We start from the raw sequence: 57671 nt of genomic DNA on the forward strand, positions 1-57671 counted from the left end.
AGAAATGACCCACTAAATTAGAGAAACAGGTTCGGTTTTAAATACGTTTAAACAGTATTCTTCTCATATAGCTTGCAAATAACTATATTTCCAAAGAAACTCAGAGGCTTAATAGCCCTGAGTTTTTTTATTTTACCAGATCAGTCACCTATTGAGTTTTTTGCTCTCCTAAGGAGATGCGTAGGTGAAACTCAGCGAGCAAGAACTGATTAAGCTTTACCTTAAGCGCTAAAGATGGACACTAGTCGGCGCGGGCTCATGAGCTCTTGAATATATTGTTAAATGACTATATTGAGAGAAGGTGATATCATGAAAACTTTCATCCAATGCTGTATAGGAGCTGGGCTGGCTTTATTGGGTTTTATAGGAATAGGCTATGGTCTTGGGGTTGCAGGCGCTGCAGCTTTAGAAGGAATAGCGAGGCAGCCTGAGGCAACAGATAGGATCGCGAATGTTCTGTTCTTTTTAGTTGTGATTCCTGAATTGATTTTGGCTTTTTTATTAGCAAAGGTTGCATTAAGGATTCATAATTGTGGAGATCATAAAGATTGAGTCAGAGAGTAGTGGTTTTCCGCCACTACTCTTTTTAATTTGAAAAAGCCCTTAGATACTTTGTACATATTCTTCACTAGCTTTTTTCTTCCTTTATTAATTAAATCCCACGTTTTCTTTTACAACATAACTCCCTCATTAAAAGAAGTGCATTAGGACCAATCAACGCCACCCCAAGAGGATTGCAACTTTCGCAACAGAACAATTTGGCCGAGATGATACGTATCGTGCATCATGATATTGCTGAGTAAACGCTCAATAGAGTATCTGTCAGCTGCATAAGGAGCTTTTAACTTTTCATCATCCAGTTCCGCAATGACCGTTTGTAATTTATTCATAACTTCATTAAGGCGTTGTACTGTCTGGGCCCATTCAATTTCGTCTTCTGGATCCCCTGGATTTCCAAAGGTTGCTTCATTGTCTTCTGCCTTATGTGGATTCTCTGTCCCTTTAATTCGATGGATTACGTCTTCATTCCAAAATATCAAGTGGTTGACAATCTGCCAAATCGAATTGCTGATTCCCGAACTTGTCCATGCTGCTTCAGCTGCGCCGACTCCATGAAGAGCCTGGTCCATTGATGCAAACCATTCGTTCTCATGGAAATGCATGTCGAGTTGTTCTAAAAATATGTTAGTTACACCTTTCATACAATCAATCTCCTTACTGTTTAATGTGATCTTCAAAACTTATAAAACAGGAAAAAAATATAATTATGTTACAAATTAATGGTCCTAAAAATTTTCCTTCACTATTGCACACTACTTACTCACCGAGTTCTACTTCTCTCCAAAATGGCAGATAATCCGAAACTTCAGGTGGCCATAACTTCAATCCAAAAAGTCATTCACATAAAATAACTTTCATTTTTCCGATTGTCGGCAATTTAACTAAAAAATCTTGTCTCCTTTTTTTATTTTGAAAATACACCATGATTACTATGATTTATTCGGCTAATCCAGCTTTCATTCCTTCTTCACGACAAATTAAAGTACCCTATATGGGAGTACTTTTTATGTATCTACTCTAAAGGGTACATTTTATTTTTTCATGCTTTAGTTAACTTCCTATACGTCACTTTATCATTTTATACATTCCCCTTGAAGGTAGACTTAAGATAATTCTCAAACTTTTTATTGCGGCACTTGGCATCGTAACTTGCCTGTTCAAGTAGAATAAAATGAATCCTTTCTAATGGCCAATATTCCCTATATAACCAGTTATTTCATTACCTTCCTCTTATATACAGTATAAATATAGCTTGATATATTCTAATTATTCCGAAAATGAAAGGGGTCCCGTATGAAAAATTGGTATAACAAATTTATAGTTTTCTTTATTGCTCTAGTAATGGCTTTAGGGGCGTACGCAGCTCCAATAGGTGCTGTTGCTAATTCAGGAAGCCCTGCCGCTGAAAGAGTTTTATCCATTGAGATTGAGGAAGCAACAATATTTGAATTGCAGCACGCTATGCAGAGTGGCAGGTTAACCTCTGAGGAATTGGTTCAATTCTATCTCAATCGGATAGAGGAGTATGATGACAGCATTAACTCTATCATTACGCTTGACGAAAACGTTTTAGAAGAAGCGAAACAACTAGATAAAGAGAGAAAAGCGGGAAAAGTTCGCGGTCCATTGCATGGAATTCCGGTCATATTAAAAGACAACTATGATACATACAATATGCAAACTACCGCAGGATCCCTGTCACTTGAAGGCTCCACCCCTCTAAATGATGCCTATCAAACAAAAGTATTACGAGATGATGGAGCGATCATCTTAGGCAAAGCTAATCTGCATGAATTTGCTTTTGGATTCCAAACCATCAGTTCCCTTGGCGGACAAACCTATAATCCCTATGATTTAACAAGATACCCAGGAGGATCAAGCGGTGGTACCGCAGCCGCGGTTGCTTCCAACTTTGCCACTGTCGGATTAGGGACAGACACTGGCGGGTCCATCCGAATACCTTCGTCCTTTAATAACCTTGTCGGATTGCGTCCTACTATGGGACTTGCCAGCCGGGATGGAATCATTCCGCTTGCACTATCCCAAGATGTCGGCGGACCGATGGGTCGTACCGTTGAAGATGTGGCTGTCGTCCTTGATGCAATTGCTGGATATGACCCAGCAGATCCTGTTACTGAGGCCAGTATCGGAAATGTTCCAAAAACCTACACTCATTACCTTAAGAAAAATGGATTAAAGAAAGCTCGGATAGGCGTTATTCGCGACCTGTATGGGAAGGATCCTCAAGTCAATAAAGTAATGGATCAAGCGATTGCGGACATGGAAGAGCTCGGAGCAGAAGTGTTCGAGGTAACAGTTCCCAATCTTAGTTCAATTCTTTCTTATCCAAGCTTAAGTGGATACGAATTTAAATTTCAGTTAAATGACTATTTGGCTGCCCTTGGACCGGATGCACCTGTAAGAACGTTATCAGATATTATTGAAAGCGGGAAGTTCCATCCAAGTCTGGAAAGTGGCTTAAAATCCCGTAATGAAAGAGAATCATTAGAAGATGATCAGGAATATCAAGACATTATTACAAATCGTCCTAAACTGGCCAGGGAAAGCTTAATGGCAACGTTTAATGAACATGGGCTTGATGCACTGCTCTATCCAACTTCGAGTGCTTTACCGGCACAGGTAGGCAAAAGCCAGGGTGCAGGGAATGCAAATCGCTTAAGTCCTTATTCAGGATTCCCCGCAATCTCGGTTCCTGCTGGCTTCAGTGACAACGGCCTTCCAGTCGGGCTCGAGCTGCTGGGAAAAGAATTCGACGAACCAACGTTGATTAAACTAGCCTACGCTTATCAAGAAGCAACCAACCATCGAAAGGCGCCTGAACTTAAATAAGAACCTCCATAGAAAAGAGGTCAGTCCAACCATCCTCGTAAGTTTTTGAAGCAATAAAACCTGTAAAAGTAAGTGTTTTATAATGATGCGATTATTCAATAAGAATAATCGCATCTTCCCTTTTTAGCGGGAGTTACGTGTAAAGAAGTTTTATTAGAATGCTTCAATTTTCAATTACAATTTCTCCTTCACCTACTGGTATTTCAAAACCACTAAGGTAGTCAGTTAATATCTGTTCTGTGATAGTAAAGGCAGCATTTGCATCAAAACGTTGGCTTCGTAACTTAAGTCGTTCACGCAAATCGTTTGGATGGACTTTCAAATAGATTAGTTTCCATTCACCGCCAGCCTCTTCAATTATCTGTTTATATTGGTTCCTTCTTGAACGTTGCCAGAAACTAAAGTCAATTACCACCTGTCGTTTATCCTGAACTAACTCTACTAGTTGATTCCTTAATTTTCTTTCTGCATTTTCCTTGTATTCCTCATAATTTTCAACTGGGTAATCAATGCCATACCGACCATTAGTAGCCCAAATTTCTTCATCGATTGAAAGACGTACAAATCCTTGTTTTTCTATTTGCTGGGCTAATGTAGTTTTACCGGAACCTGCTACCCCACACATCATTATTACTAAAGAGGTATTACCGTCTCGTTCAAGATTTATCAGGCCATCTAAATATAATTTCTTAAACATCGGCGTACTCCCCCTTATTTACAACTTTAATTAAATTTACTCACCCGTTTTAAGCAAACAATAAAATGGCCTTTATAGTAAAATATTAGTACTTTAAAAAAGGAGCTCAACGTATGAATATATTAGTTTTAGGTGCAACTGGTCGAGTTGGAAGTCAGATAGTTTCTTTTGCTCTTCTCGACAGACATCATGTTACTGTTTTAGTCCGCACTCCAGAGAAAATCGAAATAAATAATGAAAATTTAACTATTATTCAAGGGAATGTTTTAAATAAAGAAGATATAGTACAGGCAATGCATGGGATTGATGTGGTAATCAGTGCGTTAAATACTGATGGCATATCCACTTTATCAGAAAGTATGCCATTAATTATTGAAGCAATGGAAAACGAAGGTATTAATCGAATAATAACGGTTGGAACTGCAGGTATTCTGCAAAGCAGAATTACCCCAGCAATTCTCCGTTATCAATCAACTGAATCAAAGCGGAAGTCAACTCGTGCTGCCGAAGAACATCATAAAGTTTACGATCTGCTCAAACAATCTAAGCTCGAATGGACTATTGTCTGTCCTACTTACTTGCCAATTGGAGAACGGCTAGGCAAATATCGAATAAGCAGAGACTTTTTGCCAGAGGGTGGAACCGAAATATCTGTACAGGATACAGCAGAATTTACTTATAAGCAAATAAGTACAAACGACTATAAAAAATCGCGAGTAGGAATCGCATATTAGTAATTCTAATACTACTTATCATTGGAAATAATTTCGAAAAAGGAAGCGCAATTTTCTGCTTCCTTTAATACTTTTTTATAAGTAAACTTAATATGGGTATAGCCAAACTTTTTCCGTTAACCTTTTATAACATTTAAAATAATCAGAAATATTTTTTCGTCATTAAATTCCCCTATATTTATCACCTGATGTACTTCGACCTTTTCACCTTCTTTTAAGCTTACTAAATTTATGGCAGATTCTATTGCCTTTGTAAAAGAAAAGTCTTCGTAAACCCTCTTAATTGCCCATTCAATAAATATCTGGTTATTAATCCTCAACTATTATTACCTCATTTCATAAGTTTTAGGCGTAATTGAGGTTTTCGAATTTTAAACTGTGATTCCTTATAGAAAACCTAACTTTGTTCAATTACCCTCTGCCAAGTGATATGGTATTTTATACCCTTCGCATCCCATGATGGTATATTTGTTTCCTGCAAATGAAATGTTCTTGCAAGTAAAAGTGCTTATCTCACCACTGCCAAACTCATCTCTGGTCGAATCGTTTGTAACTTCTAGTTGCTCTCCGTTATATTTTAAATCAGTTAGAATTGGGTCTCCTTCCTTCGTGTAATTAACTACACGAATATGATCCTTTTGCCCAGTTTCTGTGTTATTAATAAAGTCTTTTAATCTAGTTTCATTAACTAGTCCATCACTGTTTCTATTCACAATGTCAGATTCTGTAGGAACATAGTTTTTCTCTATATCCCCACACCCCACAATCAACAAAAAGATCATACTAATAGCTATAAAAAACAAATATCTTCTCATAAATTTCCCTCCAATCCATCAGCCATTAAAAGAAAGTTCCACTTCTTAATTTACATCCACTTTTACACTTCACTACAACTATACATCTATTACCAACTTAATATTAACATATATATCCATTTATGATTTCAGAAGCATTTATATGTATTCATATTCATCTTAAGTGGGAAGTTAATAAAAAAACTCGTCAAGACTGACGAGTTGATTTCCTTGTTTACTTTGCTATCCGCTTGTTCTTATTTTAGCCACTATTTACATAACACTTAAAAAATATCCCTATGTTCAGGCTCGGAATTCCAGGGGCTTACTCTCCTACCATCCCGTCCTTATCAGCATCGTGCATATATGGGTATAACCAATGATCACTCGTTATTGGCATACTGAAACCTGCTGCTTTGGCTTCTTTAATCGTCACCTGTCCATTACCGTCAGTATCAACACTAGAAACATCATCGTTTGTGTTGGAACTATTTGAATCAGAAGGATCACTGCCTGTTAAACCAAGTGATGCGTTTACTTCATCTGGGTTCACATTATCAAATTTATCAATGATCTTGTTACCCATTAAAGTATAGGTATACTGATAGCTGGAAGGAATCTGGGTTTCCGTATTCGGATATGTGATAATTGCTTCAAAATCAGTGGCTCCACCAGCGCTACGGATCACCTCTTCCATATAAGCTTGATCACCATGTCGGTTGAGAGTAATATCTTGCGGTGTAATATTATAAGCATTCGATACCCCTCCGAGAGAATCAGCAATGATGTGTCCTTCATCTAAAACGTCACTTTCAACACCTGGAACCTTTGCTTCGTCAGAATAGTATCGTCCAGAAGATAATACAGGTTCGTTACGGTCATCTTGTAGAATGATTTCATCAGCAATGACACGCACTAGTTGACCGTATTCATTAGTAAATGCCCAATATTCACGTTCCCCATAACCAATATCAACGACGACATTAGGTTCACGATATCCAGACAAAACACCGCCATCAACTTCAATAAGTTTGTAGCCTGAGAACAGCTCATTATTTTGTTGGGATGGCGTTTCCTCCACATCAACATCCGTAGTGTTAGTTTCTTCTTTTTCACTATTTGTATTAACTGTGGTTACTTCTTGTGGATCTGTTTCTCGATCCGTATCCGATGCATCTTCTACATTGGTACAACCAACCATAGAGATAATCGTTATAAGTAAGATTAAATAGTTCAATTTCTTTTTCATTTAGGACTCTCCTGTAATTGTTTCCTATAATCATTCTATAACTCTTGGAATGTAAACATACTTAACTTCATAAACCTATTGATTATATTATAATCCAAGATTAACTTAATTACAGTAGTGTTCAGTATGAAGAATCACATCAAGGAAATAAATATCTAATCTCTTTATTTGAGAACGAATTATTCATGGATATTTTAAAGTGATAGTTAATTATCTTTCACAAGCAAAATTATCTTTATCTCTATCCATTTTAGGTTGATAGGCTGGATGATCAGCAGGCACACCATTTGGATATTTTTTTCTTAGTTCAGTGCAATTGGCAAAGACCTCTGATCCCCCACTTGAGGCTGCTTCTGCCTTTGCTTTGGCCTCTGCTTCTGCCTTTGCTTTAGCTTCTGCTTCTGCCTTCGCTTTGGCTTCTGCTTCTGCCTTTGCTTTAGCTTCTGCTTCTGCCTTCGCTTTGGCCTCCGCTTCTGCCTTCGCTTTGGCCTCCGCTTCTGCCTTCATTTTGGCCTCCGCTTCTGCCTTCATTTTGGCTTCTGCTTCTGCCATTGCTTTGGTTTCTGACTTTGCTTTATCATCAGAACTTTTCTCCTCACTCTTATCCTCTGCTTTGGAGGCCTTCGAACTTTCAGATGAACAAGCACCTAAACTAAAAATTAAAAATAAAACCAACAAACCTACTAAATACTTTTTCAATTAAATAACCCCCATAATTTTTTTCTATCATTGAATAATAAAGTGAACACCCCTTATTTCGTATATCTGTTCGCATAACTGGAGGCCACAAATGAATCAGGCTTTATTTGTGCTTCGAGCCCGACCGATTCGATACGCTTAATCATTTCATGCACATATATTCTCGTTTTATTTTTTGCCCCCAGGCCCAGATCCAAATGTCCCACCATCTTGAAACTGGCACCTTTTTTAACATATGGAAGCAATAGGTCGATTATTTGTTTTTGTTTTTGCGGAGTGAACATGCAGGCAACTTCTTGCGTGAAGTTTGTTTCCAACGAAATCTTCTCCTGCAAGGCTTCAATTTTTCTTCCTATATCAACTGAACGGTAGCAAGCCCATACACCTTTTCCTTCACGTTGTATGACAACTCCTGTGATGAAACGGGTGTAGGAACCATGCACTTGAGAGTCGGTGCCAATGATTAATCTGTGGTTGCCATTTGGCTGCACTTTGATGAACGACAATATATGCTGGAAGACCTCTTCAAAATCCATATTCCGTTTTGACAAATTCTGAAAACCTTGTTGAAGTTTCATTTCATTCACCTGCAATTCGGAGAATAGTCGTACTCATTTATATGCTACGATAGAGGTGGATATCAGCATTTCTGCTTCTTTATAATCTGATTCAATGATGAAGCATGTCGTTCGCCAAGATATTTACTTTACTCCTTCAAAATAACTATAGTTACTAAAAGGTCATATATTAAAAAAGCTTCCGGATGCAACCGGAAACTTAATATACAGCATCTGCTTGAAGTGCAGAGGCCATCATGTTGAATGAGAAGTGACCAACGCAAACTATTGGCGTTGCAGGGTAGGTCATTTCTTTTTGTTTGCAGAAATACCTAATGCGAGTACGTAAAATAATCACAATCTCATGGCAACTTAATGCCATAATATTTACTTTTCGATTTAAAACTGTTTATAATATACATGAATAGTCCATATATTAAAAAAGAGCTTCCGGGTGCAACCGGAAACTCAGGTGTACAGCTAGCTGCTTGAAGTGCAGCGGCCACTACTTGAATAAGAAATGATCTACTCAAACAATTGGCGTTGCAGGGGTAGGTCATTTCTTTTTGTTTGCAGAAATACCTAATGCGACTACGGCAATGACTATAGTTGCAAAACTAATCATCATTTTCATTGCTTCGTACGTAACCATCAGCGGCACCCCCTTTCCTAAGAAAGTGAGGAATGGCCGCTGCCCACCCCGCATTTACTGTACCTAGATAATTATACCATAGGAATGTACGTTCGCACATAATGCAAACATTGTCTTATGTCTACTAAATAATAACCATTTCAAAATACGATAGGTCTCCTTTCTTTCGATTTCCGAAGAAAAAAATAGACCTGTCATCCTTCCTGTTTTATAGTGTAAGTATTAAGTAAATTCTAAAAACAGGAGGTTTTTACATGGAATATCGCCGCTTAGGGAACACGGGGTTGAAAGTAAGTGAAATTAGTCTTGGCAGCTGGCTTACATATGGCGGGTATGTGGAAGAGCAAAATGCGGTTGATTCGATTGATTTAGCGTATGAATCTGGAATCAATTTCTTTGATACTGCAAATGTCTATATCCGGGGCGAGGCTGAAAGAGTGGTCGGCAAAGCATTGTCCAAATACCCTAGAAGTTCGTATGTACTAGCAACAAAGGTATTTGGAAAAATGGGTGATGGCCCGAACGATCAGGGGCTTTCACGCAAGCATATCATTGAGCAATGCGATGCAAGCCTGAAGAGGCTAGGAATGGATTACATTGATATCTATTATTGCCACCGATACCATCAGGAAACCCCGCTGGAAGAAACATTGCGTGCTCTTGATGATTTGGTAAGACAGGGAAAGGTATTTTATCTTGGTGTCAGCGAATGGACAGCTGAACAAATTACCGAAGCGGTCCATCTTGCTGATAAAAAGCTTCTAGATAGAATTGTCGTCAACCAGCCGAATTACAGCATGCTGCACCGTAACATAGAAAATGAGATCATCCCTGTCAGCGAAAAGCATGGGATTGGCCAGGTTGTTTTCTCTCCACTAGCACAAGGTGTGCTCACAGGAAAGTACTCAAAAGACCAGATGGCACCTGAAGGCAGCCGAGCAGCACAGCAGAATACAAATATGTCCCACATCCTTACACAACAAAACCTTGAAAAAGTGGAACAGTTAAAATCCGTGGCAGCTGAAGAAAATTTAAGTTTAGCACAGCTCTCTATTGCATGGATTTTAAGACAGCCAAACGTGTCAAGTGCAATTGTAGGTGCAAGCCGCCCACAACAGCTAGAGGAAAACGTAAAAGCCTCAGGCGTGAAATTGTCAAATGATGTTCTAGATAGAATCAATGAAATCCTTAACGGGTAATAGAATACAAAAAACCAAAGGCTTCGTTTTCACTCGTGAATCCTTTGGTTTATTTTTTATGGTTCAAAGAGATCTTTGGTCTTCAAAAGGTATACCTTTAATCCTGTTTCGACCTGGGTTTTAGGCTTGCTCAACAAACATGACTGAAATAAGCACCCTGTTTATAGTCCACCATTTCCTGAATGGATCTAATTGCTTTCAGAAGCCGGTACCTTTTATCGATCTTCTATTAGTACTAGCTATAATTTAATCTACCGACCAACCTTCTGCAATGCTTGCTGCAATGAGTTAAAGGTCCTTACCCCTTTTAAATCGATGCCAAGCTGGACAGATGTCATGGCTACCTCCGGTTTAATACCTGAAAGAACCGTTTCAATGCCAAGAAGGGATGACACCTGAATGATGGAGTAAATTTGCTGTGCTACCATTGTATCAACAACGGGAACGCCTGATAAATCAATATATAACCTGTCCACTTCCTTCTCGATGCATTTGGCTGGAACAGTCTCCAATATCTTTTTTGCCCTTTCGGTATCTATATCCCCTATCAGCGGCAAGACAGCACTCGTATCTCCTAACGGAATAATCGGGGCACCTAATTCAGTGATTAAATCATGCTGGGCTTTCATCCGATCCCTTGTGATGAGATAGTATTTTTTCGAAAATTCCTGGATCAACAAATCAAATGCCGAATGAATCGATTGATTCCAGTTTAGTATATGCTGCTTGGTAATGACATCTCCCTGTTCAGTGACATAGGAGCCAAAAAAATCCATTATGACTATTCGAAAGCGGTGGACAGCTTCAAGCACTTCATAAATGGGAGTTCCTAAATCTGCCCGACTCTGCGCCACCATCGCTGCCCATTGTTCGTGATTTTCATGATATTCTTTCTTATCATCCAGTAATGAGCTGGCGATTGTCTTTGTAGTCAAAGCGTTCTGCTCCCTCAAAAGCATTTCGTACTTTTGATCAGCATCAGCAGAATAGATGGAATCTGCCCTTTTCTCTCTCATCTGTAACCATTGATCAGCTAGTGCCGTTTTATTTTCCATAAGTGCTTTATACAATTCTTCATTCCAATTTTTTGTCATTGGGTACCCCTATTTTCTCCATAAAATTCGTATGTAAATGTAATTGATCCTTTTGTTTGTTAATTCATTTCTTTCAAAAAGGATATGTGTGGCGGATATTCGATTATGTAAAGCTTCTCTGTAAATTACACGAATTTAGGAATATCTGAATACTATTGATTTTACTAGATAAGGTAAATGGTGTCTAATTAAGCAGAATGTTCATTGACAACGCAAAGCCTATAATAAAACACTTACAGACAGTATCTCGAAAAGAGTCTATTTACGACCATAAAGAAAGGCTGTAACCTCGCTACTTGGTTCAGCCTTTAATTGTTTATTCTCCATAAGGAATATATCCTACTTCTTCAACTAAATATTGTCCCTGGGGGCCCTGCATCCATTCAAGCATCGGTTTGATTGTCTTTTTCGGATTATCTTTTACTGTAATCGCGTATAGATTGACGACATATGGATAGGTACCGTTTGCAATATTATCTTTTGATGGCTCGACCCCGTCAATAGAGAGTAGCTTGATTTTTTCATTCGGATTCATGCCTGTAGCAAAAAAACGGAATGAATAACCTAATGAACGTTTATAGTTCCGATAGTTTGCCACTTCCTCCATCAGATCTCCCATCCCTGCTACCTCTTCTTTCAAAGCTGGCATTAACGGCGCATCCCTCATGAATTTTATCATGATCGTCTGGCTGCCGGAATCCGCTGGCCGCTGGAACGCAAGGATTTTCTCATCAATTCCGCCAATTTCACTCCAGTTGGTGATCCTGCCAGAATAGATCGATCGGATATTTTCCGATGATAAATCATTAATCGGATTTTTTTCATTTACGAAAAATACAAACGCTTCCTTTCCAATCGGTGTTAGTACGAGTTCCTTCCCTTTATTTTCAGCCAGACTTTGCTGCGCCGCTGATGGCTGGGCACCGAAAAAGATGTCCACCTCACCAGACAGTAGTCTTTCATATGCATAAATCGTATTGGTGAAACTCACAATCTCCTCACCAGTAGGAAGTGTGGACTTGACAGAAATGTTTTTATATGTAGCATTCGCGAAGGCTGAATAAACGGGAAAAGCAGCCTCTGCCCCATCGAGCACCGGCATCTCATTAAGGTTTTCCACCGTGAAGCTTTCTGGTTCTTTTAGCTTTGGGAGCTTGTTATTCGGATTGCTGACAGTATACGGCTCCAGGTCTACACTGGAAAAACCGTTCCCATACTCGAAGCCATACGACGGTGGCAAAACGTGCTTTGCCCTTTCCATGTAGATTGCGCCGCTAATGGCAAAGAAGACGAGGAGGAGTGAAATGCTTCCCCCCATGTAAATCTTGTTGATAGGTACCTTCGTATTTTTTCGCCGCTCTGCTATGAAAAAGCCAACTAAAAAGAAGAGATAATAAGCAAACGGGACCGCAAACGCAAATAGGAATTTACCCATCATAGCAGAAATAAAAGTGTTCGGCAGGAATGGGAATAGAGCGAATACGAAAAGAGACCAAATATCATGTCCGAAGAAACCTTTCGATCCAATCATCCCTATAGTGGCAAGTAAAACTGTTATAAAGAGCGGCACATAAACGGGAAGATATCGTGCATAAAAGCTTTCGGCACTGGATCTTTTTGCATGATAAATACCTGTGGCTAGTCCAGTGATTGAGACAATCAAAAGCAAAGCTGCCGGTCCAATTTTCTCAATCGGTAAAACACCTATCCCCAAGAACGACAGAAAAATCGGCACAACCACAATATAGACAATTAAAGAACTTACATCTTTTTTCATGTCCCCACATCCCTAACGATTATTTATTTAGTGTAATTTTACACTAAATAAATAATTTGGTAAATAAGAAAATGGTTAGAAATTTTGAAAATGGAAAATTAAAGGCAAAATCAATTTTAAATTGATTTTGCCCGTTTTGTTTCAACGCACTAGTTATAAGCCTTAACGATCTCAACAAACAATTTGATTGCGATCGGCAATGCGTCTTCATCTATATCAAACTTCGGATGATGATGCGGGTAGGCGCTTTTTTCACTTCCTATGCCGACAAATACGAAAGCTCCTGGTTTATGAAGAAGATAATGTGAGAAATCTTCTGCTCCCATACCTGGCAGGACAAGCTCGAATTGGTCATCGCCATAAGAAGATTGGATGACATGTTCGACAAAACTGCTTTGTTTTACATCGTTAACCAGTGGAGGTGTCCCCAAAATGAATTCGACTTTTCCCTTTGCCCCAAATGCCGAACAGATCCCTTCGGTAAGCTTTTCAATCTGTGAGCGCATCGTCTGGACTGCTTCAAGAGTTAAGCCTCGAACCGTTCCATGAAGCGAGGCGGAACCGGGGATTATATTATAGGTAGAACCGGCTTCAATTTTTCCGATGGTAATAACACCCGGTGTAATGGGATTAAGCTTTCTGCTGACGATTCCGTGCAGAGCCTGCATGACATGGGACGCCACATAAATCGGATCCACCGTTTCGTGCGGTGATGCCCCGTGCCCGCCATAGCCCTCAATCGTAATTTCAAAATCATCGCAAGAAGCCATTTGCGGTCCATGTGCTAGACCAAGCTTTCCCATTTTCATTCCTTGCCATAAATGGAGGCCAAAAATCGCATCCACACCTTCCAGAACTCCCTGATTGACCAGATATTCCGCTCCACTTGGCGTGATTTCCTCTGATGACTGGAAAATAAGCAGAATATTGTGGTCTACGGCTTGCCTGTTGTTGACTATCCATTCCGCCACTGCAAGCAGCACGGCTGTATGGCCATCATGCCCGCATGTATGTGCGACGCCCGGATTCTTTGACAGATAAGGTTTATCTCCCCCCTCCTGCATCGGTAAAGCATCAATGTCCGCCCTTAATGCAAGTGTCTTTTCTCCGGTTATTCCTTTTATATACCCAACAACACTCGGAGGCTCGAAGTCCAATATCTTAATTCCCAGAGCCTCAAGCCTGTTTCGAATATACTTACTAGTTTCATATTCCTCACCAGATAACTCCGGATTCTGATGTAGATAACGACGGTCCTGCACCGCCTGCTTTATTAGGTGATCCGATAAAAATGACATCCCTTTTGTCCCCCTATGTATCTATTTCTACTAATTTATAAATATACATAACAATAATGTAATTATACATCTTTGTTTTTAATAATTGAATAGGAAATCATAATAGGGGACACACCATTGGTGTTGGATGTTTTAATAGTTTTCTCTCCTGTTATTTTGACCGAAGATGATTTTACATCGGACATTTCCTTGCTAGTACACCGGGATTTTGTCCGCAGAAAATCTTACTTCAGACAAAGCTTTGTTGCTACCAACAGAAAAAGGCGACAGTACTTTCCTGTCGCATGTGTTGAATCTTCTATTTTTATAAATTAAAACTCTCAATCTGCTTATTCGTTTCTTCCAGTTTTATGTCCACTTTACTTGCTTCTTCTATATGTTGCTGAATCAATTCGTTTACCTGGTCAAACAGGATTTTTGTTTGAGTAAGTTCATCCATTACCTGGTGTGAGCTGTCCTTCTGATGCTCGATCTCCACGATAACTTCTCCAACTTCTGACTCTACTTCCTGGATGACCGAGGATATGTATTCCATGCCAGCTGATGCTTTCTTGCTTAAATGAATGCTTTGGTGAATTAAATTTGCGCTGGACGTTGCTGAATTCATGTTTTCCTCTATTTCATTCTGGATGTTGGCTGTTAGCAAACCGATATCATCCGTGCTTTTAGCTGTATTCTCGGCAAGCTTGCGAACCTCTTCGGCTACCACCGCAAAACCTTTGCCATGCTCTCCTGCCCTCGCTGCCTCAATCGATGCATTCAAAGCAAGGAGATTGGTCTGATCGGCAATTTCCTTTATGACCTTGACAATCATTTCGATTTCCCTAGAGCGTTCATTCAATTTCTTCATATTCTGGAATGCCTGATCTGAAATTTCCCCGACGCGATTAATCAGTTGTTCGACCTGCCTGACCATTTCGCCGCCCTCAGCAGACTTCAGAACCATCTCTTTTGATGAACTGATTAATCCGTGGCCTTTACTAGCAAGCCCTGCTGCATGATGGACAGAATCCTGACTAATCTCATTCACTTTATCAAAGTGGGTTTTTATCTGACCGACCATACTCCCCATTACATAATGTTGATCATTAACCAGTTCATGCTGAGAAATCGTGTTCCCCAATTCCCGCGCGAATTTTTCCATAAAAGCCTGAAAAAAAGCTTCCTTTTCTCCAAACTGGACATACAATTCGTCTACTTTATTTTGAAGTGCTTGTTTTTCCCCTTGCGCTACCTTTAACCGCTTTAACGATGTCAGCATTCTATCTTCCCACGCTTTCTCCCTATTTGCATGAATTTATAGCAACAACACCTCTTGGAAGTTGTGATATTTATCACACTACCCAAAGAACTGGCCACTATTCTAGTAACCAGCTAAAAAAACTCGGTCTATACCGCGCAAAATAGGGACCATTCACAGTAAAATCCTATTATAATTTTTGATTCAACTGTCGGCCAATAAACTCTTTAAATGCCCTTATTGGTTTCCTTTGTGAAGCACTTCTCCACTTTACGTACTCCAATGCCAGAATACATAAAATCAGCCAGATGCCACCAGCGAGATAGCCGGCAATGACGTCGCTCGGATAATGCGCCCCAAGATAAATCCTGCTGATCCCGATTAGGATAGTAATCAGTCCGCATAGGTAAAAAGCGGTCCATTTGATTCTTTTTTTCAAATCGGAACGAAGCAGATAGTAACCCAGGAATCCGTAAAAAAGCAAGGAACCCATGGAGTGTCCGCTCGGAAAACTGTACCCGATTGCGTCTATTGTTTCATCGATGGCAGGCCTTTCCCTTCCAAAGTAAAGTTTCAGCAGCTTCGTCAGCAGGCCTCCTCCTCCAATGGCAGTGATAAAAAATACAATGCTCCATTTGTCTCTCTTTTTTAACCATAAGAATGAGAGAAATAGTATTGAGAAAAGAGTCAGAAACCAAATCGAACCTGATTCGGTGATCCAAAACATGATTCCATCCAGCAAGTCAGTGGCAAACCGATTGAAAAATCCAATGATACTGCTATCGAAACTTTCTACTTCGGATTCGAGCATTTCCTCCGCTAGATTTGCGAATAAGTAGAGAAAAGCGATGGATGTACCCAGACCTGCAGCGATCAAAAAAACGGGGAGAAGTGTATTTTTCGCTTTTGTTTTCTTGTGTTCATTCATTTAATTGTTCCCTCCAATCTACACAAATGAAATTCCCTTTTTAAAATGAAGACAAACAAAAAACAGCAGCTTAGCCAACTGCCGTTCGTTCTTCTTGTTATTTTCCATAGGATAAAATTGCCTGTTGGACGGTTCCGTAAGTGTCCAGTTTGGAAAAATCGATGCCGGTATTAATAACGTCAATTGCGAGGTCTGCCCGAATTCCTGTAAGCATCGTCTCGATTCCAATCAGTTTCAGGACTTTATGGATATTGAAAATCCGTGCTGCAATTTCTCCATCAATTGTAGCAATCCCGGAAAAGTCGATGATCAGCGTTTTGATTCTCAGCTCACTGATTTTGGGGATCACATGAGTCATGATATAGTCGCTTCGTTCAAAATCGAATTCGCCAATGAGCGGCAGAATTGCCATGCCCTTTTCAATCGGGACAATTGGCGATGAAAGCTCAGTAATGGTTTGCTCATTCTTTTTGTTCATCGTTTTTGTTTGTCTTTCTCGTTCGATAATCGTTTCAGTGATGCTTAAATCCAGCAGATAACTGAGACGGTTATTGACAAAAACAATCTCTTCAGTCGAAAGTCCTTCGCCAATCGACACTTTCGTCAACATTTCAATCAGCTGCAGACGCGTTTCCGCATACGGTTTAATGATGCTCTCAAGCTCTTGGGTTGCGTACTGAGCTTGTTTTTCTTTGATCTGTTTTTGTTCATACCATTGATTGAACCTCTCTGCGACCATCTCATTCGAAAGATTAAGTGTCTCCCCGAGAAACCCAAGGAATTCCGTGTTCGTCTTTATGGACTCGGAAACTAATTCGTCAGGCAGTTCTATGTCAAGTTTTTTCAAATTATAGTCAGTAATTTCCTTACTGATCTTTTCAGCATTTTTAATAAGGTATCGGGAGAATCTTTCGAATGGGTTCACTTTTTCAGCTCCTAATATTTGGTCCGTTTTTTCTTTTAAAAATTATACCATGTTTGTATCGTTAGATAATAATTTTAACTAAGCAAATTAAAAATAAAAGAAAAAGACAAAAATAATACGACAGTGCAAAAACTGTCGTAGATAAATTCTCTTATAAAAAAATGATTATAATATTTCCGCTTTTTTTCGCTGGTTTACGGGAACAGCAGCTTCTTTTTCTCCTCTTCCTTCACTCCATTTAAAAACGATGACGCCTGCTAATATGATTAGAACTCCTAGCAATTGCTTTTCGGTAAAAGGAACTTTTTCGAGTCCCATCCAGCCAAGTGAATCCCATAATACTGCAAATCCGAGTTGAGATGTCAGCACGATGGAGATGGCGAATGTCGGTCCCAGAAACCGGATTGCCTGCACAATTCCAGTTATAACTCCAATTCCCAGAAAACCGCTGAACCAATACCACCCTTGCATATTTGCCAAATTAAAAATCTCCCTGCCTTCAAAAAACAGGCCGATGAAGAAGGAGGCCAGAGAACCGAGCCCTAACACCAAGGTTGTGGTCGCCCAGGATCCTGCTTTTTCATTGACCTTGCTGTTGAAGATATTTTGCATGCCGACAAGCGCACCTGCAATTATGGCGGATAATAAACCTATTAACATTTTATAGCCTCCCATTTATCACTCATAAAGATTTTCCTTTGCTGCCAACTTCAGTCCTTCCAAATTTTTGATCAGGATCGTCCCCTTGTTTCGTTCTACCAGTCCGGCAGCACTGAATTGCTTGATGACCCGATTCAGGTGTCTGTAACTCGTTCCAATCAGATTGGCGATATCAGTGAGGTTGGATGTGCTGACATTTCCATTTACTAGTGCGTCATTTTCATCATAAGCGACTGATACAAGATAACTTGCTAACCGTGTCTCTACCGGGTACATAATATTATGGCGCATGAATTGTGATTTGATATAGAATTTCCGTGTAATGATTTCAAGCAAAAATTGTATGAATGGCGGATGATTCTTCAAGAATTGTCTGGCAGCACTTTGCTTTACTCCGATCATGATGACTGGAGTCACAGCTTCCACGGTATTGATAGTGTCGATTTCCTGGACATACTCAATATCCCCTATCACTTCGAGTGGCGTTTTAAACGACAGAATCAGTGTCTTTCCCTCTTCTGAAGTGGTATAAATCTTCACCTTTCCTTTAACCAGGATATATAAGAACTCAGCAGCCTCTCCCTGAGAGCAAATCAATTCCCCTTTATTAAAATGGTAAAGTGATAAGTAAGGAAGGATTTCTTCATTAAACAAAGGAGCAATCTCATCCAATCGTAAAAAGTCATTAAGTTGGTCAATATTTACCATTTTCACATCCTCAATCCTTCCCTTTTGTTACATACCGAGAATCATCACCCCGGCAACCATCAGGGTAATACCGATGATTTGCGACATCTTCATTTTTTGCTTTTTAACATCGAACCAACCATTCTTGTCAATTAAGACCGTCATTCCAAGCTGGGAAATCAACATAGCAGAGACGGTCAGGGTGACACCTATATAATGGATGGCTGTTACATTCCCGAATACGACAATCGCTCCAAATGTACCACCAATTAAATAAAGTGGTCGTACCTTCGAAAATCCGTGGAACTTCCCTTTCCCAGAAAACAATAAAATAACTAAGGCCAATAAGAACCCTGCAAATTGGGTAATCGTCGCCGTTTGCCATGTGCCAATATCCTGGCTGATTCTTGAATTGGCTACCCCTTGCAAAGTGATGAAAGCTCCTCCTAAAACCGCAAAAACAATACCCTTCATTTACTTTTCTCCTTAATCCTAATGTATATGTTCATTAAAAGACAGATTAGAGTTTACAGGAAGGACATATGTCCCAAACTTTAAAGTAAAAAAGGCTGAACCAGGAGCCAAATTCTCCAGTCCAGCCATTTTTCATTTCTTTTTCACCAATTCATACCCATTTTGCTGGATGGCGTATTCTACGCCTTGCTGCAGGCTGGAAAAGGATTGGATTCCATCAAGATTAATGTTTGATCTTAAGATTTGAATGCTCAGCTCTGATGAAACACCAACGATGAAACATTTGGCGCCAATCAGGCGGATTGCCTGGATCAATTTTTGTATTCCATGAATGGAATAACTATCGACCTGCTTGATTCCAGTTAAATCGATCAGCAAATATTTAGCCTTCAGTCTGGTGACTTCAGTAAGTGATTTCTCTAACATGTTGCTGACCCGTTCTTCGTTATACTTGCCAATTAACGGGATAACAAGAATATCCTTTAGTACAGGAATAATTGGGGAAGAAAGCTCTTGAACCAATGAGGACAGCTCTTCGGTCCGCTCCTTTACCTTGTTCTCCAGGTCGATTATGCTCTCCTGGTCTTTCTTTCTAGCTAATAAATGAATATTTTGCGAAATCGTAATGTCCGATGGGAAAATTTCCACTTCATCATATTCATGACCGTGCAGCTGGCTCTTCGTCATTTTGTACCACATATCCTGCTGAAATAGTCCGCTGAAAATGCCAGCCCAATGACTTGGAAGCAGAACGCCCACTTTATTTTTATCAGCGAGTTTAAAAATCCGGTGCTCCCAGCTGTTCCGGATTCTCACAACAGCCCTTTTTTCTTCATAAGAGTAATCATGAATCTCAAAAACTCCCCAACCAGCACTCTTATATATATCACTATATTCATTTAAAAGCTCGACGACATCAGTTCTGCCTTCATAATACGAGCTTACAAGATGTCCCATTCGATACCCGGTCACTTCATAGACAGTCTTCGAGACATCATTTCCGGATATTTCTTCAATCGTTTTCAGAAACAGCTCAATCGCCGAATCCCAGAACAACAAAGCAGGTGCTCCATCAAATGTAAGCTCTCCTCCCAGGCTATTCCAAACGAACTCATTTTTATTAACTTTTAACTGATAATTAGGATTCCCCATATTTCGACTCCCTTAATATTCGGCTTAGTACCATTCTATATGAACGATTTGGAAGAATCCAGTGGACCAAGATGCTCCTGGAAAGTTCTTAAATATAATGACCTCTAAATGGACCGATTAATTCATACTTAAATTCCACCAAAAAAGCGCATAAAAGCAGCTTGCATTGGATGTAGCTATGTGAACAGCTTAGCAATGATGATAAACAAAATGGAAAGCGAAAAGAAACTAATCATGGCATACCCAAAATACCTAAAAGGCTTCGGTAACTTTTTTAGATCTACATCCGCAGGGTATCCTTCGATTTTACTCATGTGGTCCAGAGCGTCATTAATTGGCTTTTTATTCTGCATGTCACCCACTCCTTTATGATTCAAGTCCTCTTTAACACTATTCGTGGTTAAAGAGGCATATCCTTCTCTATTCCTAATTATTTCAAGAAGGTGATTTAGGTATGCTGAAACCTCAACTCATCCAACTATTCAGAATAGAAGCATTGAACCTTGGTATTCTTATAGTAAAATAGCAACTTTTTAAAAAAAGAAGGTTCAGTGAAGAAATTACGTCAATTACTGGCTGTTCTTCGACAAAGTATAACCCCGATCAGTGCTGCCATTCAAATGCTGACCATCAAGAACAAGCTAGCTGGCGGGCCTGTGTGGACATAGCCCTTGAGGCTAAATCAGAATTTGAAAAAGGGACAAATAACAAGACATTTCGTCATATGATCGATAAAAAATACGAAGGCACAGAGATGGATTCTACACCTGCCCCTATGCCTGACGAAGTGTAAAACACGCTAATCTTTAGCGTGTTTCTTGTTTTCTTTCATCATCGCTAATTCAACAGACCTCCCCTGTATTTGTTAAAAAGGGATTCTGCAAAACAGTGTCAATGAGTTGTTGTCCATTTGGAAGGATGTTTCTTTTCAATAAAGTCTGCAAGCCAAATGTTAGCGGTAAAAACAACCAAATAAACCACAAAGGATAACAACAAGTTCCAGCCGGTGTATGTAAAAACATGAAATTTAACAGAAATCCATTCAAGCATTATAGCGATTCCGGACCAAAAAACGATATAAGATATAAGTTTTACTCCTTTGGGTTTGAAAAAATGATAAAAGTTCACTACAAAATAAGGCAGAGTAGGATACGTTACAAAGTGCAATAATTCATCAAATAGTTCATGTGTGTTATGGTCGATCGTATAGTATAATTCATAAGGTTTTACACTTAGGGTTATATCAGCAGTCAAAGCAAGAAAGACATTAAACAGCCAAATGATAATGATGGTTACTATAGACAAGTATCTAGGTAATTTATACATTAGAGCCAAAGTAAGAACGGTAGAACAGAGGATAAAAATCTCATTAGCATCAAATTTCTCAGGAAGAGGTAAAATCATATCGTTTCCTCCTCTTCTTTATTAATGAATTTTTCTAAGTAAAAGGAAAAGAGCGCCAATAAAATAATAATCAGACTATATCTCAAATAGGAATAAAACCCATTCCACTCAACCCATTGTAAATATTTTATATGGACAAAATATATTTCAATTGAAACAAGTGCTGTTAAAAAGATTAAAGAATAAATTGATTTTCTAAAAATAGTTCTATTAGAGAACAAAATATAGATTAACCATATAAGTAAGGCAGGCTTGAGAGTTAACTCGGGAATTTTTTGAGTCCAAAAAATTAAATGACTTGATGGGTCTTGCTTGGTTAATTTTAAATTTAAATTAATGATTAAACCTGTATTTGTGATAAGAATATTGGATAAAAAATAACAGCCCCAGAAGTTCGTGACGTTCATTCTCTTGGTCAAGAAGTACAGGGAGGTTAATGACAAGATTGCCAATATCAAAAAAAGCACAACCGTATGCATTTAGTCACCATCTTTGATTACTTTTCATTAATTTATGCATAAATGACCGAATTAAACGGTTTCTAGAGAAATACTCAAAAAAGAAAAAATATCTCCCTCAAATTGAAATTTTGCAATTCTTGTCTTACTTCCACTATAACTTTAGCTAATTCAATTCTGCCTTCGGTATCGTATCTTTTGTGCATCTGTTCTAATACATAATCCACACACATATTTTTCAGGTTCTTAAGCGGCCAGAATAGCAAATTTTGTGCCTATTGCAGGGTTCTAGCCCTTTTATCTATATGCAAAAGGACGTTGAAAGTCTAGTTTCGACGCCCTTCTACCTGAGTTTAGCAAAAGTCTCAGCCAACTATTTTTTTAGAAGTAAATTCACAAAGTACGGTGCACCTATCAACGCAGTCATGATTCCTGCAGGGATACCTTCTGGTTCCAAGAGGTTTCTGCCGATCGTGTCTGCGAACAGTAACAGCCATCCGCCAATCAGTACTGCTATTGGCAGGAACAATTGGTTTCGCGGACCAATCAATGCTTTCGCAAGGTGCGGTGCCATCAATCCTATGAACGCGATCCCACCTGTGACTGAAACAGCCGAAGCGGCCAGGGCAACAGCTGTTAGCAGCAGAACGATTCTTTCTTTTTCAATCGATACTCCCACTCCAACGGCAACAGGATCGCTTAAGCTCAGAAGGTTCAAGCGATTGGCCTTATAGATTGTGAACGGAATCAGGATCAGCAGCCATGGCAAAAGGGCCACGATGAACGGCCAGTCTGTTCCCCAAATGTTTCCGGCAAGCCAGCGGGCGATGAAATCTACCTTTTGTCTTTCAGCTGCTGAAATAACCACAATCATTGCACCTGACAATGCCATCGAAAATCCTATTCCTACGAGAATCAATCTTACCGGCTGAAGGCCGATTCCCTTTTTATACGAGAATAAATAGATCAGTACAGCCGTCAGCAACGCGCCAGTATAAGCAACTATGGGCAGCATATAGGCAAATGAAGCAGCGTCGATTGGGAAAAAGAGAAAGAAAACGGCAATTCCCAGTCCTGCTCCGGAGTTGATTCCGATGATTCCTGGATCAGCTAGATCATTCCGGGTCAATCCCTGTAAAATCGATCCCGAAATTGCCAGTGCCATACCGGCAAGGAGCGTCACGATAATTCTTGGCAGTCTAATCTCAAACAAAACAAACTCTTCTTTAAAGGTGCCATTCCCGAATATTGTCGGCAAAATCCGGTCATACGAGACGGAGGAATAGCCGAGACCCAGACTGGTAATTATAGTTAATATTATTAAAACAATTAAAGTCGCAACTATGATTCTTTGTTTTTTTATAATAGACGGATGGATCATGTGAAGCTGTTCCCTCCTTTACGGACAATGAACAGGAAGAACGGCAGTCCGAGCATGGCAATAATCGCGTAGATCGGTGTCTCATAAGGAGCGTTGATTGTTCGCCCCACCGTATCTGCGATGAGCATGAACGAGGCGCCGAATAAGGCTGACACCGGCAGGACAAATCGATAATCTGTTCCGACAATCATCCTGACGATATGCGGGACCATCAGACCGATAAACGCCATATTCCCTACTAGCGCAACAGAGGATCCTGCGAGTAAAACAATCACGATGAATAATACCAGTTTAATCAAATTTGTCTTCTGTCCAAGTCCTACTGCCACTTCTTCACTCAAGCTTAAAATTGTCAATTGCCTCGATAAATATAAAGAAACGAGCATCCCAATCACTATGAACGGAATAATGATTTTCAGCTGAGTCCATGAAGTGCCCATCAGGCCGCCGGCTGTCCACATCGAGACATCTTTTGAGATTTTGAAATATAGACCGATTCCCTCGGCGACCGCGAACAAAAAGGCCGAGACAGCGGCACCAGCCAGGACAATCCGAAAAGGAGAAAATCCGCCCTTCTTCAATGCGCCAATCCCAAAAACAAGCACTACACCGACAGCTGCACCAATAAAACAAGCAATCGTAATAGCCAGGTAGCCAGCTCCAGGACTAAGCGCCATAACCAGTGCCAATGCTGCATTCGCACCTGCTGTAAGTCCCAGCAATCCCGGATCAGCCAATGGGTTTCTCGTCAATCCCTGCATGATCGCACCAGCTACAGATAGGGCAGAGCCGACAAAAATCGCCGCAACCTCTCTCGGCAGACGAATCTCCCGGATCATGGTAATTGTATCTGTTTTAATAGTTGAAGTAAGCGCCAGCCAGATCTCCTTGATGTTCGTATCAGCTGCACCAAAAACCATGGCAGTCATGAAACTTGCGGCCAGGACGAGGATTCCGGCAACGCACTTTATTAGCATGGGGAGAGAGCTGTTTTGGTTGATCATATGCATCTCATCTTTCTGATAGCAAGAAGAGGAATTCTCAAAGAATTCCTCCTGCTAGTTATTATTGTTCCAAGAACGATTTTTTAAAGAATTCCAGCTGATATTCAAGCGTTAGAGGGTCGTTGAAATAGAACTCCTTCGCATTAACTTCGAATACACGGTTATTCTTTACGGCAGGAATATTTTTATAAGTCTCGGTTTGCTGGAAAGATGTATCACCCTCTGCATTCTTGCTGAATACAACATAATCTCCAGCGTATTCAGATAACACCTCCGGGGAAATCGCATAGTACCCAGGCTCCAGTGCTGCTTCCTTTACTTTTTCAGGCATATTCATTCCCATTTCCTGATAAAGGATTTCTGTTCCTCTTGCCCAGTTGTCACCAAACACATAAAGTTCCTTGTCGAAGTTTTCGATTACAGAAACAGTTGCATCAGCACCAATTTTAGCTTTGATTTCTTCTCCTGCAGCTTTGGATTCTGCTTTGAAATTATCAATCCACCCCTGAGCCTCTTTTTCTTTGTTTAAGACCTTGCCGATTTCCAGGTGCTGCTCCAGGTAACCAAGCTTTCCGTAAGTGAATGTTACCGTAGGTGCAATTTCCTTCAGCTTATCGACATTTTTAATATTAGATAGACCGATGATGAGGTCAGGATTTAATTCAATGATCTTTTCAAGGTTTTCATCTGTCACTTCTTCGACTCCCTGTAATTTTTCAAAACGGGGATTCATTTTTGACCACGAGTCAACGCCCACGATTGGAACATCAAGAGCCATGACATTTCCGGCAAATGAAGAAAGGACGATGACTCTTTCCGGGTTTGCAGGCACTTCTACAGGGCCATTTTCAGAATCATATGTAATGGTCTGGGGCTTATCTTCTTCTTTTTTCTCGCTTGAACTTTCTTTCTTTTCTTCTGCTCCGCACGCGCTAATAACGAGCACCAGCATTAGCAGGAATGGCATAAGTAATTTCTTCATTTTCTTCTTCTCCTTTTAGTAAGTTGTACGTGATGCAAATCGGCTTATTTGTACGAGGATCTTTCCCGATTGCAGCGTCAATGTTGAAGACTTGCCTGAGCACTTCCTTAGTGATGACTTCTTCACTTGTTCCTGTTTTAACAATACTCCCGGCTTTCAGGGCAACCAGGTGATCAGCAAATCTTGCCGCATGATTCAAATCATGCAGCACCATCACAATTGTCCTTGACTGCTCTTTGTTCAGCTTTTGCAGCAGCTCGAGTATTTCAAGCTGATGTGCCATGTCCAAATAGGTGGTCGGTTCATCAAGGAAAATCATTTCTGTTTCCTGTGCGAGTGCGAGTGCAATCCAGACACGCTGTCTCTGTCCTCCGGATAATGAATCGACATGCTCATATTTATAACTAGCCGTTCCGGTCACCTCAAGGGCCCAGTCAATGACTTCGATGTCCTTCTTCATCAGCCTCCCGAATCCTTTTTGATAAGGAAATCGGCCATATGACACCAATTCCCCTACTGTCAGGCCTGCGGCACTTTCAGGAGTCTGCGGAAGAATCGCCATCTTACGTGCCAGGCTTTTCGTATCTTCTTTTGAGATACTCGAACCATCCAGGTAAATCGAGCCTGACTGATGAGGAATGATTCTTGACATCGATTTTAGCAGGGTCGATTTACCGCAGCCATTTGGGCCAATGATAATCGTGATTTGCTGGTCAGGAATGTCTAATGTCAGGTCATTTACAATTGTTCGTTCCCCGTAACCGACGGACAATAGGTCTGTGTATAAGCGGACCATGTATCATTCCTCCAAAGTTTTTCATTTCTTATTGATAATGATTATCAATATCGTTTACAATGAATACTATAAAGCTATTACTTTTATCAGTCAATGACAGATTTGTGAAAATTTAAATCCCGTCAGTTTTATTACCGTATACATTTAGATCATTTCAAGGAGGGTTCACATTGGAAAACAATGAAATCTACGACATTACGATTATCGGAGGCGGACCCGCAGGACTATATTCCACCTTTTATGCTGGCCTGCGGGAAATGAAAACAAAGATTATAGAAGCCCAGTCAGATTTAGGCGGTAAGATTCAAGTCTATCCTGAAAAAGTAATCTGGGATGTCGGCGGAATTGGCCCTATTACAGGTGCAAAGTTAATTCAACAATTAAAGGAACAGGCTTTGACTTTCAGCCCTGAAGTAGCCCTGAATGAAAAAATTGAATCAATCAGCAAAGATGGGGACTTGTTTTTGCTAAAAGCTGTATCTGGAAATCTCCATTTTTCAAAATCGGTCGTTGTTGCCATTGGCAGCGGAATCTTAAAACCTCAAAAGCTCAAGATTGAAGGAGCGGAAAAGTTTGAGGTGTCCAACCTTCACTATATGGTCAATTCCCTTAAATATTTCAAAGATCGGACCATCGTGATTTCAGGCGGGGGCAATTCTGCGATCGATTGGGCGAACGCCCTCGAACCAGTCGCAAAGAAAATCTACCTGGTTCACAGGAGAGAGTGTTTTTCCGGGCATGAATCACTAGTTACCCAGCTGATGAACAGTTCTGTGGAATGTTTGTTCCAATCAAGCATCACCAATTTAATTGCTGACCAGGATCATTCATCCATTGAAATGGTTGAGATCACCAATCTGGAAACTGGTGAGGTTCAGCGTCTTCGTATTGATGATGTTTTGGTTAATCACGGATTTGATCAGGACGCTTCCCTGCTTCAGAATAGCGAGTTGGAACCAGCCATGATCGATGGCTTTTATATTGATGGCACACCGACAAGCGAAACATCTGTACCAGGCTTATTTGCAGCCGGTGATATTTTAAAACACGAAGGCAAGTTGAATTTAATAGCCGGGACCTTCCAGGATGCAGCCAATGCCGTGAATAAAGCAAAACAATTCATTGAGCCGGCAGCTCCTCAATCAGCAATGGTGTCATCACATAATAAGGTATTTTCAAAGCGAAACAAGGAAATGATCCTTCAGCTGGTCAAGTGAAATTAAACAAAGCTAATAGTATCTTCTTCGTTCTGGTCAATTCATTCCAGTTCAAGACTTTGAAGGACAAACCTTGAATTGTTAAAATGGAAATAAAGATACCAATAATGAGGAGATTTCCATGTCTAAATTTAAAAAACAACTACGTCAAAAAGACCGCTGGGAAAACAAGTATGATTCACTCGATTTGAAAAAGCTGCTGACGATCTTGAAAGATAATCGACGCGATATTCAAAGCAATCAGCAGCTTTATTATGATCCTGTTCAAGACCTTCATGATATTGAAAAGTATTACCGGGGAGCGCAGGATTTGGATTTGTCCGGTCTTGCTCTTTTTTATAAGTTCCATACGATTATTTTCCAGTCCCACAAGAATGAACTCCCCTACTTCCTGGCAAAGGATTTGTATTTATACACATGGGTTGACCTATATCCGGATGGAACCGCAAAAAGCATCTACTCCAGCCAGATGAAAGACCCCGAGTCGCTGCTGATCGAGGATAACGAAACATTGCGGAAGAAATACGATGAATTCAGAAGACGTTCTCGGCAAATCCAGGTGAATGGCTTTGATTCAATCAGGGAACTGAAACTGTTTGAGGAACATTTTAAAATGAACACCGAGCATATCGTCCCCCAGTCCTGGTTTGCAGGTGCTGAGCCGATGAAGGGCGACCTTCATCACTTGTTTGTCTGTGAGCCAGATTGCAATATCACCAGGTCAAACTTCCCTTTTGCCGACTTTGATTTTTACAATCCCGAATCAGATGATGAAACGATCCAGAATAATTGTGGAATAAGCACAGGGTACGAGTTCGAGCCGGAACACGGAAAAGGAACATCCGCACGGGCAATGCTTTATTTTTTCCTCAGGTATCCAAAAAGAGTAAAGAACGAATTCAAGAAAAAGGTGAACATCCCGCTTCTAGTCCGCTGGAATGAGGAATTCCCTCCAACTCTCTATGAAAAGCACCGAAACCAGGCCATATTTTATATACAAGGTAACCGCAATCCGTTCATCGACTTTCCTGATCTGTCAAAGAAAATCGATTTTCCAATGTGATGATAAAAGGCTGAACCAATATGATTTTGGTTCAGCCTTACTTTGTGTGTAGTTCTTAAACGAAAATCAATCTTTGATCACCTCAAAGATCTTCCTCGTAGTCACAATTGTAGCCAAAAAGAGAATGACGATAGCAAAAAATATCTGAAAGATAAAAACCAGCAACCCATAAGGAAGCGAGGGGCTTCGACAAACCTGAATATATAATTAAACACTTTTAAATAGATAAAAAAGAAGATCACTAATATCACAAAAAAAAAACGATTTGCTTCCACATTGATGCTCCCCTACTTTTTCATATTATTTTAACAAAAAATAACAAATATAAGGTTACCTTATACATCATTCCCGATAACTTGTTATGGATGAAAACCATTTAGAGGCATATGTTGCTCCATCTTCTTCCCGTGAATCCCCTGTCCCCTTTTTTTCGTGCACATGTTGCTCCATCTTCTTCCCGTGATTCCCCTGTCCCCTCTTTTTCGGGCACATGTTGTTCAATCATCTTCCCGTGAATCCTCTTTCTGCTCTTTTTCGGGCATATGTTGCTCCATCTTCTTCCCGTAAATCCTCTCTCCGCTCTTTTTCGGGCACATGTTTCTCCATCTTCTTCCCGTAAATCCCTTCTTAGCTCCTGTTCGGGCACATGTTCCCCGCATCTTCTCCCTGTGAACCCTTTATCGTTTTGTCCACCCGCCTAAGTTAATTTTTGGTAAAGTTAATACATATTAGATACTGATTAATCATGACACAATCAAGTAATTCAAAGAATTTTACGAAAAGTGAAACCAGAATGCCACCTTCAAACGACTTACTAGTGAAAATAAAATATGGAGGTTGCCCAGTTGAGTGAGGAACAGAAATTACTAAATCAAATCCGGGCGGGAAATGGGGAAGCGTTCAGCCACCTTGTGGAAAGTCTTCTTTCCTCTGCCTATAGGACGGCTTATCTTATCCTTGGTTCGCGGGAGCTGGCTGAGGATGCTGTCCAGATTGCCCTGGAGGATTGTTATCTAAGCATAATGCGGGATGTGGAGATCCGCCATTTTAAAGCATGGTTTTACCGGCTTGTTTATACTCGTTCGATTGATGTTTACCGAAAACAAAAAAGAATTCAGTTTACAGATATCGATGAGAATCCAGAGGCAATCACCAGATTAAGAACGGAGTCAGCTCAGGAAAAGGCCGTTGAAAAGGAAACAAAACAGGAACTGCTCCAGCTGATCACTACCTTGAAAGATGAACAGCGGATCCCTCTGCTGCTGTTTTATTTTGAAAACTTTTCAGTTAAGGAAATCAGCCTGATTCTAGACGAAAACACCAATACCGTGAAGACTAGGCTAGCACGCGGCAGAAAAAAGCTAGCAGAACTGATAAAAAATGATCAACTTTTTCAAATGGAGGAGAAGTCATATGGGCTTTGATAAGAATGAATTGAAGACCCCTGTTTCGCTTGAAAAATTCTCAAAAGACTTACCAGGCCGATTCGCTGCTGGAGAATTCGAAGATGCTCGGGCAGATCGAGTTGGTCACGAACTTGAAGGTTTTAATCAAGCTTTAAAAAATCAATGGACTTTTGGGAAAAAGGCTGGAGTCACTATAGCCGCAATCGCAGCTAGTTTTCTGCTTTTTGTCGGTTCGGGATTTGTTTCCCCGACAATGGCGAAGATGATCTCTAAGATTCCGCCGTTAAGTGCCATGTTTGATAATAATCCTCAGCAAGACCTGACAGAACAGCTGACACAAGCTTTGAAAAAAGAAGGATATCCTGTAAAGCTAGTGAACCAGTATGTTGGCGGCAAAAACGAAGGCATCATGGTGCATTTGGATACCTCTGAAAAGCAGGTCAAAGTAATGGAACCAGGAGTGAAAAAAATCGGACTTTCGATTGTCCAGGCCGAAGAATTCAAAGGGACAAGAATCGAAGACTACTTTATAAAAGTAAGGCAGTACCATGAACCATCTAAAAAGTGGAAACAAGAACAAGCAGAAATCGAAAAAGAAAGTGAGGAAGTATTCGAAATCGTTCAGGCTGCTCTAAAACCATATAATTTTAATAATAATATTATGTTCGGTATTGATCGAGTTGAACTTGAAATCCCAAGCACGGAGAAGCAGGAAAAAGTCGATGAAATTAAAAAGGCTGTTGAAGATGCCCTCGCTGCAAAGGAAAAGGAATATATTGAGGTCAAAATGAGGAAATACAATGTAGCCAAACGGGAACAATATTCACGCTGGAGTAACGCGGTCTCGGGTATTAGCCATGAATTCATGACCTTTAAAAAATATAAGGTATCAGGCGTCGGACATAAAAGCGAAGATGGCTTAATGACCATTTTCATCACAATGACTATTAAGAGCACTGACGAAGGCGCAGTCGAACATGCCACCGACCTGTACACTATGGCAGAAGAATTCATCAAGTCTGATAAAATATGGCCAGAAGTCAAAGAAGATCCATATAGAATCGTAGTAAGGACAAAGGATAAGAAAGAATTCATTGACGGACAGAAACGGTTTAAATAAGGAGGAGAGCATGAGCAAAGAGTTAATCCCTTTGCTCCTTTTTTCAGAGTACATTTCCCTACTAAGACAGGCTAATTTCAGGAGTTAGTTGTTTTTGGCTCTCAATTTGATTTTTTCATTTTTGATACATTGAATTTAGTGTTTTAGCAGACTTTATCATAGAGAAATAGAGCCAGGCCCAAACAAAATGTTTGGCTTGTATGCAATATTGAATCATAATGAATACTGCTTGTTTATTAGCAGCGTTTCGAGAAAAATTTGAGGAGGAATGATAGCATGATTTCACTAAAAGGAAAAACAGCTATTGTAACCGGGGCAGGCAGAGGGATTGGACGAGCAGTTTCGATTGCTTTGGCTAAAGAAGGAGTTAATCTAGGATTAATTGGCTTAACGATGTCCAATCTTGAAAAACTGACTGAAGAACTCGAGCAGTATGATGTTAATATTTCCGCTGCCTCAGCAGATGTATCTGATCTTGAAGCGGTACAGCATGCCGTGGAGCATATCAAATCAGACCTGGGTGCGATTGATATTCTAGTCAACAATGCAGGAATCGCAAAGTTTGGCGGCTTTATGGATTTATCCCCTGAAGAATGGGAAAAGATTGTCCGCGTAAACCTGATGGGAGTTTATAACGTTACAAGAGCGGTTCTGCCAGAAATGATCGAAAGAAAATCCGGAGACATTGTGAATATCTCCTCCACTGCTGGCCAAAAAGGAGCGCCAGTCACTAGTGCTTACTCTGCTTCTAAATTCGCAGTCCTCGGACTGACAGAATCACTGATGCTTGAAGTCAGGAAACATAATGTGCGCGTAACGGCTTTGACACCAAGTACTGTGGCAACCGACCTCGCTGTCGAAAGCAATCTGATCAGCGGGAACCCTGAAAATGTCATGCAGCCAGAGGATTTAGCAGACCTTCTTGTTGCAGGATTGAAACTGCATCCAAGAGTTCTTGTGAAAACAGCTGGATTATGGTCAACCAATCCTTAAGTCTTGGAAGACCAGTAGCTATGACTAAAAACCACTGATGATAATAGAAATTAAAAAATCGCTTAACGTCATTGTTAAGCGATTTTCATTTATTTTCATTAAAGGTAATAGCGGAAATGCCTCACCCTGTGAGTACATCTTCCCTTGGATACTTAATTCGTGATTCAGTTGCATTTGCAAGAGAAAAAGCCATTGTCAATGGGCCTAGCTTCCCTGCAAACATAACAAATATAATCACTGCTTTCCCAATTGCGGTAAGTGACCCTGTTATTCCCATTGATAATCCTACAGTACCAAATGCCGATATAACTTCAAAAACAACTTGAATGAATGGAGCTTCTTCCGTAATATTCATAATAAAAATCCCCAAACAAATTAAAAAAAGTGCAATTGTCGAGATCGCCAATGAACGCAAAACAATCGTAAGGCTGATTGCCCTTTTTCCGAGCACGGTTTCTTCTTTTCCTTTAAGGAACGTAATGACCGAAAATAATATGACCAAAAACGTTGTTAGTTTTATGCCTCCCCCAGTAGATGCACTTCCTGCACCTATGAACATAAGGATTAAAAATAAGAAGATCGTATCTTCCTGTAAGGCCGATATATCCAGGGAGTTAAATCCCGCAGTTCGCGGTGTTACTGCCTGGAAATAAGAAGCCCACAATTTATCACCTAGTGAATTCAATCCTCCGAGTGTATTGGGGTTATGGTATTCCAGGATAAAAATAATGAACATTGCCACGAGGTTAATAATGAATGTACCGATGATCATCATCTTGGAGTGGAGGCTCAATTTACGGAAGCGCTTTTTCCTCCACATGTCAGCTAAAACCGTAAATCCGATTCCCCCAATGATAAATAGGAATGTAATCACAATATTGATGATTGGATCCCCCACGAATCCCATCAAACTGTCGGACCATAATGCAAAACCGGCATTGTTAAACGCTGAAATGGAATGAAAAAAACTATAATAAAGCCCTTTACCCCAACCAAATTGGGGCACCCAGCGGATAGCCAGCAGGAGCATGGCAATTGCTTCAATCGTTAAGGAAAAGATGAACAAATTCCTGACTAACAAGATAACCCCGCCGATAGATGTTTGATTTAATGCCTGCTGCACGACGATCCGCTGTTTGATTCCAATTTTCTTCCCTAACACCATATAGATAAGGATTGCAAAAGACATGATTCCCAGTCCTCCCAATTGAATCAGGGAGACAATCACTATTTCACCAAATAGAGTAAAGGCTGATTCTGTATCAACGACAGCCAGACCTGTAACTGTCATAGCTGATGTAGCTGTGAACAAAGCATTCAGCCAGGTAATTGAGTCCTCCGTTGCAAAAGGCAATTTCAACAAAATCGTGCCTATGAAGATAAACACAGCAAAGACCAAAACAAGTAGCTGAGAAGGATTCAGGTTAATGACGCGGTGTTTCACCTATACCCCCTCTTTCTCGAAACGGTTAATATCAGAGTTGCGGCCCATCACGATCAGTACATCTCCCATAGAAATGACCTCTTCTGCAGGAGGGGAAACAATGATTTCTTGCCCTCTTAGAATGCCTACAATATTGCATCCATATCTCGCCCTTATATCCAGGTCCGTTAATGACTTATTATGTATTTTTTTCGTAGCAACAATCTCAACCATACTATACTTTTCTGACAACTCAATGTAATCAATGATCTTATCAGAGAATATATGGTTCGCAATCCTTTTAGCCATATCACGCTCCGGATGGATCACCCGGTCTGCACCGACTTTTTCAAGAACTTTTGCATGATTATCATTATGTGCTTTGGCCCAGACCTTGGGTACACCCATTTCCTTTAAAATCAGGCATGTCAAAACACTTGATTCAATATTCCCTCCAAAAGAAACAAAAACATGATCAATATTTTTTATCCCGACTTGTTTAAGCCCTTCTTCATCAATACCGTTGAATTGTACGGCATGGGTAACATATTGAGAATACTGATCGACTTTATCCTGATCAATGTCAATTGCTAAAACCTCTGCACCTAATTCATAGAACTCTTTTACAAGGCTCCCTCCAAAACGGCCCAAGCCCAAAACAGCATATTGCTTTTTCACTGCTCCTACACATCCCTTCTATTTAAAAATAAAAAAGACCATTCTTTACTAAAGAATGGCCAATGGCGTTCATCAACCCTTCTCTCTATAGCACCTGCGGAGTTAGCTGTCGGATTAGGGACTGAGAGTATCCCTTCCTAGCTTTAATATGCTAAGATTCACCCCAAGATAAACAATGTTTATCAGAAATTGGTTCCCCCGCTCAAAGATTCGGCAAAAAGGTCTATATGGGAATAATATAATAAGCTACGCCTTTCTTTTTCCTTTGTCAAACATTTCTTGGTCATAGTTTACGTTTACTGCTTTGAACAAAGTCTACCTTACGGAGTCTTGTGAGACACTGGAGGCTTACCTTAACCTAAAAACAATCCCAACGAGGAAACTTATTTAAACTCCTCTTTTAACATAGCAAATAGAAAATGATCTCTCCATTGTCCTTTTACCTTCAAGTTTTTAATAAAATGACCTTCCTGCCGGAAACCTATTCTCCTTAAAAGATTGACTGAACCAGCATTTTCTGCATCACATACTGCATATATCCTATGGATATCCATAGTATTAAACCCTAAATATAATAATCCGTTAACAATTTCAATTCCGTATCCTTGTTTCCAGTAGTTTGAGTTAATAAAATATCCGATTTCCGCTGTTATAAAGTCTTGATCTCTTACCATAAACAAAGCATTACCGATGACTTTTTTAGTATTTTTTATTACAACCGCTAAAACATAGATTTGTCGGTTTTCTTCGTTTTGAAAAGCAATCTGCTTTTTAAGGCTATGTAATGTTTGTTCTCTGCTATTAGGACTCCAAGTTAAATATTTAACCACTTTTTGATCTGACTTAAATTCATGAATATCTTCATAATCCTCTTCACTAAGTTCCCTCAGGATAAGCCTGTTTGTTTCCATTGGTTGAATTTTAGCCATTCATATACGACCTCCACCCAGAAAATTCATAGAAGTACTCACCTTTAATTCTATAAAAGATGCCTCCATCACACACCTTGATTAATATAATGAAGGCGGACTATCAGCCATCGTATTAGCCAGAATTAAATAAAGCAGTACATTAGCGCCAGGCAATAAAATGAAAATTAGTCTTACTGAAAAAGAAGAAACTCCAAAATACTCAGCAATGCCCCCACAGACGCCACTTATCGACTTATCTTTTGAAGACTTTCTTAACTTTTTATTCATTTAAATCATCCTCTTATCGAAACTAAAATGAATACTGCTTTTTAGTCAGCTTTCTTTTGATTATCTCTTATTTCTAACAGGGTGAAATGAATATTATTGAGGGAAACCAAAATTATTCCTAACATAGCAAAGGTTACGATTTCCTTTGTGATGAAGGAAATAACACCAAGAATGAATAAATACAGCGTATATTGCCAATTCTTCATATTCAAACAACCACCCATCTAGGATTTATGAGTTACCCATTACTTAATGTCTCAACTTTTTAGTTGTTAATTTTACGCTTCTCCCAAAAAGTGCGAAAAATAAAATCATGTAAATGATAAACATGATTGCAAAAAAGAGACTGAATAAACTTGGAATCACTGTTTTCATAACGTTCGCATCTTGCGTAAACACAAAAACTGATAAGCCGCTGATGGCCAGTAAATTTCCCACTGCCATTAGGAGAACCAATCCTCGTGAATGTTTGTAGTGCGACTCACGTAAGGTTTTTATTTTCTTATACAGATGCAGTGCAAAAATTATAAAAGCCAGAAAGAAGATCATCACCATTATGTACAGAGGAATCAATGAAGGAGTTAATTGGATGTTGAATATGTTTTCAGCAATTCCCCTTTCATCTAACCAAAATGCCAAGTTTGCTATAAATAGAACAATACAGATTACCAGGAAGTAAAATTCACTGATTAGCATTCGAAAAAACATACTTTTAGTTGACATAGGCAACTCACTTTCATTTTGTTCAGAAGTTCTTAACATATTATACCAACTTGAAGGATTTTATTGGTAAAATAATTTATAAATATATTCTGGAGGGTCCGTTTTGTTAGATTTATTTTTATATAATTGGCAAGTTAGAGATGAGTGGTTTAACTTGTGTAAATCTATACCGCAAGGGGAGTTAATAACTGAACGAATTGGCGGGATGGGAAGCATTCTGAAAAACCTAGTACATGTGATTGATTGTGAATTATTATGGATAAATTATATGCTTCCGGAACCTCAGCATTATCCAGAAAAAGATTCTATCTCCAGTTTGGATGAAGTAATTAAGTACTCAGATTTCACAAAAAAGATTGCAGAAGATTTCATTTATCACTTACCAGATGATTACGAGAATAAAGTCATTACTATAAAAAATAATAGAGGTAAAGCTTTTTCATTTACATATGGCAAAATCATCCGGCATATCATTACACATGAAATTCATCATATCGGCCAGCTCTCAATTTGGTCGCGGGAGTTAGATTTAAAACCTGTTTCGTCCGATTTGATTGTCAGAGAACTCATTAATATTAGAAATAACGGTTTTTAATATTTCAATAGAATTAATCGGATCATTTTCAAGCTCTAAACTGTGGTTTCCCCCACCAATCAATTTTAATGTAAGATTTTGATTCTTTCTCAATTTTTCAAACCGCTCTTCAATAAAACAATAATGATCATTATCTCCAATAATACATAGTCCTTTTTGATCACTATTAACCATTGCATTAAATACAGCATCATTTTGCAGTAATGGAGTCAGCCAGATTAGTTTTGCACCATTTAACCTCTTATCACCAAGCATATAGCCTAAAGCTTTTGTTCCGATTGATTTAGCCACGATACAGTATTGGCTGTATGTTTTCCCATTGATTGCTGTGTCTATCGCAAGTTGTACATCTCTTGCGAAGTTCCTTTCATTGAGGACAGTTATCTCATCCCTGTTAAGTGAATAGTTAATGTGTAATACATCGAAGCCTTTATTGAAAAATAAAGCCGTTGTGTAATATAACAAAGGAGCTTGAGTCGTGTAACCAGCCCCAGGTAAGACAATAACTAAATTATTTGTCTCATTTTTTTGTTCAATCAATCTAAATGGGATACTTTTACGATTATTAGTCATTATTTTCTCGCTCCATAAAAAGTATTGTTATTCTGTAAAATGCAGGTCTCGGCCTTTTCTTTTCTCAAATTCTATCCTTCAAGTAATTGCATATAATACAATCCATCCCCATTATCTGTTTCTACAAAAATGATCCCCGTCTCACCATCATTTGTATCGAATAAAACAGTTCCCTTAGGTAATTTTGTAGCTGAAAGATTGGTAAAGAACAAACTGGAGGTCGTGACTTTTTTTATTTCCCCAATCTTTTTTCCTTTTTGTTGTCTATCTTTATTTTCCTCAAACCATTCATGTTCCGTAACATTACTATAAATAAATCCATCATATTTAAGAATATCAGCATTTTCATTCTGTTTTAGAACATCTCTGGCAGTCACCCTTCCGCCGTCTGCATTGCAGCCAGTAAGTAAAACAATGAAAATTAAAAGCCAAATTAAATATTTTTTTATGATTGCTCCCTCCCTTCCGCTCAATTTCTTTTTCGTGACTAAATGCTCCGTTTCCCGATCACATTCGGCATACTAAACCGCTCCCAGGGGTATACTCAAACAGATGCTCATATATGGGAGGTTTTACTAGTGAAAGAAAGTTCTTCAACGGAACGTTATATGCCTATGACTTCATCAATGAGCGGGATGATTCAGAATGGTGAAAATGGTGTTTACAGCCTTACTGTCCAGATCGTAAATGTTTGTTTTGTGCGCATTTCAGAAACTCCGGGGGACTGGGTGCTGATTGATGCAGGAATGCCTAAGTCCGCTGATAAAATCATCGACGCCGCAGAGGAGCTTTTTGGTGAAGGCGCAAGACCAAAAGCAATCATTCTGACGCATGGACATTTCGACCATGTTGGCGCGATCATCGACTTGATTGAGCACTGGCAGGTTCCTGTTTATGCTCACCAGCTCGAGCTTCCTTTTTTGACAGGCAAACAAGATTATCCAAAACCGGATGCTAGTGTGGAAGGCGGTCTGGTCGCAAAGATATCCCCTGCCTTCCCGCATGAGGGGATTGATCTTGGAGGAAATATACAAGCCTTAAACGAAGATGGCACAGTGCCGCATATGGATGGCTGGAAGTGGCTTCATACTCCAGGACATACTCCTGGCCATGTTTCATTGTTTAGGGAATCTGATCGTGTCCTCATTGCCGGTGACGCGTTTGTCACGGTCAAACAAGAATACCTGTATAGTGTGCTGACTCAAGAACAGGAGATAAGCGGCCCTCCCCGCTACCTGACAACCGACTGGGAAGCAGCCCGCTCCTCCGTTCAAAAACTCGAGGCACTGCAGCCTGCCTATGCCATTACTGGACACGGAATCCCAATGGCAGCAGAGACACTAAGAGAAAACTTACGAAAGCTCGTTGATGAATTTGATGATATCGCCATTCCTGACTACGGTAAATATGTAGATGGAGAAAAATAACCGATATAAAGGCTTGCCGTTTAGGCAGGCCTTTCCATTTTTTTACGAAGTAGGATCCACTCTTCACATGAACCTATATGGTGGTTAATTGCTTTTCAAGGATTATTTTATGCAAGCCTTTTTCGTCAATATAGGTATCGATGACATCAAAACCACTCTTAATATTTAAGATTAGCATCCCTCGCCACTTGTTCATCGTTTTTGTTTGGATTATTCGGTATCCTTTTTCCATTAGATGTTTATGCTGCCTGTGCATTAACTCCGATGCAATTCCATGTGCTCTAAAGTCTGGATCCACCCCGCCCAGCCAACTATAAAATTTATCTTTTTTTAGTTCATATCCAATCTTATATCCTACCACTTTTGTGCCAGTGATCGCGGTGATTATTAGCAGTTGTGGTTTAATTGCCATTTTCGCGGCTAAATCCTCCGATGTATTGAATACTCTACTGTGTAGTGAAATCAATTCAGTTAAGACCTCTTCATTCGGCAGCGAATTATATATCAAATATTTTATAGTCAATATCATTCCTCCTTAGATCAAGAAAAGAGGGGCACCATTCCTTTTCTTACTATAGAAAAAAATACTTAAGAGCTGGTAGCTGCATGTCCATAAACGATGGTGCAATTCAGTACCGACAAGAGGCACTTTAACTGAAATTTTTCAATCTATTACTTACTGTTCCTGTAATTCCCTTAGTAATTGAAAAATTTGTCCCCTATGGTGGGATTCATGTTCAATTAAATGGTAAACAACCCATTCAGGGGTGACTTCATATTGTTCAAGTACACGCGGTTTTCGCCAATCGTTCAAGTCTATAGAACGAAAGTAGGATAGGAACACTTCACGGACTTTTTTCAGGCGATAAAGATGTTGCTCTAAGCTTTCTCCCTCAATGTGGGTCAGGTTACTGGCAGTGCGGCTTTCTAATGGGAATAACGAGCTAACTTCGGGATCCCAGTCGGTTCCGAGTACCTCGACATATAACCAGTCAGCCTCTACCAGTGCAATGTGATACAAGAGTGAGCCAATTGAATGCCTTCCGTGCATTTTTCTGTCTAATAACTTTTGGTCTATTCCTGTTAATTTTGTTGTAATTGTATGGCGCACATCCTCCAAGCACCATAACCACCTGCCGATTTCGGGTTCATATCCTCTTAATGAAGATACCTGCAAAAATTCTCTATTCAATGATTCATCCTCCCTTTTATAATGTTAATATTCTATTAATATGATACTGTGCATCTATTTACTAAACCCCTTATTTTAAAATCTTTCATTCTTTAATGGTCAAAAGGAAATCATTGCTCCTTTTTCATCAAAAACTGCTGTTGGATTCCAGGCAACTTCCCAAAGGTTGTTTTCAGGGTCGGAAAAATACGCTGTTCTTCCTCCCCAAAAAGCATCACTTGGCTCTCTTAGTATCGTTCCGCCTGCTTTTCTTATTTCTTCGATGGTCTCATCTACCTCTTGAGGATTATTGACATTTATAGCAAAGGTAACACCACGATAACTTTTTTCATTATGATAGAATTTGACACCTGCATCCTTTTCCAGTTCTTCAATTGGAAAAAGCGAAAGCATCACACCAGCTGTTTTAAAAGCTGCATATTGATCAGAGCTGATGACTGTTTCCTCCCACCCAAGTTTTTTATAAAAAGCACGAAGAGAAGGCAGGTTGAATGCTCCAATCGTAATCAAGCTAACTCGTTGCATTATCAATTGGTTTTCCTCCATTCAGTTTTTTATGGATCAAGCTATTCCTTTGAAATAAATAGAAGGACCCGAAACCCTAGCTCAATAAGGAATTCCACAAATATAGTGTTAATCCTTCTTAATTAGAATTTATCATCTTATTCCACATAAGCTCCCTTATGTTTAGGTACATTAATTCAGAAGCTTATACATTTTTCATCTAATACAGGAATGTTGCACGTATCTTCAATTAGGGGTAGCGTCAGGAAAATGCGGATTTACATCAATAAGGAAATTACAAATTAAAAAGCCCAACTTCTCTGCAAAACAAAATAGAGAAAGTGAGCTTTTCAGTTACTTCATTATTTTTATTTGAACTAATATAAAACTGCTAAGTAGATTTTTTAGTTCAGCTATATATTGAATTCATTAACTGGAAGTAGTATTCAGATTTATGAGTCTTATTCAGGTTATACCAGGAATGTAATGTATCTGGGCCAAATACATCTAATTTTTTCAGTACTTCCATCGCAAATTCCAGAGGAGCTATTCCTGATGCAGTAACTAAATTCGCATCAGATACCGCAGATCCCACCTCATAGAACTTTTCTCCTTTATAGTTAGGACATACCATTTTAGTGTATTCTAAATTATTACTTGTATGCTTTCTAGTATCTAAGTATCCCTTATTCGCAAGGGCCTCAGTTGCACCACAAATTGCAGCAACAACAGTGCCAATCTTTAAAGCTTGGCCTATTCTTTCCAAGATAGGTTGATGAATTTCTTCACTCCAAGAAGTCCCTCCTGGTAAGATTAAAAGATCTTTACTCTCAAGAGTACATTCATCAAGGGAAATATCTGGTTTTATGCTCAGTCCTCCCAAAGTAGTAACCATTTCCTTATTAGCTCCTACTGTAATTACTTTTAAAGGTCCTAAATCTCTTTTGAAATATCTTCCTGAGTTTAATTCAGCAATTAAATATCCATATTCCCAGTCCGACATTGTATTAAATACGTATAGAAAAGCTTTTTTTGTTTGCATCCAAGAACACTCCAATCACAATTGATATAGCTAGTATAATAAAACTTCCCTGACAGTTAACGTCAGGGAAGTTATTATACTTGATGAAATTTTATTAAATCCGACAGAACTTCAATAAGTCTTTTCTTAAGACTTATTGGCTCAATAACTTTAATAGATTTATTGTACGGTAAAAGTAAATAAGGTACATATGTATGTATCATATCTTTTTCAAGAAGAAAAACTGCTTGATTTGAAGTCCGTTCTTGTAAATAATGTCCTAAAAACCAATGTTGGCAAATATCAGCCAATACACTTTTATCCCCATTAATAACCAAAGAAATAATCCCTTCCTTATCTTCCATAGTTGGAAGAAGACTTTTTATAAAAAAGTCACGTGCTGAAAAATTTTCTGGCCGGATAAACTTATTTTCGGTTAGCATTAGACTTTCAATCCGATCTACTCTAAAACTTCGGATATCATTCCTAAGATGACAAAATCCAATCACATACCACTTATTATTCCAATAGATAATTCTGTACGGATCGACCAATCTATAATTTAATTGCTTTTCGCCACTTTTATGGTAGAGAATTTTTACTGAGTACCCGTCAGCAACGGCCTGCTCCAACTCCTTCAAAAAAGGTTCCATAGAGAGTGAACTTAATCGACTTATTACTTCAAGACTAGTTAAATGTTGGTTTATCTTTGTTTCCTGCTCTTGATTTGAGTATTTACTTAGTTTTGAAATGGCCCTATTTAATGCTTCACCTCCATAATATCCAGCTTCTTCTGCAAAAACAGCAGCGTGAAATAGTGAAGTTTGCTCCTCAAAATCAAAAAAAAGAGGAGCCTCAATAAAATTGTTCATTAAAGTGTATCCACCGTTATGTCCTGGTTCTGAAATTATAGGAACACCACTTGTTGAAATTGTATCAATATAACGATACACAGTCCTTATATTCATCTCTAACTTTTCTGAAATTTGTTTTGCAGTAATTTTTTCACCTGAACGAAGCATCCATAGAATTGCTAACATATTGTCAATCTTAGGCATATAATTCCACCTCAATGGTGCTGTATTTTATTCTTTCCAGCATTTTTTTCATTTTTCTTTTTATACCCCGCACCTTTTTAGTCCGCATTTTTCTCCTTTTACAGTATTATTTTTGTTCAACTAACCTGCCCTCGTTTTGTTCAATAAGAATACAGCGATAATCTTAATTGAAAGATCGATGTCTGAACCAGGTATTAATATTTAAATGATTCCATACTTTTTTAATGCGTAATCAATTCCATCTTCACTTGATGGTTTAGTAACAAAATCTGCAACAGTTTTCAATTTTTCGTTGCCATTCCCCATTGCTATACCTAGCCCTACTAACTCCAACATATCAATATCATTTTCGCCGTCACCAAATGCAATAGCCTCCGATTTATCGAGACAAAAGAAATCTAGTGTTTTCATTATAGCTAAAGACTTTGAAACATCCTCGTGCAAAACATTTAACACGTACGAATGCCATCTTTTGAACGTTAGATGCGGAAATTTTCGTATATACTTCTCAACTGATGTATCATTTGCAAACAAACACAATAAAAATATATCTTCTTTATGAATTAGGGGATTAGTCTCAGGATACTCCTCTAGAGACAAAGTTTCCTTTAAAGCTATTAAGATTTCCTCTTCTGTTACTCCATTCATACTGAATCCTTCCGTGTAGAATGACAAACCGTTATTCTCTATTTTTGCAAATTCTATAACTTCTTCTATAATTCTTTTATCCATTGGTACTTTATGTATAACTTCCTGAATGTGCTTCACGTATCCACCATTTGCTGTGATAAATGTTTCTATACCTAATTCTTGTAGCTCATTACACATTGAAAGAGGCCTTCCTGTTGCAGCAACAACTTTTAGTCCTCTACATTTCAAAGTTTTTATAGCTTCAATTGTAGATATAGGAATACTGCCATCTTTGTGATTTGTAATAGTACCATCAACATCGAAAAAAACAATTTTGTAACCCATAAAGATCTCCCTTAATATCGATCCGAAATGTAAATACCTTTCTGATATTCGACCTCCGAACAGAGAATCCTTCTTCTACTATCCTTCATCGCTCAATTACAAAGCTTCCTGGTTAGTTGGGTGTTCCATTTGCAACGGCATCTGAGTACATCAATCCATAATAGCTTTAATAATAAGGAATTGGGGACTTTTTAAAAGCATTTCATATTTTTCTGGTGCTTTTTCTTTAAACTTAATTGTAGGTTGAGGTTCAATGACTTCCTCAATAGAAAAATATTTCAGAGTTTCGTTTAAAATTAAGTTAAGAGGTCTTCGATAAAATGGAACTTCAAATGACTTTCCATCTTTATCCCATTTATCAATAATCAATTGTGTGGAGAAATAGTGTGCATCCTGGAGAAGTTTAATATCTGAAAACGGATGGTGAACTGAAAACGCAAAAACACCCTTTGGTTTTAAAATCCTTTGAAACTCACTAAAAGTAAGACTCCATTCCTTTATATAATGAAGAGTTAATGAACTTATAATGTAATCAAAGGAGTTATCTTTAAAGGGTAAGTTTGCTTCTAAATCCAAACAAAGAACATTAGCTTTATTTCCAACACGCCTTACAGTGGAACTAACCATCTCAGGACTTATGTCAGTTGCAACCACATTCGCTCCTCTGTTGACTAATTGTTGAGTATACCAACCTGCTGCACAGCCAGCATCGAGAATATTCATGTTATTTAAATTCTGTGGTAGCTGCCTTAACATTGAAGGTCTTTCGTATTCGCTATTAATATTTTCTCCATTAAGGCTTAATTTCTATAAAACAGGCAATAATCCCTTTTAGAATCTAATTAAATTAGAGTGGGATTTATTATTTGAGGCTTATATTTGTTCGTTTTATATTCAAGAGAAACTAATCTTTATTCAACATAACTGTCCCGGTAGTGTAATAAAAAGTAATCCAACAAATAACCTGTTAATTCTCCTTAGATCTACACACCCGTTTGTTAAGGACTTACGTCACAACGTTTGGATTCATTTTGATTCTATCTCCTAATATAAAATACATTTCGAATTTTATTGAACTTTCTATTCAATATATTTAGAATATATAACAAGGGAGGATTTACTATGACACAGATTTATTCGCCACTACCACAAGAAAGGTTATTAATATCCATTGAGGCCTCACCTGTATGGGAGATTGCCCTGGGTATTGCAGCCTTTACTCATAGTAAGTTGCGTCATACCTTTGAGCAAAATGAAAATTGGTTGCAACACCAATCCTCTATGCCATCAACATTAGTGAGTAACCTAAAAGAAATCGAGGATTCAAATTTATGGTATGCGTTACTTATGTTGCAAAATAAACTTTGCTCTTCCAATGTTCAAGACTTTTTGAATTCATTAAATGAGTTGGAACCAGAATCGTTTTATGAAACAGTCTTACCCTATAAGGACCGTAAATATGAGGCTATAAGGAAAAACACCGCAATGAATTATATGAATGGAGATTCCTTTTTTCAATATGCTTCTTATTTTAAGGATCATGAATATCTTAATGATTATGTCCTTTCCTTTCGTCAAAAAGAATATAAGGACATAATTGGATTGTTAACTGAAACAATTCTTGTATGGTCTCAGTGGATCAGTGAACAAAAGGATTGGGCGAAGTGGTTGCAAGCCCTGTCCTTCGAAAATCAAAAACACAGAATAATTGATAATTCTAGACCATTGGAGGAAATCGAACGTATTACAGGAGGAGCGAAGTATCTGCCAGAACCATCTGTATGGCAGGTAAAGCTTGTACCGCATGTATCCTATCGTCCATGGATTTTGGAACTACGCTCTCCTGACACAAAGCTGTTCTTTTATCCATTAAACGAAGATGCACTTTTAGAACCTGGTGTTCCCCCTCAAGAACTCATACAAGGTCATAAATCATTGGGAGATGAACTTCGCTTAAAGTTGTTGTTTCAAATCACAAAAGGACCCATTTCTCTACAAGATTTGAGCATTCATTTTAATGTTTCAAAAACAACCCTTCATCACCAACTTTCCCTGTTAAAAGCAGCTAAGTTCATTAAGGTTGATAAAGGGATTTACTCAGCAAACGCTTTGAAAATCCAATCTTTTGCCAAACGTCTTAATCAATATCTTGGAGAAATTTATGAATAAAAAGGGGTATTCAAGATCGTTCAAATCTCTTTGGATTGGAGAAATTGTTTCTGAGTTCGGGGGAGCTGCTGGCGGGATTGTAAATGGGCTTTTATTGTATGAAATTACGGGGTCGAAGGAATGGATGGGAGCTCTCTGGTTGATTTACTTTCTTCCTTCCTTAGCACTTCAGGGAATAAGCTCACCTTTTCTTAACCATGTTATTAAAGAAAAAATGCTAAAAAATATACAACTAATTCGTTCAGGAGCATACCTTCTGCCTCTCTTAGGCTATTTGAGTGGAGAGGATTACATAACAATAATAGGTTTGATTATTTTACAATGTTTATTAGGTCTAGTTCAGCCAATATATGCAAGTCTTTCTTTCTCACTATTGCCTGATTTATGTACTGAAAAAGAGCTAGTACAAGCAAATAGTTTATTAGACGGAACCCTTAGATTAATGAGTTTTATTGCGCCTGGTATTACATCATTACTTCTTTTAGTCAGTCCTATTTATGTTATATACGTTATTTCTAGTCTAATGTTTTTACTAAGCTATATATCCTTATTACAAATACCACAGAAGAGTGTTGAAAAAATTCCAACGTGGTCCAAAAAGTTCTGGTGGGAAGAATTAAAAGCCGGGTACTTCACATTTTTTCAATACCCGCATTTATTAAAACTAACGATCTTATCTTCAATTGTGCAGTTTGCCGTAGGAGCAACCATGGTAATAAATGTTCCTTTTATTCGTGGGGAACTCAATGGACAAGCTTGGGAGTATGCTGTATTCTCTGGCACTTTTCCCGTTGGATATGCTATAGGAATGTTACTGCTCACAAAGTTACCAAAAAACAATCTACTAATGTATGCTGGTTTAACCGGTGGTGGACTTTCCTTTGTTTTGCTTAATTTCGTTCCAACTATCCCATTAGCTTGGGCTTGTGAGTTATTAGGAGGAATATTATTTCCACTGTTTAATTCACAAAGTGCTGCATACTTTCAGAGAGAAGCACCTAGAGAGCGACTTTCACAGTTAAGTTCAATTCGTTTGCTCTTTTTAAGGCTTACTATGCCATTGGGGATTTTATTTGCATCTGCTTCATTCCTGGGAATTAGCACACGATTAACCTATTTGTTAATAGGAACATTCATTGTACTTCCTGGTTTATATTTTCTTATAAAAACAATCTTTAATAGGGACTCATCTGCTAAACACATTAGAAATATTGTTTAACAAAAAGTGCATTGCTTGCTATTACAATGCATTGCACTTTTTGAATGGTATTTAATTTCTAGACTTTCTTAATAAAGTTAGTAAAAATATAATAAAATCAATATAAGACGTTTGAAAATGATTGTTAATTCATAAATATAGCGTTAATCCTTCAAGGACTAACGCAAGTGTCTGGTATTTTGTTTTATAAAGGCTTTAAAATGGCCGGGGCTGACTCAATGTTTTCAATCCATATAGACTCTTGGCCGTCCAACCCCTTTTTCACCCATAAATCATTCCTATTGCCTTTTTTACGCAACCAGGTAATATAGTTTTCTGCCACTTGTGGCTGATAGTCGAGTTCATTCGTATTTGGATGGGAAATTTGTTGCTGTCTATCCGTTTTTATATCAATGGCATACAGGGTCGTAAACATTGTTGGAACAGGACCTTCATTCCAGTCTTTGTTCTCTTTCGCCCGGGCAACAATCACTTTATCCGGAGAGTACCACTCCAGGTCAAGGTCAACAAATCCTTCAGGTGTGTACTGCTTTTGCTGAAGTACTGCAGGCATTTCCGCGATGGTGGCTTTTTTATTTTCCACAAAAAACCTTCCTTCTCCAGAAATATAGGCAAGTTGATTCGCTGATGGCGCCCACTTCATCCAGTCTTTGAATCCCAGCATCTTTCCTACCTCCTGAAACCGATCTCCTTCATTGGATAGAACGCATAATGAATTGCTATCCATTGACCATGAGGCTGTTGGAATAACAATGAAGGCAAGCCATTTTCCATCGTGACTCCACTTGAAATAATCGGCATCAATCCCAAACAGTTCGGTTTCATCCGTCTTAATGGTATAAAAGGATTTCATCTTATTTTTATCCAGATTCGCGGTCACTGGTATTCTATACATCGGAATCGGGCCCCACCCTGTTGGCCGCAAACTGGATTGTGAGGACACTATGAATTCCTTTCCATTCGGGAACCATTCAAAACCGCTGACACCCAGTGCCACATTCTCAAATCCCCTGGGCCTGCCGTTCTTCATCTTGGTAACATTCAATATCCCCTGTGAATTATAGGCTAGCTGATTACTGGTGGGCGACCATTTAAAATCTGAAGTTTCAATTTGATATGGCTGATAGCTGTCTTTTTCCTTCGTGTCATAAATAAACAGTTCTGATTTATTCCCTTGCTCATCGCCGTCAATATAAGCGATAAACCTCCCATCATAGGACCACTTAGGCGATTGCACATATCTCCCCTTCGTCACCTGAACCTCTTGCTCCCCTGTTTTGATCCATAACTGATGGTCACGTACAAAAGTAGCAGTGAACGAAACTTCTGCGCTTACTTTTATTGAAAAAAGATAACTAACACAAATAAAAAATAGAATCCTCAGTTTCAAGAACATCCCTCCTCTTTATAGAGTGTCCTGTTCTGAAATGAGGATTCTAATTGGTATAAAATCAGGTTGTTACACTTTCAGGATTATTTTATTGCCTGAAGGATCGGTTGTCACATAAGAATCATGTTCTTTTGTAACTAATGCACCCTGCTTTTCCAGCTGAGTGACTATTTTATCTACCTTTTCTTTGTCTGACAGAATCAGTGTATAGGAATCTAACCCCACACTATTTTCTGGCGGTGTTGGTGCACCCACTCCATTCCAGGTATTCAAAGCTATATGGTGATGGTATTTCCCATCTGAAATAAAGGTAGCCTGATGTCCATACCGGCATACTACTTCAAACCCAAGGCCATTTAGATAGAAATCTTCCGCCTTTTTCAAATCGGCGACATGCAAATGAATATGTCCCATTACCGTACCAGCAGGAAGGCCATTCCATGTTTCCTGCTCCAATCCTGAGAGCAGGTCCTCGAGATTCAACGGGTCCACCGTCATTTTTACCTCGCCGTTTTTCCATTCCCATTCAGAAGGCTGGCGGTCCCTATAGACTTCGATTCCGTTGCCATCTGGATCAGAAAGATAGAGTGCTTCACTCACAAGATGATCCGAAGAACCGAAATGCAATCCAATTTTCAAAAAATGCTGCACAATCTTCGCTAAATCCGATCGTTCCGGTAATAGAATAGCAAAGTGGTATAAGCCAGTTGTTCTGCCTTGCTTAGGAATAACATTTTCCGGCTGTTCAATCGTTAATAATACAGTTTTTCCATCCGCAGTAAAGCTTGCGGAAGAATCCGTCTGTTCCAATACTTGAAACCCCATGACTTTTTCATAGAAAGCGATCGAACGCTGTAACTCCTTCACCTTCAAGTGTACTTGCCCCACAAATGTAATAGGCTTTTGATGAAAAATCATATTTGGACCTCCGTTTAAGTTAGTTACTTTATGTAAGTTAGTATAAAATTTAAAATAACTTTAAGCAAGTAACTTTTTTATTTCATTGATTAACAAAAGGTATATAATAGGATTAAGGAGTTGGTTTCATTGGATAAGTCAATATGCCCTAGATTTGAAAAAGCCATGGGGATCTTAGGCCAAAGATGGACAGGGTTGATTATGTATCAGCTCTTATCTGGCCCCCAGCGGTTTTGCACAATAGAATCAGCCGTAGGAGTAAGTGGCAGAGTCCTGTCAGAAAGACTGAAAGACCTGGAAAGCGAAGGAATCGTCAAGCGGGAAGTATATCCGGAAACACCCGTACGAATAGAATATTCCTTAACCGAAAAAGGCCAGGCATTAGAGCCGCTGATGAAAGAAATCGAAACATGGTCGCAAACATGGCTGTAGAAGCAGAGGGATAATACCTTCTGCTTTTTTTCATATACTTTTTTCAGGCAATTGCTGGTTGGGGTAATTTATCTCCGGTCAAAATTGGATATCTACCGTTGAAATGAACTTTATCGATTGTTGTACTCGATTTATCGACGGTTACAGCATTTTTAACAACGGTTACAGCCATTTTATCAACGGTTGAAGATGATTTATTAACGGTTGGACATATTTATTTACGGTTGCAACCAATTTATTTACGGTTAGATCCATTTTATTTACGGTGGGCCCCATTTTAAATGCTGCACTCATTTTATTTACGGATGCATCTCGCCTAATTCACACCGCCAATCGAATTTGCAATCTCAACTAAGACTTCTGCAGTCACTTGACCAGAAGCTTTTTTATCAACGCTTAAAATATACTGCCAGTCATCTCTTTCAAAAACAAGAAGGTTAAAGTTTGCCACATTGGTATATTTCGCATTACTCCCATTGTGCAGTTTGAAAGTGTCATTGACACTCATTGGAATCTTGTGACTAACAGGCCGAATGTCTATTTTAAAATGAAGGCCAGGGAAATCTTTATTTAAAAACACCACCTCCAAAGAGTCGTTCACATCGCCTTCCAAGTTATTGAATCTTCCAAAGTGATGTGTGAAAGTTATAGGTGGAACCCTTACAGGAAGTTTTACATCCTTCTTAAAATGCTGCTCAAACTCCGAAACTGCCTCCTCGACTGTCGTATATCCAATCTTGAAATAAATTTCTTCTAAAAGGCCGTGGCTGGTTTTTAGCAGCAATCACTGGTGCATTATTAACACCGCCCATTAAAATAATGAAACAAAACAACTGGCATATCTTCATACGCAATTCGCATCATCCCTATCCTAATTTAAGCTATTTTTCCCGGTTTAATAATAACCATCCTTATCTGAACTTTAATACCTTCAAATTTTTCATACATTCATCACATTTACACCTTATTATTATTGAGAAATCGAATTGAGGATTGGAGTCGTATTATGAAAAAGATATTGTCCATTTTTATCGCTATTATGTTACTATTGACTGCCTGTTCCGCTAGTCAGGATAACAAAGAAGATTCGCTTGAAGATCCACCAGAACTTTTGGAGGTGTCGATTAGCATACCTGAAAAAATCGAAATCAATCAGGAGGTTACGATTGAAGCAAAAGTGACTCAGGGCGGGAAGAAAGTGACTGACGCAGATGAGGTGAAGTTTGAAATTTGGCAGTCCCGCCAGGATGAGCATGAGATGTTACCGGCTCAAAATAAAAAAAATGGCATATATGCCATCAAGAAAACTTTTAACGAAGGCGGGAATTATTTCATCGTAGCCCATACGACGGCAAACCGGATGCATAGCATGCCTAAGAAAGAAATAATTGTGGCCGGCAGTGAGAAAGAGCCATCTTCTTCAGCTGACGGGGAAAAGGAAAATCATGAAAGTCACGCTGAACACGAACATACCGATCATCATAATAGTGAAGTTGCATTCGAGTTCCTTGAGCCTTCCACGATTAATAGTAACCAGCCAACTGAGTTAAGTACTAAAATTACTCAGGAAGATGAGATTATTTCGGAAGCAAGGGTTCGTTTTGAAATCTGGCAAGAGAAGGAAACAGCTCATCAGTTCGTGGAGGCCAAAGAAATCTCTCCCGGCACATACAACACTGAATATACATTCCCTTCACACGGGCACTTCAATGTGAAAATTCATGTGGAAAAAGGGAATATTCATAATCATACAGAAAAATCCGTAGATGTAGAATAATTGTAAATGCTCACAGAAATGTGGGCATTTTTTCTTCAAAATGGCTTCCCATTTCCCATAGCCAGATTTTAGAATATGTTTATGAACATTTTTACTGGAAGAAGGAAAACTTGATGAATTTAATAAAGGAAATCAGAATGCGCAAGAATTTGCAAAACCTTATCCTCTTCATGTTGTTCGCCCTGATCTTCACCTTGCCTGAAAATCATATTTTCGGTGACATCGCCCTTATAGTGATTATTTTTTTAATTGCTTATGTATCTTCCTATATCAATATAGTCCCAGTCTGGAAAGGTTTCCTTTATTCTTTCTTTGTCACACTCATTATCGTTGTTGTTTTCCTTGCCACAATATCTATTTTTCCGAATATTTCTTACCTCCTGCTAATGGCCATCTTAGCCATTACCGGCTTCTTGTGTACATATCTGATAGGATAAATTTCTACAATTGCTAACCTAAAAAGGCTGAACCTATACCCGGTTCAGCCCTTTCTGTCAATTCGCCTTCTTGTCATACTCCAGCACAAACAGCGGTTCATTTTCCTTCCATTCAGCAAAAAGTACGTCTTCGAAATGATGGATTTTTTGCTTTTCCAGTTCTCGTTTCAGCCACTGCTCGTCCAACCCGGCTTCCTTCAAATTTGCCTGAACCACTTCCCCATCAATAATCATATTGATAGGCAGGCTTGGGTCGTCTGCTTTGATTTTCATGTCGCTATTCTTGGGTGTATCGAAATCCGCTTTTGGAAGGACGCTGATCATTCCGTTTGTTTCAATGATTGCGTATTCGACTTCCCTCAATGAAAAATACCCCTGCTGCCTGATCAAACTTTGAAGTTGATTGATGTCCAGCTTCGCTTTTTTCAACGCGTCGTATTTAATCTTCCCTCTGCGGACAACGATATTTGGCTCGCCCTCGAGCAATTTTCGCGAACCGAGGTACTTCTGGGTGATCGTCTCTGTCACATAGACAAGAATTCCCCACAAAGCAACTGCAAAGGCGATTTCACCTACCTTCACTTCATGATCATAGATGGCATTCCCCACCAACTCACCGAGAATGATGGCTGAAATAAAGTCAAATGGTGTTATTTGAGAGAACTGCGTCTTTCCCTGCATTTTCGTCATGATAAATAAAAAGACAAATCCACTCGTCAGCTCGAGTGCAATAGATAGATAATGATTCACCATTCCCACTCCTTCCTCCCCATTATGGGAAAAAGCACAGAAATTGAACCATATAATTAAAAATTATCTTTATCTACACCTTTCGACATCCTTATCAAAACAACGAGAAAGATTTTCCTTCCACATAAAGGTAAAATATGTAACTTTTATGAAATAAAAATCGTTTATAAGGTTGTAAACACTTTTATAAATATGAGAGGTTGTGTACTTATTTTTCAAGGGGGGAAGGGAAATGAAAAAGGTATTTGTTTGCATGATGCTGTTGGTTTCTATGGTGTTTTTCGAGGCACCTGCGCTGGCAGCGGGCGGGGAAATGATTATTATTAACAAGTCAAATAATCAACTCGCTTATTATAAAGATAATAAACTGATAAAAACCTTTAAGGTGGGTACTGGTCGTAAGGCATCATATACTCCTGAAGGCAAGTTCAAAATCGTCAACAAAATCAAGAATCGTCCTTATTACAGCGGGAAAATTCCTGGAGGGGATCCGAGGAACCCGCTTGGCAACAGGTGGCTGGGGATCAATGCCAGAGGAACCTGGGGCACGACTTATGCGATCCATGGTAACAACAACCCTAAATCGATCGGCGGATATGTGAGTGCCGGCTGCATTCGGATGTATGACCAGGAAGTGGAATGGCTTTATGACCAGGTAAAAGTCAATACTCCAGTTGTCATCACGACTTCGAAGAATTCCTTTAACGCGATTGCTGCTGCAAACGGTTATAAAGTCACCGGGCAGGCATCTGTTCCTGTAACCGCAGTACCATCAAGCACTGTCCTGAAAAAAGGCATGAGGGGTGCAGAAGTGAAAAGCCTACAGCAAACCCTGACGAAAAAGGGATATAGTACAAATGGAATCGATGGTGTTTTCGGCCCAGCAACAGAAGCAGCCGTAAAGAAATTCCAAAAATCGAAGAAGCTTAAGGCAGACGGAATCGTCGGACCAGCCACAAAGAAGGCTTTGGGGATGAGATGAGGCAGAATTTAAGAACACCAGCAAACGTTTGGGTGTCGAATTAAAAGGATGCTAGTAAACCGGCATTTTAAAAAAAATAACAGTAATCAAAATCGCTTAACGCATCAGCTGTTAAGCGATTTTCACTTTGATTTAGCAGCATCCCTACCTATTAATCACCTAACGATTCCATATGCGATGTATCCCCTAGCATTACCTTCTTAAATTGTTTCCCGTCATAATTGACGATCGTTAAACTTGTACCTAGAATCATTGGCGGATCCCACATTTTCTCTGTCGGTATATCCCAAAACAAAGACATTATTGCTCTGATTACTACGCCATGGGTAACAATTAATATCCTGCCATTTTTATTTTCTTCTATTATTTGATTCATTGCTTGATCTACTCGTTGTTTAAATGTCTTTAAATCCTCGGCATTATGTCCAAGATGATTATATTGATGTGGCTTGTTCCAAAAGTTAGCATATTCGGCTTGAAAGTCTTCCTCAATTTCTTCTTGGGTTTTTCCTTCCCAGTCTCCAAAAGATATTTCGTTTAGGTCATCGACAATCTTAAGCTGAATTGCCTTGTCTGCTTTAATAAGACCTGCTGTCTCCAATGCTCTCTTGCTTGGACTAGAGTATATAACATTAAATTTGATATCTGATAACCGCTTACCTAAAAGAACAGCATTACAGATACCACTTTCTGTCAATTCTGAGTTCAGCGATCCTTGCAGACGATTTTCCATGTTCCATTCAGTTGCTCCGTGACGAGTAATATAAATTTCTAACATACACTCTCCTTAATATTTTACTTTTAGAAAATTATAACATGGGTCTGCACTTGTTTCATTCCTTCCATTCCAAGAATTGCTGGCATGATTCCCTCCTTCTATGCATTAAACACAAAAAAGGCCCTCCCTTTTAACAAGGAAGAACCTATAGCTTTATTTTACACCCTTCACCAGTTCCCTCATCGCTTTAAGCTGTTCAGAAAGCTCCATGAACCATTCCTGGTCTCCGGTAGCTAATGCCAGATCGATGAGGTATTGAATCTGTTCTTTATTTTTCACCTGGGGTTCCGGCAGTTTTTTCACTCCGTTCGTTGGCATTGGTATGGTTTTGCCAACGAGTGCTTCATCATCACTGGAAGTGATTGTCGCATTGATCTTTTCATCCAAAACATCAAGTGATTCTACATATCCGATGATCAATTCTCCATCTCGGGATTTCCCTTTAATCCAATCCCCTACTTTTAAGAATGAGTTATTCATATATGTCACCTCAATTGTTCTGTAATATTTTTTATTACATTTCCCTTAAACGACTGGGAGTCAAACCTCCCTATTCACAGCATTCTTTCTCTTGCCTGATCAGATCGACCACTTCTTTTATGGAATAATGCTTCAGGAATTCTCCCAAGTGTTCCTCCGCCCCCAGGAAAATGGCAAAAAGGACCTTGTGCATATTTGCACCGACCATACATTTTTCATTGGAATCAGGGCATTTTGGCTGCAGTGCGCCCTCTGATGTAAGTTTATAGATATCCCAGAGATTGACTTCATTTAAATCATTGGCAAAAATAAAACCGCCGCCGGTACCTTCTTTTGATTTGATAAAGCCATGTTTTTTTAACATACCAAGTACTTTGCGAATTCGGACCGGATGTACTCCGGCACTTTCTGCGATTGCATCGCTCGTCGACATTCTGTCAGGCTGCAGTGCAAGCAATGTTAAACTGTGAATGGCAAGGGTAAAATCACTGTTCATAGCCTGCCTCCTATCTACAATCTGTAATACTATATATTACAGTTAAAATAGCCAAATGACAATTAATCAGCTTTTAATTAGCCATGTTTTCCATTTCGTAGCTGGTAAATGTGCGAAGTTTTCGCGGCAAGAAGCTGCGGATTTCTTCTTCATTGTAGCCAACCTGCAATCTTTTGTGGTCCAGGATAATCGGCCGGCGCAGCATTTGCGGATTTTTAATGATCAGGTCATATAGCTGATTCAGCGGAAGAGAATCAATATCCATGTCCAGCTTTTGATACGCTTTTGAGTTCTTAGAAAGAATATCTTCCGTTCCGTCTTCCGTCAATCGCAGAATCGATTTGATTTCATCCACAGTCAGCGGTTGGGAAACGATATTTCTTTCGATAAAATCGATTTGATGCTCCTGAAACCAGGCTTTTGCTTTACGGCACGAAGCACAGCTGGATGTTATATATAAAGTTACCATGAACGACAACTCCTTCTTTTTACTGTAAAAATAAAAATTACAGTTTAGCAAAAAAATACTTTGATTTAAAGGTATTTAATATACTGTAATATTAATCTTTACAGTTCAAAAAGTCAACACTATCTTGGTAAAAAAAATCATCTTAAACAGGCAGAGGTTTTGTCACTTCATTTGTATATCGTTTTAAAAATAAGGTTGCTACCAAGCTCTGTAATCACTCCCCCAGAGCTTAGCAGATTTTTACTTGTTTCAAATAGGGCCTAACAATCATGATGTTTAGCACTTATTCTGTCGAACAGGTGAAAAAGCAGTTTCCAAACTCGTCACAACCAATATAGCAGCCGGCGAATGGTTGATCTTCTTCCCCTAAAGATACCAGTGTACAAATCCGCCCGATACATACTAAAAAGGAATCATCGGGTATCTGGCTTACCGGAATAATTTTCAGCTTTGATAGCGGGAAATTTCTATTACCAGGATTGCACAATGGATTATCCCCATTTTGCTTGTGATCGTTATTGTCGAACGACATATTCATCTCACCCCCTTCATAACAAAATATTCATTGAAGGGGGATTCTGTATGGATATGAATCCATAAACCATAATAAATTAAAGCTTACTGTGTCCATCATCATGACTATGACGGACAATAACAAGCCGAAGATGACAAAAGTGTCCGTCATTTGGGGTATGACGAACAAAAATGAGGCGATAGAAGACAAAAATGTCCGTCATAAAGGGCATGACGGACAAAAATAAACCGAAAGAACATAAAAGTGTCCTTCATTAGGGGTATGACGGTCAAAAATAAGCCGAAAGAAGATAAAAGTGTCCATCATCATGGCTATGACGGACAAAAATGAGGCGATAGAAGACAAAAGTGTCCATCATCGGGTTTATCTCGGACAATAACGAGTGAAAGAAGTGAAATATGCCGAATGGCCATCCTCCAACTAGTTTTATATTTTTTTACCTATTTCACCCACAAACTTAAGTAGACATAATATTTTTATAAGGCACTACACCTATTTCACATGCCATTTTCTCCACCCAAATTTCAAAATGGGCTTTTCCCTTCGAAACTCGGCCAGAAACTTCACGTCAAACTATATGAGGTGAGGAAAATGAGGAAGATAAAGCGATTCATGCAGCTTGGGCTGAGTATTTTATTGATGGGGTCATTACTCTTTTTTGCCAATGGGTCAGGGTATGCTGACGATGCTTCTGTCACAGTAAAAAAAGGAGATACTTTGTACAGCATTTCAAAAAAATACAACCTGACTGTTAAGGAGTTAAAGGAGTTCAATGGACTTAAGAACAATATCATTTATATTGGTCAAAAATTGGTGCTGCCTGTTTTGAACGAACCAGAACCAATGTATTCGGTGATTGGAGGTTCTTTTACCAAGAAAGACAATGCAATAAAGCAAGTCGATAGACTGAAAAAAGAAGGAATCGATGCAACAGTCACCACGAAGGTCATAAATGATAAAACCTTTTACCGCATCCAGGCTGGTGTTTTTACCAAAAAGGCAAATGCTGAAAAACAAAAAAAGATGGTGCAAAAAAACGGCGTCAAAGATGCCTACATTGCAGCGTACAAGAATCTCCAAATTAATGAAGTCCATCTGGGCTCCACTTACAGCAAGGTCCTCCTGCAATTTGGAAAGCCTATAAAAACCGAGGACCAGTTGAATGTCCGGTCCCTTTACTACCGTGGTGAAGGTGCAGGAGTAAGAGTGAACTTCAACATGAAAGATGGTTCAGTATTCGGCTTGCAAGCCTATCCAGAATATTTGGAGCTCAAAACCCTTCCAACTCAGAAAAAGCAAGTTATCAATGAGTATGGATATCCGAATAAAGTACAAAAAACCTCTTGCTACGAAAGTGCCACCTGCGGACAATACATTTACCAATTCAATAAAAATGAACTAATCATCCAGTTCGACCGGG

General features: G+C 39.1%; 65 protein-coding genes, 2 pseudogenes and 1 riboswitch (1 of these 68 cut by a window edge). Of the genes and pseudogenes, 19 read left to right on the forward strand and 48 right to left on the reverse strand.

What is annotated here, in order from left to right:
- Positions 1-309 precede the first annotated feature (309 nt).
- Positions 310-552 carry an ATP synthase subunit c family protein gene (locus FS736_RS07620; RefSeq protein ID WP_222125061.1) on the forward strand — a complete coding sequence of 81 codons (243 nt, stop codon included), beginning with the start codon at positions 310-312 and terminating at the stop codon, positions 550-552.
- Between the two features lie 152 nt (positions 553-704).
- On the opposite strand, the gene FS736_RS07625 is transcribed toward FS736_RS07620, so the two are convergent.
- Positions 705-1202, reverse strand: coding sequence for a DinB family protein (locus FS736_RS07625; RefSeq protein ID WP_144475786.1), 498 nt, complete (start codon positions 1200-1202; stop codon positions 705-707).
- Positions 1203-1854: 652 nt separating this feature from the next.
- On the opposite strand from FS736_RS07625, the gene FS736_RS07630 reads away from it, so the two are divergent.
- Positions 1855-3411, forward strand: a complete 1557-nt coding sequence (locus FS736_RS07630) for an amidase family protein (RefSeq protein ID WP_144475787.1) — start codon at positions 1855-1857, stop codon at positions 3409-3411.
- Between the two features lie 163 nt (positions 3412-3574).
- On the opposite strand, the gene FS736_RS07635 is transcribed toward FS736_RS07630, so the two are convergent.
- Positions 3575-4108: a P-loop nucleotide/nucleoside kinase family protein gene (locus FS736_RS07635; RefSeq protein WP_144475788.1), complete on the reverse strand. Its 534-nt coding sequence runs from the start codon at positions 4106-4108 to the stop codon at positions 3575-3577.
- A 113-nt stretch (positions 4109-4221) separates the two neighbouring features.
- Here FS736_RS07635 and FS736_RS07640 point away from each other — a divergent pair, with 113 nt between their 5' ends.
- Positions 4222-4842 (forward strand): NAD(P)-dependent oxidoreductase, encoded by a 621-nt coding sequence (locus FS736_RS07640; RefSeq protein ID WP_144475789.1) that lies wholly within the window; start codon positions 4222-4224, stop codon positions 4840-4842.
- Between the two features lie 116 nt (positions 4843-4958).
- On the opposite strand, the gene FS736_RS07645 is transcribed toward FS736_RS07640, so the two are convergent.
- From FS736_RS07645 to FS736_RS24805, 6 genes and pseudogenes are all read right to left on the reverse strand, one after another.
- Positions 4959-5162, reverse strand: a complete 204-nt coding sequence (locus FS736_RS07645; protein ID WP_144475790.1) for a hypothetical protein — start codon at positions 5160-5162, stop codon at positions 4959-4961.
- Positions 5163-5249: 87 nt separating this feature from the next.
- Positions 5250-5657 carry a DUF4362 domain-containing protein gene (locus FS736_RS07650; RefSeq protein ID WP_144475791.1) on the reverse strand — a complete coding sequence of 136 codons (408 nt, stop codon included), beginning with the start codon at positions 5655-5657 and terminating at the stop codon, positions 5250-5252.
- 304 nt (positions 5658-5961) lie between these two features.
- The gene (locus FS736_RS07655) at positions 5962-6885 is read right to left on the reverse strand and encodes a DNA/RNA non-specific endonuclease (RefSeq protein ID WP_144475792.1); all 924 of its coding nucleotides are present in this window, start codon (positions 6883-6885) and stop codon (positions 5962-5964) included.
- Between the two features lie 210 nt (positions 6886-7095).
- Positions 7096-7224: pseudogene (locus FS736_RS24220) on the reverse strand (excalibur calcium-binding domain-containing protein); the annotation flags it as partial.
- 413 nt (positions 7225-7637) lie between these two features.
- Entirely contained in the window at positions 7638-8162 is a 525-nt protein-coding gene (locus FS736_RS07665) for a ribonuclease H-like YkuK family protein (RefSeq protein WP_144475794.1), read from the reverse strand.
- Positions 8163-8697: 535 nt separating this feature from the next.
- On the reverse strand, positions 8698-8793 hold the full coding sequence (locus tag FS736_RS24805; RefSeq protein WP_222125062.1) for a putative holin-like toxin: 96 nt from the start codon (positions 8791-8793) through the stop codon (positions 8698-8700).
- 254 nt (positions 8794-9047) lie between these two features.
- On the opposite strand from FS736_RS24805, the gene FS736_RS07670 reads away from it, so the two are divergent.
- On the forward strand, positions 9048-9992 hold the full coding sequence (locus FS736_RS07670; protein WP_144475795.1) for an aldo/keto reductase family protein: 945 nt from the start codon (positions 9048-9050) through the stop codon (positions 9990-9992).
- 251 nt (positions 9993-10243) lie between these two features.
- Here the strand turns inward: FS736_RS07670 and FS736_RS07675 are convergent, their stop codons facing one another.
- The 11 genes from FS736_RS07675 to FS736_RS07725 all read right to left on the reverse strand — a co-directional run bounded on the left by FS736_RS07675 (position 10244) and on the right by FS736_RS07725 (position 20580).
- Positions 10244-11086 (reverse strand): STAS domain-containing protein, encoded by an 843-nt coding sequence (locus tag FS736_RS07675; RefSeq protein ID WP_144475796.1) that lies wholly within the window; start codon positions 11084-11086, stop codon positions 10244-10246.
- A 316-nt stretch (positions 11087-11402) separates the two neighbouring features.
- The gene (locus FS736_RS07680) at positions 11403-12863 is read right to left on the reverse strand and encodes a substrate-binding domain-containing protein (RefSeq protein WP_144475797.1); all 1461 of its coding nucleotides are present in this window, start codon (positions 12861-12863) and stop codon (positions 11403-11405) included.
- 149 nt (positions 12864-13012) lie between these two features.
- The gene (locus tag FS736_RS07685; RefSeq protein ID WP_144475798.1) at positions 13013-14161 is read right to left on the reverse strand and encodes a M20 metallopeptidase family protein; all 1149 of its coding nucleotides are present in this window, start codon (positions 14159-14161) and stop codon (positions 13013-13015) included.
- Positions 14162-14465: 304 nt separating this feature from the next.
- Positions 14466-15422, reverse strand: a complete 957-nt coding sequence (locus FS736_RS25405) for a methyl-accepting chemotaxis protein (RefSeq protein WP_144475799.1) — start codon at positions 15420-15422, stop codon at positions 14466-14468.
- Between the two features lie 169 nt (positions 15423-15591).
- Positions 15592-16329: a phosphatase PAP2 family protein gene (locus tag FS736_RS07695; RefSeq protein ID WP_144475800.1), complete on the reverse strand. Its 738-nt coding sequence runs from the start codon at positions 16327-16329 to the stop codon at positions 15592-15594.
- Between the two features lie 97 nt (positions 16330-16426).
- The gene (locus FS736_RS07700; protein ID WP_144475801.1) at positions 16427-17254 is read right to left on the reverse strand and encodes an STAS domain-containing protein; all 828 of its coding nucleotides are present in this window, start codon (positions 17252-17254) and stop codon (positions 16427-16429) included.
- 165 nt (positions 17255-17419) lie between these two features.
- Complete coding sequence (locus FS736_RS07705; protein WP_144475802.1) at positions 17420-17914, reverse strand: DMT family transporter; 495 nt, start codon at positions 17912-17914, stop codon at positions 17420-17422.
- 18 nt (positions 17915-17932) lie between these two features.
- Complete coding sequence (locus FS736_RS07710) at positions 17933-18622, reverse strand: Crp/Fnr family transcriptional regulator (RefSeq protein ID WP_395883509.1); 690 nt, start codon at positions 18620-18622, stop codon at positions 17933-17935.
- Positions 18623-18649: 27 nt separating this feature from the next.
- Positions 18650-19075, reverse strand: a complete 426-nt coding sequence (locus FS736_RS07715; RefSeq protein ID WP_144475804.1) for a DMT family transporter — start codon at positions 19073-19075, stop codon at positions 18650-18652.
- A 132-nt stretch (positions 19076-19207) separates the two neighbouring features.
- Positions 19208-20227, reverse strand: a complete 1020-nt coding sequence (locus tag FS736_RS07720) for an STAS domain-containing protein (protein WP_144475805.1) — start codon at positions 20225-20227, stop codon at positions 19208-19210.
- Between the two features lie 176 nt (positions 20228-20403).
- On the reverse strand, positions 20404-20580 hold the full coding sequence (locus FS736_RS07725) for an amino acid transporter (protein ID WP_144475806.1): 177 nt from the start codon (positions 20578-20580) through the stop codon (positions 20404-20406).
- A gap of 302 nt (positions 20581-20882) precedes the next feature.
- Between FS736_RS07725 and FS736_RS25460 the strand changes: the two are divergent.
- Positions 20883-21020, forward strand: a pseudogene (locus tag FS736_RS25460) (PCYCGC motif-containing (lipo)protein); the annotation flags it as partial.
- Positions 21021-21118: 98 nt separating this feature from the next.
- Here FS736_RS25460 and FS736_RS07735 read toward each other — a convergent pair.
- The 5 genes from FS736_RS07735 to FS736_RS07755 form a co-directional block, all read right to left on the reverse strand.
- Positions 21119-21631: a hypothetical protein gene (locus FS736_RS07735; protein ID WP_144475807.1), complete on the reverse strand. Its 513-nt coding sequence runs from the start codon at positions 21629-21631 to the stop codon at positions 21119-21121.
- A gap of 831 nt (positions 21632-22462) precedes the next feature.
- Positions 22463-23470, reverse strand: coding sequence for a FecCD family ABC transporter permease (locus FS736_RS07740; protein ID WP_144475808.1), 1008 nt, complete (start codon positions 23468-23470; stop codon positions 22463-22465).
- Positions 23467-24474, reverse strand: coding sequence for a FecCD family ABC transporter permease (locus FS736_RS07745; protein WP_186326717.1), 1008 nt, complete (start codon positions 24472-24474; stop codon positions 23467-23469). Before FS736_RS07745 ends, FS736_RS07740 begins: the two co-directional genes overlap by 4 nt.
- A 61-nt stretch (positions 24475-24535) precedes the next feature.
- Positions 24536-25456 (reverse strand): iron-hydroxamate ABC transporter substrate-binding protein, encoded by a 921-nt coding sequence (locus FS736_RS07750; RefSeq protein WP_144475809.1) that lies wholly within the window; start codon positions 25454-25456, stop codon positions 24536-24538.
- Positions 25407-26252, reverse strand: coding sequence for an ABC transporter ATP-binding protein (locus FS736_RS07755; RefSeq protein ID WP_144475810.1), 846 nt, complete (start codon positions 26250-26252; stop codon positions 25407-25409). The genes FS736_RS07750 and FS736_RS07755 overlap by 50 nt, the downstream gene beginning before the upstream one ends.
- A 170-nt stretch (positions 26253-26422) precedes the next feature.
- Here FS736_RS07755 and FS736_RS07760 point away from each other — a divergent pair, with 170 nt between their 5' ends.
- The gene (locus FS736_RS07760) at positions 26423-27469 is read left to right on the forward strand and encodes an NAD(P)/FAD-dependent oxidoreductase (protein WP_144475811.1); all 1047 of its coding nucleotides are present in this window, start codon (positions 26423-26425) and stop codon (positions 27467-27469) included.
- Positions 27470-27590: 121 nt separating this feature from the next.
- Positions 27591-28532 carry an endonuclease I family protein gene (locus FS736_RS07765; RefSeq protein WP_144475812.1) on the forward strand — a complete coding sequence of 314 codons (942 nt, stop codon included), beginning with the start codon at positions 27591-27593 and terminating at the stop codon, positions 28530-28532.
- Between the two features lie 376 nt (positions 28533-28908).
- Here the strand turns inward: FS736_RS07765 and FS736_RS07770 are convergent, their stop codons facing one another.
- Positions 28909-29178 (reverse strand): hypothetical protein, encoded by a 270-nt coding sequence (locus FS736_RS07770; RefSeq protein ID WP_144475813.1) that lies wholly within the window; start codon positions 29176-29178, stop codon positions 28909-28911.
- Between the two features lie 199 nt (positions 29179-29377).
- On the opposite strand from FS736_RS07770, the gene FS736_RS07775 reads away from it, so the two are divergent.
- The 3 genes from FS736_RS07775 (at position 29378) to FS736_RS07785 (ending at position 32051) form a co-directional block, all read left to right on the forward strand.
- Positions 29378-29956: an RNA polymerase sigma factor gene (locus FS736_RS07775; RefSeq protein WP_186326718.1), complete on the forward strand. Its 579-nt coding sequence runs from the start codon at positions 29378-29380 to the stop codon at positions 29954-29956.
- Positions 29946-31058 carry a DUF4030 domain-containing protein gene (locus FS736_RS07780; RefSeq protein WP_186326719.1) on the forward strand — a complete coding sequence of 371 codons (1113 nt, stop codon included), beginning with the start codon at positions 29946-29948 and terminating at the stop codon, positions 31056-31058. Before FS736_RS07775 ends, FS736_RS07780 begins: the two co-directional genes overlap by 11 nt.
- A 276-nt stretch (positions 31059-31334) precedes the next feature.
- Positions 31335-32051, forward strand: coding sequence for a 3-ketoacyl-ACP reductase (locus FS736_RS07785; RefSeq protein WP_144475816.1), 717 nt, complete (start codon positions 31335-31337; stop codon positions 32049-32051).
- Positions 32052-32172: 121 nt separating this feature from the next.
- Here the strand turns inward: FS736_RS07785 and FS736_RS07790 are convergent, their stop codons facing one another.
- The 5 genes from FS736_RS07790 to FS736_RS24230 form a co-directional block, all read right to left on the reverse strand.
- Complete coding sequence (locus tag FS736_RS07790; protein WP_144475817.1) at positions 32173-33495, reverse strand: TrkH family potassium uptake protein; 1323 nt, start codon at positions 33493-33495, stop codon at positions 32173-32175.
- On the reverse strand, positions 33496-34152 hold the full coding sequence (locus tag FS736_RS07795; RefSeq protein ID WP_144475818.1) for a potassium channel family protein: 657 nt from the start codon (positions 34150-34152) through the stop codon (positions 33496-33498).
- A gap of 76 nt (positions 34153-34228) precedes the next feature.
- A riboswitch (cyclic di-AMP (ydaO/yuaA leader) is annotated at positions 34229-34378 on the reverse strand.
- A 157-nt stretch (positions 34379-34535) separates the two neighbouring features.
- Entirely contained in the window at positions 34536-35081 is a 546-nt protein-coding gene (locus FS736_RS07800; RefSeq protein ID WP_144475819.1) for a GNAT family N-acetyltransferase, read from the reverse strand.
- An 81-nt stretch (positions 35082-35162) separates the two neighbouring features.
- Complete coding sequence (locus FS736_RS07805) at positions 35163-35351, reverse strand: PspC domain-containing protein (protein WP_144475820.1); 189 nt, start codon at positions 35349-35351, stop codon at positions 35163-35165.
- A 41-nt stretch (positions 35352-35392) separates the two neighbouring features.
- Positions 35393-35557 (reverse strand): hypothetical protein, encoded by a 165-nt coding sequence (locus FS736_RS24230; protein WP_186326720.1) that lies wholly within the window; start codon positions 35555-35557, stop codon positions 35393-35395.
- Between the two features lie 620 nt (positions 35558-36177).
- Between FS736_RS24230 and FS736_RS07810 the strand changes: the two genes are divergently transcribed.
- Entirely contained in the window at positions 36178-36669 is a 492-nt protein-coding gene (locus tag FS736_RS07810; RefSeq protein ID WP_144475821.1) for a DinB family protein, read from the forward strand.
- Here FS736_RS07810 and FS736_RS07815 read toward each other — a convergent pair.
- Positions 36604-37242 (reverse strand): alpha/beta hydrolase, encoded by a 639-nt coding sequence (locus tag FS736_RS07815; RefSeq protein WP_144475822.1) that lies wholly within the window; start codon positions 37240-37242, stop codon positions 36604-36606. The two genes, FS736_RS07810 and FS736_RS07815, sit on opposite strands and share 66 nt — an antisense overlap.
- Before the next feature lie 71 nt (positions 37243-37313).
- On the reverse strand, positions 37314-37619 hold the full coding sequence (locus tag FS736_RS07820) for a hypothetical protein (protein ID WP_144475823.1): 306 nt from the start codon (positions 37617-37619) through the stop codon (positions 37314-37316).
- Between the two features lie 231 nt (positions 37620-37850).
- On the opposite strand from FS736_RS07820, the gene FS736_RS07825 reads away from it, so the two are divergent.
- Positions 37851-38669 (forward strand): MBL fold metallo-hydrolase, encoded by an 819-nt coding sequence (locus tag FS736_RS07825; protein ID WP_186326736.1) that lies wholly within the window; start codon positions 37851-37853, stop codon positions 38667-38669.
- 73 nt (positions 38670-38742) lie between these two features.
- Here FS736_RS07825 and FS736_RS07830 read toward each other — a convergent pair whose 3' ends face one another.
- From FS736_RS07830 to FS736_RS07860, 7 genes are all read right to left on the reverse strand, one after another.
- Entirely contained in the window at positions 38743-39192 is a 450-nt protein-coding gene (locus FS736_RS07830; RefSeq protein WP_260983557.1) for a GNAT family N-acetyltransferase, read from the reverse strand.
- A 153-nt stretch (positions 39193-39345) separates the two neighbouring features.
- Positions 39346-39861: a DinB family protein gene (locus tag FS736_RS07835; protein ID WP_144475826.1), complete on the reverse strand. Its 516-nt coding sequence runs from the start codon at positions 39859-39861 to the stop codon at positions 39346-39348.
- A gap of 99 nt (positions 39862-39960) precedes the next feature.
- The gene (locus tag FS736_RS07840; protein WP_260983572.1) at positions 39961-40386 is read right to left on the reverse strand and encodes a VOC family protein; all 426 of its coding nucleotides are present in this window, start codon (positions 40384-40386) and stop codon (positions 39961-39963) included.
- A gap of 388 nt (positions 40387-40774) precedes the next feature.
- Entirely contained in the window at positions 40775-41407 is a 633-nt protein-coding gene (locus FS736_RS07845) for a type 1 glutamine amidotransferase family protein (protein ID WP_144475828.1), read from the reverse strand.
- 74 nt (positions 41408-41481) lie between these two features.
- Positions 41482-42444 carry a helix-turn-helix transcriptional regulator gene (locus tag FS736_RS07850; RefSeq protein ID WP_144475829.1) on the reverse strand — a complete coding sequence of 321 codons (963 nt, stop codon included), beginning with the start codon at positions 42442-42444 and terminating at the stop codon, positions 41482-41484.
- A 201-nt stretch (positions 42445-42645) separates the two neighbouring features.
- Positions 42646-43419 (reverse strand): Cof-type HAD-IIB family hydrolase, encoded by a 774-nt coding sequence (locus FS736_RS07855; RefSeq protein ID WP_144475830.1) that lies wholly within the window; start codon positions 43417-43419, stop codon positions 42646-42648.
- A 150-nt stretch (positions 43420-43569) separates the two neighbouring features.
- Positions 43570-44175, reverse strand: coding sequence for a class I SAM-dependent methyltransferase (locus FS736_RS07860; protein WP_144475831.1), 606 nt, complete (start codon positions 44173-44175; stop codon positions 43570-43572).
- A 366-nt stretch (positions 44176-44541) separates the two neighbouring features.
- Between FS736_RS07860 and FS736_RS07865 the strand changes: the two genes are divergently transcribed.
- Together FS736_RS07865 and FS736_RS07870 are read left to right on the forward strand one after the other, a co-directional pair.
- Positions 44542-45588 (forward strand): ArsR/SmtB family transcription factor, encoded by a 1047-nt coding sequence (locus FS736_RS07865; protein WP_144475832.1) that lies wholly within the window; start codon positions 44542-44544, stop codon positions 45586-45588.
- Positions 45581-46807: an MFS transporter gene (locus FS736_RS07870; RefSeq protein WP_144475833.1), complete on the forward strand. Its 1227-nt coding sequence runs from the start codon at positions 45581-45583 to the stop codon at positions 46805-46807. The genes FS736_RS07865 and FS736_RS07870 overlap by 8 nt, the downstream gene beginning before the upstream one ends.
- 184 nt (positions 46808-46991) lie before the next feature.
- Here the strand turns inward: FS736_RS07870 and FS736_RS07875 are convergent, their stop codons facing one another.
- Both FS736_RS07875 and FS736_RS07880 read right to left on the reverse strand, forming a co-directional pair.
- The gene (locus FS736_RS07875) at positions 46992-48197 is read right to left on the reverse strand and encodes a translocation protein TolB (protein ID WP_144475834.1); all 1206 of its coding nucleotides are present in this window, start codon (positions 48195-48197) and stop codon (positions 46992-46994) included.
- A 69-nt stretch (positions 48198-48266) separates the two neighbouring features.
- The gene (locus FS736_RS07880; RefSeq protein WP_144475835.1) at positions 48267-49115 is read right to left on the reverse strand and encodes a VOC family protein; all 849 of its coding nucleotides are present in this window, start codon (positions 49113-49115) and stop codon (positions 48267-48269) included.
- Positions 49116-49244: 129 nt separating this feature from the next.
- Between FS736_RS07880 and FS736_RS07885 the strand changes: the two genes are divergently transcribed.
- The gene (locus FS736_RS07885) at positions 49245-49547 is read left to right on the forward strand and encodes a winged helix-turn-helix transcriptional regulator (protein ID WP_144475836.1); all 303 of its coding nucleotides are present in this window, start codon (positions 49245-49247) and stop codon (positions 49545-49547) included.
- A 316-nt stretch (positions 49548-49863) separates the two neighbouring features.
- Here FS736_RS07885 and FS736_RS25125 read toward each other — a convergent pair whose 3' ends face one another.
- The gene (locus FS736_RS25125) at positions 49864-50160 is read right to left on the reverse strand and encodes a hypothetical protein (protein ID WP_260983558.1); all 297 of its coding nucleotides are present in this window, start codon (positions 50158-50160) and stop codon (positions 49864-49866) included.
- A 393-nt stretch (positions 50161-50553) separates the two neighbouring features.
- On the opposite strand from FS736_RS25125, the gene FS736_RS07895 reads away from it, so the two are divergent.
- Together FS736_RS07895 and FS736_RS07900 are read left to right on the forward strand one after the other, a co-directional pair.
- The gene (locus tag FS736_RS07895) at positions 50554-51324 is read left to right on the forward strand and encodes a FixH family protein (RefSeq protein WP_144475837.1); all 771 of its coding nucleotides are present in this window, start codon (positions 50554-50556) and stop codon (positions 51322-51324) included.
- 113 nt (positions 51325-51437) lie between these two features.
- Positions 51438-51761 (forward strand): hypothetical protein, encoded by a 324-nt coding sequence (locus tag FS736_RS07900; protein ID WP_144475838.1) that lies wholly within the window; start codon positions 51438-51440, stop codon positions 51759-51761.
- Between the two features lie 57 nt (positions 51762-51818).
- On the opposite strand, the gene FS736_RS07905 is transcribed toward FS736_RS07900, so the two are convergent.
- Positions 51819-52511 carry a DUF421 domain-containing protein gene (locus FS736_RS07905; RefSeq protein ID WP_144476068.1) on the reverse strand — a complete coding sequence of 231 codons (693 nt, stop codon included), beginning with the start codon at positions 52509-52511 and terminating at the stop codon, positions 51819-51821.
- A gap of 232 nt (positions 52512-52743) precedes the next feature.
- Between FS736_RS07905 and FS736_RS07910 the strand changes: the two genes are divergently transcribed.
- On the forward strand, positions 52744-53493 hold the full coding sequence (locus FS736_RS07910) for a L,D-transpeptidase family protein (protein ID WP_144475839.1): 750 nt from the start codon (positions 52744-52746) through the stop codon (positions 53491-53493).
- A 151-nt stretch (positions 53494-53644) separates the two neighbouring features.
- Here the strand turns inward: FS736_RS07910 and FS736_RS07915 are convergent, their stop codons facing one another.
- The 5 genes from FS736_RS07915 to FS736_RS07935 form a co-directional block, all read right to left on the reverse strand.
- A complete protein-coding gene (locus FS736_RS07915; RefSeq protein WP_144475840.1) occupies positions 53645-54271 on the reverse strand; it encodes a histidine phosphatase family protein in 627 nt (208 codons plus the stop codon).
- 153 nt (positions 54272-54424) lie between these two features.
- Complete coding sequence (locus FS736_RS07920) at positions 54425-54751, reverse strand: IDEAL domain-containing protein (RefSeq protein ID WP_313959710.1); 327 nt, start codon at positions 54749-54751, stop codon at positions 54425-54427.
- Positions 54752-54821: 70 nt separating this feature from the next.
- Positions 54822-55247, reverse strand: a complete 426-nt coding sequence (locus tag FS736_RS07925) for an RrF2 family transcriptional regulator (RefSeq protein ID WP_144475842.1) — start codon at positions 55245-55247, stop codon at positions 54822-54824.
- Positions 55248-55320: 73 nt separating this feature from the next.
- A complete protein-coding gene (gene spxA, locus FS736_RS07930; RefSeq protein WP_144475843.1) occupies positions 55321-55716 on the reverse strand; it encodes a transcriptional regulator SpxA in 396 nt (131 codons plus the stop codon).
- A 283-nt stretch (positions 55717-55999) separates the two neighbouring features.
- Positions 56000-56248 (reverse strand): hypothetical protein, encoded by a 249-nt coding sequence (locus tag FS736_RS07935; protein ID WP_144475844.1) that lies wholly within the window; start codon positions 56246-56248, stop codon positions 56000-56002.
- Positions 56249-56842: 594 nt separating this feature from the next.
- On the opposite strand from FS736_RS07935, the gene FS736_RS07940 reads away from it, so the two are divergent.
- Positions 56843-57671, forward strand: the 5' portion of a protein-coding gene (locus FS736_RS07940; protein WP_222125063.1) for a LysM peptidoglycan-binding domain-containing protein. The gene runs 44 nt beyond the window's last position; the window shows 829 of its 873 coding nt (coding positions 1-829); it begins with the start codon at positions 56843-56845; its stop codon lies beyond the right edge, outside the window.

This window comes from Cytobacillus oceanisediminis 2691, from assembly GCF_007678455.1.
In the GTDB taxonomy this organism is placed as follows: Bacteria; Bacillota; Bacilli; order Bacillales; family Cytobacillaceae; genus Mesobacillus; species Mesobacillus oceanisediminis_A.

Bases quoted from the DNA above. Each gene is read 5' to 3' on its own strand.
- FS736_RS07630 (WP_144475787.1), top strand. From the start codon at position 1,855: ATGAAAAATTGGTATAACAAATTTATAGTTTTCTTTATTGCTCTAGTA.
- FS736_RS07825 (WP_186326736.1), top strand. From the start codon at position 37,851: ATGCCTATGACTTCATCAATGAGCGGGATGATTCAGAATGGTGAAAAT.
- FS736_RS24230 (WP_186326720.1), bottom strand. From the start codon at position 35,557: ATGAAGAATTGGCAATATACGCTGTATTTATTCATTCTTGGTGTTATT.
- FS736_RS25405 (WP_144475799.1), bottom strand. From the start codon at position 15,422: ATGCTGACATCGTTAAAGCGGTTAAAGGTAGCGCAAGGGGAAAAACAA.
- FS736_RS07900 (WP_144475838.1), top strand. From the start codon at position 51,438: ATGAATTTAATAAAGGAAATCAGAATGCGCAAGAATTTGCAAAACCTT.
- FS736_RS07625 (WP_144475786.1), bottom strand. From the start codon at position 1,202: ATGAAAGGTGTAACTAACATATTTTTAGAACAACTCGACATGCATTTC.
- FS736_RS07685 (WP_144475798.1), bottom strand. From the start codon at position 14,161: ATGTCATTTTTATCGGATCACCTAATAAAGCAGGCGGTGCAGGACCGT.
- FS736_RS07655 (WP_144475792.1), bottom strand. From the start codon at position 6,885: ATGAAAAAGAAATTGAACTATTTAATCTTACTTATAACGATTATCTCT.
- FS736_RS07670 (WP_144475795.1), top strand. From the start codon at position 9,048: ATGGAATATCGCCGCTTAGGGAACACGGGGTTGAAAGTAAGTGAAATT.
- FS736_RS07845 (WP_144475828.1), bottom strand. From the start codon at position 41,407: ATGCAAACAAAAAAAGCTTTTCTATACGTATTTAATACAATGTCGGAC.
- spxA (WP_144475843.1), bottom strand. From the start codon at position 55,716: ATGGTAACTTTATATATAACATCCAGCTGTGCTTCGTGCCGTAAAGCA.
- FS736_RS07910 (WP_144475839.1), top strand. From the start codon at position 52,744: ATGAAAAAGGTATTTGTTTGCATGATGCTGTTGGTTTCTATGGTGTTT.
- FS736_RS07745 (WP_186326717.1), bottom strand. From the start codon at position 24,474: ATGATCAACCAAAACAGCTCTCTCCCCATGCTAATAAAGTGCGTTGCC.
- FS736_RS07915 (WP_144475840.1), bottom strand. From the start codon at position 54,271: ATGTTAGAAATTTATATTACTCGTCACGGAGCAACTGAATGGAACATG.
- FS736_RS07635 (WP_144475788.1), bottom strand. From the start codon at position 4,108: ATGTTTAAGAAATTATATTTAGATGGCCTGATAAATCTTGAACGAGAC.
- FS736_RS07925 (WP_144475842.1), bottom strand. From the start codon at position 55,247: ATGAACAGTGATTTTACCCTTGCCATTCACAGTTTAACATTGCTTGCA.
- FS736_RS07710 (WP_395883509.1), bottom strand. From the start codon at position 18,622: ATGGTAAATATTGACCAACTTAATGACTTTTTACGATTGGATGAGATT.
- FS736_RS07735 (WP_144475807.1), bottom strand. From the start codon at position 21,631: ATGATTTTACCTCTTCCTGAGAAATTTGATGCTAATGAGATTTTTATC.
- FS736_RS07815 (WP_144475822.1), bottom strand. From the start codon at position 37,242: ATGACTAATAATCGTAAAAGTATCCCATTTAGATTGATTGAACAAAAA.
- FS736_RS07785 (WP_144475816.1), top strand. From the start codon at position 31,335: ATGATTTCACTAAAAGGAAAAACAGCTATTGTAACCGGGGCAGGCAGA.
- FS736_RS07870 (WP_144475833.1), top strand. From the start codon at position 45,581: ATGAATAAAAAGGGGTATTCAAGATCGTTCAAATCTCTTTGGATTGGA.
- FS736_RS07850 (WP_144475829.1), bottom strand. From the start codon at position 42,444: ATGCCTAAGATTGACAATATGTTAGCAATTCTATGGATGCTTCGTTCA.
- FS736_RS07715 (WP_144475804.1), bottom strand. From the start codon at position 19,075: ATGAAGGGTATTGTTTTTGCGGTTTTAGGAGGAGCTTTCATCACTTTG.
- FS736_RS07720 (WP_144475805.1), bottom strand. From the start codon at position 20,227: ATGGGGAATCCTAATTATCAGTTAAAAGTTAATAAAAATGAGTTCGTT.
- FS736_RS07650 (WP_144475791.1), bottom strand. From the start codon at position 5,657: ATGAGAAGATATTTGTTTTTTATAGCTATTAGTATGATCTTTTTGTTG.
- FS736_RS07755 (WP_144475810.1), bottom strand. From the start codon at position 26,252: ATGGTCCGCTTATACACAGACCTATTGTCCGTCGGTTACGGGGAACGA.
- FS736_RS07935 (WP_144475844.1), bottom strand. From the start codon at position 56,248: ATGTCGTTCGACAATAACGATCACAAGCAAAATGGGGATAATCCATTG.
- FS736_RS07840 (WP_260983572.1), bottom strand. From the start codon at position 40,386: ATGCAACGAGTTAGCTTGATTACGATTGGAGCATTCAACCTGCCTTCT.
- FS736_RS07860 (WP_144475831.1), bottom strand. From the start codon at position 44,175: ATGTTAAGGCAGCTACCACAGAATTTAAATAACATGAATATTCTCGAT.
- FS736_RS07740 (WP_144475808.1), bottom strand. From the start codon at position 23,470: ATGATCCATCCGTCTATTATAAAAAAACAAAGAATCATAGTTGCGACT.
- FS736_RS07895 (WP_144475837.1), top strand. From the start codon at position 50,554: ATGAAAAAGATATTGTCCATTTTTATCGCTATTATGTTACTATTGACT.
- FS736_RS07750 (WP_144475809.1), bottom strand. From the start codon at position 25,456: ATGAAGAAATTACTTATGCCATTCCTGCTAATGCTGGTGCTCGTTATT.
- FS736_RS07805 (WP_144475820.1), bottom strand. From the start codon at position 35,351: ATGAATAAAAAGTTAAGAAAGTCTTCAAAAGATAAGTCGATAAGTGGC.
- FS736_RS07920 (WP_313959710.1), bottom strand. From the start codon at position 54,751: ATGAATAACTCATTCTTAAAAGTAGGGGATTGGATTAAAGGGAAATCC.
- FS736_RS24805 (WP_222125062.1), bottom strand. From the start codon at position 8,793: ATGGTTACGTACGAAGCAATGAAAATGATGATTAGTTTTGCAACTATA.
- FS736_RS07765 (WP_144475812.1), top strand. From the start codon at position 27,591: ATGTCTAAATTTAAAAAACAACTACGTCAAAAAGACCGCTGGGAAAAC.
- FS736_RS07800 (WP_144475819.1), bottom strand. From the start codon at position 35,081: ATGGCTAAAATTCAACCAATGGAAACAAACAGGCTTATCCTGAGGGAA.
- FS736_RS07780 (WP_186326719.1), top strand. From the start codon at position 29,946: ATGGGCTTTGATAAGAATGAATTGAAGACCCCTGTTTCGCTTGAAAAA.
- FS736_RS07865 (WP_144475832.1), top strand. From the start codon at position 44,542: ATGACACAGATTTATTCGCCACTACCACAAGAAAGGTTATTAATATCC.
- FS736_RS07675 (WP_144475796.1), bottom strand. From the start codon at position 11,086: ATGACAAAAAATTGGAATGAAGAATTGTATAAAGCACTTATGGAAAAT.
- FS736_RS07620 (WP_222125061.1), top strand. From the start codon at position 310: ATGAAAACTTTCATCCAATGCTGTATAGGAGCTGGGCTGGCTTTATTG.
- FS736_RS07855 (WP_144475830.1), bottom strand. From the start codon at position 43,419: ATGGGTTACAAAATTGTTTTTTTCGATGTTGATGGTACTATTACAAAT.
- FS736_RS07640 (WP_144475789.1), top strand. From the start codon at position 4,222: ATGAATATATTAGTTTTAGGTGCAACTGGTCGAGTTGGAAGTCAGATA.
- FS736_RS07705 (WP_144475802.1), bottom strand. From the start codon at position 17,914: ATGTTAATAGGTTTATTATCCGCCATAATTGCAGGTGCGCTTGTCGGC.
- FS736_RS07880 (WP_144475835.1), bottom strand. From the start codon at position 49,115: ATGATTTTTCATCAAAAGCCTATTACATTTGTGGGGCAAGTACACTTG.
- FS736_RS07725 (WP_144475806.1), bottom strand. From the start codon at position 20,580: ATGCAGAATAAAAAGCCAATTAATGACGCTCTGGACCACATGAGTAAA.
- FS736_RS07680 (WP_144475797.1), bottom strand. From the start codon at position 12,863: ATGAAAAAAGATGTAAGTTCTTTAATTGTCTATATTGTGGTTGTGCCG.
- FS736_RS07695 (WP_144475800.1), bottom strand. From the start codon at position 16,329: ATGAATGAACACAAGAAAACAAAAGCGAAAAATACACTTCTCCCCGTT.
- FS736_RS07665 (WP_144475794.1), bottom strand. From the start codon at position 8,162: ATGAAACTTCAACAAGGTTTTCAGAATTTGTCAAAACGGAATATGGAT.